Annotated in this window: 40 protein-coding genes and 1 tRNA gene (1 of these 41 cut by a window edge); 22 read left to right on the top strand and 19 right to left on the bottom strand. The window is 58.6% G+C overall.

The annotated features are described in order from the left end of the window. Positions 1–197, bottom strand: a 197-nt coding sequence (locus ACR0JI_RS17735) for a hypothetical protein (RefSeq protein ID WP_480495579.1), incomplete at its 3' end; no start/stop codon positions are given. 293 nt (positions 198–490) lie between these two features. On the opposite strand from ACR0JI_RS17735, the gene ACR0JI_RS17730 reads away from it, so the two are divergent. From ACR0JI_RS17730 to ACR0JI_RS17715, 4 genes are all read left to right on the top strand, one after another. Further along, positions 491–1240 (top strand): 5-oxoprolinase subunit B family protein, encoded by a 750-nt coding sequence (locus ACR0JI_RS17730; RefSeq protein WP_480475358.1) that lies wholly within the window; start codon positions 491–493, stop codon positions 1238–1240. Next, positions 1237–2235 carry a 5-oxoprolinase subunit C family protein gene (locus ACR0JI_RS17725; RefSeq protein ID WP_480495577.1) on the top strand — a complete coding sequence of 333 codons (999 nt, stop codon included), beginning with the start codon at positions 1237–1239 and terminating at the stop codon, positions 2233–2235. The genes ACR0JI_RS17730 and ACR0JI_RS17725 overlap by 4 nt, the downstream gene beginning before the upstream one ends. 12 nt (positions 2236–2247) lie before the next feature. Beyond that, complete coding sequence (locus ACR0JI_RS17720; protein WP_480495575.1) at positions 2248–3009, top strand: LamB/YcsF family protein; 762 nt, start codon at positions 2248–2250, stop codon at positions 3007–3009. Positions 3010–3159: 150 nt separating this feature from the next. After that, positions 3160–4407, top strand: a complete 1248-nt coding sequence (locus ACR0JI_RS17715; protein ID WP_480495573.1) for a hypothetical protein — start codon at positions 3160–3162, stop codon at positions 4405–4407. 54 nt (positions 4408–4461) lie between these two features. Here the strand turns inward: ACR0JI_RS17715 and ACR0JI_RS17710 are convergent, their stop codons facing one another. Then, positions 4462–5856, bottom strand: coding sequence for a D-alanyl-D-alanine carboxypeptidase family protein (locus tag ACR0JI_RS17710; protein ID WP_480495571.1), 1395 nt, complete (start codon positions 5854–5856; stop codon positions 4462–4464). 279 nt (positions 5857–6135) lie between these two features. Then, complete coding sequence (locus ACR0JI_RS17705; RefSeq protein WP_480475348.1) at positions 6136–6837, bottom strand: HAD family hydrolase; 702 nt, start codon at positions 6835–6837, stop codon at positions 6136–6138. A gap of 93 nt (positions 6838–6930) precedes the next feature. Here ACR0JI_RS17705 and clpS point away from each other — a divergent pair, with 93 nt between their 5' ends. The 4 genes from clpS to hemF are packed head-to-tail and all read left to right on the top strand — an operon-like array spanning position 6931 to position 10010. Next, complete coding sequence (gene clpS, locus ACR0JI_RS17700) at positions 6931–7272, top strand: ATP-dependent Clp protease adapter ClpS (protein WP_480475346.1); 342 nt, start codon at positions 6931–6933, stop codon at positions 7270–7272. Between the two features lie 44 nt (positions 7273–7316). Further along, on the top strand, positions 7317–8282 hold the full coding sequence (locus tag ACR0JI_RS17695) for a class I SAM-dependent methyltransferase (RefSeq protein ID WP_480495569.1): 966 nt from the start codon (positions 7317–7319) through the stop codon (positions 8280–8282). A gap of 37 nt (positions 8283–8319) precedes the next feature. Continuing rightward, entirely contained in the window at positions 8320–9120 is an 801-nt protein-coding gene (locus ACR0JI_RS17690) for an SDR family NAD(P)-dependent oxidoreductase (protein WP_480475342.1), read from the top strand. A 5-nt stretch (positions 9121–9125) separates the two neighbouring features. Beyond that, positions 9126–10010, top strand: coding sequence for an oxygen-dependent coproporphyrinogen oxidase (gene hemF, locus ACR0JI_RS17685; protein WP_480495567.1), 885 nt, complete (start codon positions 9126–9128; stop codon positions 10008–10010). Between the two features lie 3 nt (positions 10011–10013). Here hemF and ACR0JI_RS17680 read toward each other — a convergent pair whose 3' ends face one another. After that, positions 10014–10421, bottom strand: coding sequence for a hypothetical protein (locus ACR0JI_RS17680; RefSeq protein ID WP_480495565.1), 408 nt, complete (start codon positions 10419–10421; stop codon positions 10014–10016). A gap of 182 nt (positions 10422–10603) precedes the next feature. On the opposite strand from ACR0JI_RS17680, the gene ACR0JI_RS17675 reads away from it, so the two are divergent. Both ACR0JI_RS17675 and ACR0JI_RS17670 read left to right on the top strand, forming a co-directional pair. Then, the gene (locus tag ACR0JI_RS17675; RefSeq protein WP_480475336.1) at positions 10604–11116 is read left to right on the top strand and encodes a toxin-activating lysine-acyltransferase; all 513 of its coding nucleotides are present in this window, start codon (positions 10604–10606) and stop codon (positions 11114–11116) included. Next, positions 11117–12043: a Hint domain-containing protein gene (locus ACR0JI_RS17670; protein ID WP_480495563.1), complete on the top strand. Its 927-nt coding sequence runs from the start codon at positions 11117–11119 to the stop codon at positions 12041–12043. It abuts the gene before it with no gap. Positions 12044–12045: 2 nt separating this feature from the next. Here ACR0JI_RS17670 and modC read toward each other — a convergent pair whose 3' ends face one another. From modC to modA, 3 genes are read right to left on the bottom strand one after another with little or no spacing between them, the layout of a single operon-like run. Continuing rightward, on the bottom strand, positions 12046–13146 hold the full coding sequence (modC, locus tag ACR0JI_RS17665) for a molybdenum ABC transporter ATP-binding protein (RefSeq protein WP_480495561.1): 1101 nt from the start codon (positions 13144–13146) through the stop codon (positions 12046–12048). Then, positions 13143–13835: a molybdate ABC transporter permease subunit gene (gene modB, locus ACR0JI_RS17660; protein WP_480495559.1), complete on the bottom strand. Its 693-nt coding sequence runs from the start codon at positions 13833–13835 to the stop codon at positions 13143–13145. The genes modC and modB overlap by 4 nt, the downstream gene beginning before the upstream one ends. A gap of 5 nt (positions 13836–13840) precedes the next feature. Then, complete coding sequence (gene modA, locus ACR0JI_RS17655; RefSeq protein ID WP_480495557.1) at positions 13841–14620, bottom strand: molybdate ABC transporter substrate-binding protein; 780 nt, start codon at positions 14618–14620, stop codon at positions 13841–13843. A gap of 256 nt (positions 14621–14876) precedes the next feature. Here modA and ACR0JI_RS17650 point away from each other — a divergent pair. The 4 genes from ACR0JI_RS17650 (at position 14877) to ACR0JI_RS17635 (ending at position 20498) form a co-directional block, all read left to right on the top strand. After that, a tRNA-Val gene (locus ACR0JI_RS17650) sits at positions 14877–14952 on the top strand. Between the two features lie 146 nt (positions 14953–15098). Further along, a complete protein-coding gene (locus ACR0JI_RS17645) occupies positions 15099–18695 on the top strand; it encodes an adenylate/guanylate cyclase domain-containing protein (RefSeq protein WP_480495555.1) in 3597 nt (1198 codons plus the stop codon). A 26-nt stretch (positions 18696–18721) separates the two neighbouring features. Beyond that, positions 18722–18979, top strand: a complete 258-nt coding sequence (locus tag ACR0JI_RS17640) for a DUF4242 domain-containing protein (protein ID WP_209504668.1) — start codon at positions 18722–18724, stop codon at positions 18977–18979. Between the two features lie 103 nt (positions 18980–19082). Beyond that, on the top strand, positions 19083–20498 hold the full coding sequence (locus ACR0JI_RS17635) for an FAD-binding oxidoreductase (RefSeq protein ID WP_480495553.1): 1416 nt from the start codon (positions 19083–19085) through the stop codon (positions 20496–20498). Between the two features lie 328 nt (positions 20499–20826). Here ACR0JI_RS17635 and ACR0JI_RS17630 read toward each other — a convergent pair whose 3' ends face one another. From ACR0JI_RS17630 to ACR0JI_RS17615, 4 genes are read right to left on the bottom strand one after another with little or no spacing between them, the layout of a single operon-like run. After that, positions 20827–21624 carry an ABC transporter permease gene (locus ACR0JI_RS17630; RefSeq protein ID WP_480495551.1) on the bottom strand — a complete coding sequence of 266 codons (798 nt, stop codon included), beginning with the start codon at positions 21622–21624 and terminating at the stop codon, positions 20827–20829. Continuing rightward, positions 21621–22373: an ABC transporter permease gene (locus ACR0JI_RS17625; protein ID WP_480475310.1), complete on the bottom strand. Its 753-nt coding sequence runs from the start codon at positions 22371–22373 to the stop codon at positions 21621–21623. The genes ACR0JI_RS17630 and ACR0JI_RS17625 overlap by 4 nt, the downstream gene beginning before the upstream one ends. Positions 22374–22382: 9 nt before the next feature. Continuing rightward, positions 22383–23147 carry a transporter substrate-binding domain-containing protein gene (locus tag ACR0JI_RS17620; protein WP_480475308.1) on the bottom strand — a complete coding sequence of 255 codons (765 nt, stop codon included), beginning with the start codon at positions 23145–23147 and terminating at the stop codon, positions 22383–22385. A 44-nt stretch (positions 23148–23191) separates the two neighbouring features. Next, positions 23192–23989, bottom strand: coding sequence for an ABC transporter ATP-binding protein (locus ACR0JI_RS17615; RefSeq protein ID WP_480495549.1), 798 nt, complete (start codon positions 23987–23989; stop codon positions 23192–23194). Positions 23990–24067: 78 nt separating this feature from the next. Between ACR0JI_RS17615 and ACR0JI_RS17610 the strand changes: the two genes are divergently transcribed. From ACR0JI_RS17610 to ACR0JI_RS17590, 5 genes are all read left to right on the top strand, one after another. Beyond that, positions 24068–24724: a TetR/AcrR family transcriptional regulator gene (locus tag ACR0JI_RS17610; RefSeq protein ID WP_480495547.1), complete on the top strand. Its 657-nt coding sequence runs from the start codon at positions 24068–24070 to the stop codon at positions 24722–24724. Continuing rightward, positions 24721–25905, top strand: a complete 1185-nt coding sequence (locus ACR0JI_RS17605) for a pyridoxal phosphate-dependent aminotransferase (RefSeq protein ID WP_480495545.1) — start codon at positions 24721–24723, stop codon at positions 25903–25905. Before ACR0JI_RS17610 ends, ACR0JI_RS17605 begins: the two co-directional genes overlap by 4 nt. Further along, positions 25902–27506, top strand: a complete 1605-nt coding sequence (locus ACR0JI_RS17600) for a 5-guanidino-2-oxopentanoate decarboxylase (RefSeq protein ID WP_480495543.1) — start codon at positions 25902–25904, stop codon at positions 27504–27506. The genes ACR0JI_RS17605 and ACR0JI_RS17600 overlap by 4 nt, the downstream gene beginning before the upstream one ends. Before the next feature lie 3 nt (positions 27507–27509). After that, a complete protein-coding gene (locus tag ACR0JI_RS17595; protein ID WP_480495541.1) occupies positions 27510–28292 on the top strand; it encodes a dimethylarginine dimethylaminohydrolase family protein in 783 nt (260 codons plus the stop codon). Positions 28293–28517: 225 nt separating this feature from the next. Continuing rightward, entirely contained in the window at positions 28518–29516 is a 999-nt protein-coding gene (locus ACR0JI_RS17590; protein WP_209507844.1) for a LacI family DNA-binding transcriptional regulator, read from the top strand. Here the strand turns inward: ACR0JI_RS17590 and ACR0JI_RS17585 are convergent, their stop codons facing one another. Next, positions 29517–30650, bottom strand: a complete 1134-nt coding sequence (locus ACR0JI_RS17585; RefSeq protein ID WP_480495538.1) for a Gfo/Idh/MocA family protein — start codon at positions 30648–30650, stop codon at positions 29517–29519. Positions 30651–30687: 37 nt separating this feature from the next. Continuing rightward, on the bottom strand, positions 30688–31791 hold the full coding sequence (locus ACR0JI_RS17580) for a Gfo/Idh/MocA family protein (RefSeq protein WP_480495536.1): 1104 nt from the start codon (positions 31789–31791) through the stop codon (positions 30688–30690). Positions 31792–31902: 111 nt separating this feature from the next. On the opposite strand from ACR0JI_RS17580, the gene iolC reads away from it, so the two are divergent. Genes iolC through ACR0JI_RS17565 form a run of 3 tightly spaced genes read left to right on the top strand, consistent with a single transcriptional unit; the run spans position 31903 to position 34565 of the window. Continuing rightward, the gene (gene iolC / locus ACR0JI_RS17575; RefSeq protein WP_480475290.1) at positions 31903–32883 is read left to right on the top strand and encodes a 5-dehydro-2-deoxygluconokinase; all 981 of its coding nucleotides are present in this window, start codon (positions 31903–31905) and stop codon (positions 32881–32883) included. A 9-nt stretch (positions 32884–32892) separates the two neighbouring features. Continuing rightward, entirely contained in the window at positions 32893–33729 is an 837-nt protein-coding gene (locus ACR0JI_RS17570) for a 5-deoxy-glucuronate isomerase (protein ID WP_480475288.1), read from the top strand. Further along, on the top strand, positions 33726–34565 hold the full coding sequence (locus ACR0JI_RS17565; protein WP_480475286.1) for a class II fructose-bisphosphate aldolase: 840 nt from the start codon (positions 33726–33728) through the stop codon (positions 34563–34565). The genes ACR0JI_RS17570 and ACR0JI_RS17565 overlap by 4 nt, the downstream gene beginning before the upstream one ends. A 15-nt stretch (positions 34566–34580) precedes the next feature. Here the strand turns inward: ACR0JI_RS17565 and ACR0JI_RS17560 are convergent, their stop codons facing one another. The 6 genes from ACR0JI_RS17560 to ACR0JI_RS17535 all read right to left on the bottom strand — a co-directional run. Next, positions 34581–35339 carry an SDR family NAD(P)-dependent oxidoreductase gene (locus ACR0JI_RS17560; protein WP_480495533.1) on the bottom strand — a complete coding sequence of 253 codons (759 nt, stop codon included), beginning with the start codon at positions 35337–35339 and terminating at the stop codon, positions 34581–34583. Then, positions 35336–36142 carry a 5-deoxy-glucuronate isomerase gene (gene iolB, locus ACR0JI_RS17555; protein ID WP_480495531.1) on the bottom strand — a complete coding sequence of 269 codons (807 nt, stop codon included), beginning with the start codon at positions 36140–36142 and terminating at the stop codon, positions 35336–35338. The genes ACR0JI_RS17560 and iolB overlap by 4 nt, the downstream gene beginning before the upstream one ends. A gap of 48 nt (positions 36143–36190) precedes the next feature. Then, complete coding sequence (locus ACR0JI_RS17550; protein WP_480495529.1) at positions 36191–37372, bottom strand: phytanoyl-CoA dioxygenase family protein; 1182 nt, start codon at positions 37370–37372, stop codon at positions 36191–36193. A 47-nt stretch (positions 37373–37419) separates the two neighbouring features. Beyond that, positions 37420–38319, bottom strand: a complete 900-nt coding sequence (gene iolE, locus ACR0JI_RS17545) for a myo-inosose-2 dehydratase (RefSeq protein ID WP_480495527.1) — start codon at positions 38317–38319, stop codon at positions 37420–37422. After that, the gene (gene iolD / locus ACR0JI_RS17540; protein WP_480495525.1) at positions 38316–40148 is read right to left on the bottom strand and encodes a 3D-(3,5/4)-trihydroxycyclohexane-1,2-dione acylhydrolase (decyclizing); all 1833 of its coding nucleotides are present in this window, start codon (positions 40146–40148) and stop codon (positions 38316–38318) included. The genes iolE and iolD overlap by 4 nt, the downstream gene beginning before the upstream one ends. A 151-nt stretch (positions 40149–40299) precedes the next feature. Then, positions 40300–40940: the 3' portion of an ATP-binding cassette domain-containing protein gene (locus tag ACR0JI_RS17535; RefSeq protein ID WP_480475274.1), read on the bottom strand. Its footprint extends 181 nt past the window's final position; the window shows 641 of its 822 coding nt (coding positions 182–822); its start codon lies beyond the right edge, outside the window; the stop codon is at positions 40300–40302.

The raw sequence follows: 40940 nt of genomic DNA, 5'->3' as shown, positions 1-40940 counted from the left end.
CAACCGTCTTTCCAGTCCGTCAGGCCAACCTCAGCTGCGCCGGTGAAGGGGTATTTACGGATTAGACTCCCCACCCGCAAGCGGAAAATGACGATATTGATCTTTTTTTTGAGTTTTCTTTGTTTATTACGTAATTTCAATAACTTATACGCAATCACAATTGCCCGCCACCCTTCCGTCCGGGTGCTATTAGGCATGATCTGACCGGCAAGCCCCTAAAAACAAAAGAGGCCGACACAAGATATAGAGACTCCGCAATTTCAAGATACAAGTCAGGGCGACTCGAAACGGGAAAACGAGTCGGATTTGCGGCCAGAATACGGTCAAAAACCTCTCACCTCCGTCGGACGCCTTGTACTGCGGGTCGCTCCCTGCCGGGATGTGGACGCATCAGGCACAATGTCGGCTATTGAACGCCCTGTCTTGCGTATCCCCTAAAGATGCGGTCAGGTTCCACCAATTCACTCTTCGATCCGAAAGCAGATCCGCAATGGCGCGCAATGTTCAGTTTCCTTTGGTCAGAACCGTCGGATTTGATGGCGCGCTGGTGACCTTTGCAGACAAGATGACCGACACCGCGAACCGGGCAGCGCTGGCGTTTCGGGCCGAAGTGGATCGTCTGCACTGGGATGAAGTGACCGAGTCGTCAGCCTCCCTGGGCTCGGCCTTTGTTCGGTTCGACACGCAGCGCATCTCTCATCAGAAGATGCTGCAAAAGCTTAGGGAACTGGTTGAGCAAAAGGACTGGTACACTACACCGCTGCCTGCCGGCCGCAGGTTGTGGCGCGTTCCGACGGTTTACGGGACCGACCTTGCGCCCCAGCTTGACAATGCCGCCGCTGCTGCCGGCCTGACACCAGACGAAGCAATACGAAGGCTTGGACAGTCCCGCGTGCGGGTTCTGACTATCGGCTTCGCTCCGGGGCAGCCTTACCTTGGACCTCTGGGGCCCGAGTTCAACATTCCCCGGCTGCAAAGCCTGACCCCCATGGTGCCGGAAGGCGCTTTGGTTCTGGCGATCTCGCAATTTGTTCTGTTTTCCGGGCCGACACCAACCGGGTGGCGGCATATCGGACAGACCGCCTTTCGGTGTTTCCGCCCTGAAAGGGCCGAGGCCTTTACCCTTAGACCCGGCGATGAGCTGTTGTTCAAGCCCGTTTCCCGCGACGTTCTGGAACACATCAAGGCCAACAACGAGGACGGCACAGGCGGCGCAACCTGTGAGGAGATTGCACCATGAGCCTGATCGTCCACCGGATTGGCCCGGCCTGCACCATTCAGGACCAGGGGCGCACAGGCTATCTGGATCAGGGGCTGTCCCGATCAGGGGCCGCGGACATTCTGGCCTTGCACGAAGGGGCGGCGTTGCTGGATCAAAGCCCAAACCTTGCGGCGCTGGAAATGGCCGGGATGGGAGGCGAGTTCGAGGCGACGCATAACATGCGCATCGCCCTGACTGGCGCGCGGATGCAGGCCAGCATTGATGGCGGCCCTGTGGCCTGGAACGCGTCGCACCAACTGATCGCCGGGCAAAGGCTGGTCATCGGGGCGACGCTGGCTGGAAACTACGGCTATCTGCATCTGGGCGGCGGCATCGAAGCCGAGGTTTTTCTGGGGTCCCGCTCCACCCATCTGACAGCGCGGATTGGCCGGGCGTTACAGCAGGGCGACAGGCTGACCTGTGGACCGGATGCAGGCAACAGCGGGATGAAACTGGCTGCTGCCGAGCGGTTTTCGGGCGGGGTGCTGCATGTGGTTGCCAGTTTTCAGACATCTTTGTTTGACGGCCCGACGCTTGAACGGTTTGCCCAAACCAATTTCCGGCGCGGCGCACGCGCCAACCGGATGGGCATGCAGGTAGATAGCGACGGCGATGGCTTTGCCGCCTCGGGCCAGCTGAATATCCTGTCCGAGGTGATCACCCCCGGCGATATCCAGATGACCGGCACTGGCGACCCGTTCATCCTGTTGCCGGAATGTCAGACCACGGGCGGGTACCCTCGTATCGCGACCGTTCTGCCATGCGATATGCCCCGCGCGGCACAGACACCCGCAGGCGGCGACATCCGGTTCGAATTTGTCAGCATGGAACAGGCTGAAGAAATGCACAAAGCGTTCCTGTCAGACCTTGCGCGCCTGCCCTCAATAGTCGAGGCACTGGTGCGTGATCCCCATGACATACCGGATCTGTTGTCCTACCAATTGATCGGCGGAGTGATCTCTGCCACCGACTAAGGAGATGTGCCAATGCCAAGCGTCGATCTGAATGCCGATATGGGGGAAAGCTTTGGCCCCTGGAAAATGGGCGATGACGAAAGCCTGTTGAAAATCATCACCTCGGCCAACATCGCCTGTGGGTTTCATGCCGGTGATCCGGATGTGATGGCATCAACGATGAAACTGGCGGCCGAAAACGACGTAGGCATCGGCGCGCATCCCGGCTTTCCCGATCTACAGGGGTTTGGCCGGCGGAACATGAAGCTGCCCCATGACAACCTGCGCAATCTGGTCCGGTATCAGTTGGGGGCCGCAATCGGCATGGCCACGGCGGTTGGCACCAAAGTACGGCACCTGAAACTGCACGGGGCGCTGGCCAATATGTGTTCAGCCGATATCAATATGGCGCGCCCCTGTTATCAGGGCGCATTGGATGTTGATCCCGATATCATCGTCATGGTGCTGGCCGCGACAAAACAGGAAGAGGCCGTGCGTGAGCTCGGGTGTAACTGGGTGGGCGAGATTTTCGCCGACCGTGCATATAATGACGACGGAACACTGGTTGATCGCAGCCTGCCCGGCGCCGTCATCCACGATGCCGAGGTCGCAGGCCCGCGCATCCTGAACATGGTCCGCGAAGGTGCGATCATCACCGAAAGCGGCAAGCGGCTGGAAACATCCATCGACACGATCTGCCTGCATGGAGACGGCCCGACCGCGGTTCAAATCGCCCGCTCGGTTCGCGACAACCTGATCGGGGGCGGTGTCGATGTGACGAAATTCACCCGCTGAACATCATGCGTTGACGTCGGCAACCCAATTTCACGACTGTTGCCCGTACAGGTCTCAGCGCCTAGCATGACGGGCAAGCACATGTTCTGAAAGCTACAATTTCAAACGATAGCTCGCCCCGGTTGGGGTGTCGCGCAAGGAGGTAGTCGAATGTCCTTTGATCTGATGTCCTATCAACCCCGGGGCGACAAGAAGAACTCGGACTTCTTTGCGGAATACCTGCCGAAAATCTACGAGCGCCGGACAAGCTCGGGAATTGCCGATCAGGTCGGGCCAATGCGCGCGATCTGTATGCAGGTCGAAACCGGCGCGCTGTTCGATACGCTGGTCGAGCTTTACGTGATGACACCCTATCGCCACACCGCCAGCTATCTGGGGCAGACCCACAAATTCTCGATCCTGCATTCGCATCCCGACTATCCCGCGCTGATCGTGATGGCCCCGCTCAGCCCCGGTTTCGAAGACTTCATCCCCCGCATCAATCGCATGTACCCGCTGGCCCGCAACACACCCCAAACGCGGTATGTTGGCGAGGTTTTCGCGGCCAGTGATCTGAAGGCACTGACCGGGACGCTTGAGGATCAGAACATCCGCTTCGAATATGCCGGAGACACAGAAAACCCGTTCTACACATTGAACGGCTTCCGGTTCACGACCCCTTCGGATTTCACCTGCAACCGGGTCGGATATTCGACACATGATTTCAACGACACAGACAGCCTCGGTCTTGGTGATCGCGTGTTGCTGAGCGACGCGGAACAAGCCCGGCTGGATCAGGCCGCCGCTTTCGGATCGGATAGCAAAATCGCGCCTTTGATGCTGGGCATTGATCATCTGGCGACGCGCGTGCTGGCGGGTGAGCGCGAGGATGCGATCCTCGAATTCCTGACCATGGTGCCCTACTATTTCTGGGGGGCTTACAACATCTTCGACATGAACTCGTCCACCAACGTGAACCGCAACGCCAATGTGGATGATGACAAGAAATCCCCGGCCAAGGTTTTCACGGCCAATAACACGCCGTCCTTCGTCAACTCATTCGCCAAGCTGCCGATGCCGACCGAAGATTTTGTCCGCAATTTTGGCCGTCGCCTGCATCACATGGCAGTCGAGATCAAGGATGGCGATCATGGCGCCGGGGAAAAGAATGTTGACTTTGTCGTGAACACGCTGAAGGACAAGGGCGTGCCGTTCCTGGCGCATGTAGTGGGCGAATGCAAAGACGACCCTAACCTGAAGCAGATCTTCTCAAAACACTCGAAGAACACGCTGCTGATCACCGAATATATCGAACGGTGTCACAAGTATGACGGGTTCTTCACCAAGGACAATGTCGCCGCCCTGACCGCCGCCGCGGGACAGGACGAGCAATATCAGCACGGTCACGTCTTCGATTAAAAAAGGCTGCGGTCATCCGCAGCCCAGACCCAACAGGAGAGAATATGCCGGACCTTATGATGGCCCGATCATGAAACAGGTGACATTGCGGGCTTGCAGGCGGCGACACGCCAGATCGGCCTGTTCCCGCGTCATGCCTTGGAATGTCGCGTCAAAGCCGCGCGAGCTCTGACTGACCTTGCGCAGACTGCCATCCAGCGTGGTCATCTCCGACAGCGCCGTTTTCAGCAGAACCTTCTCGGCCTCATATCGTGTGGTGTAGCGGCCCACATTGACCCCCCACAGATGCCCACCGGACGAAGACAGGCGGGTAACCACTTCCTGCTCGGGCTCTGGCTGGCTGACGGGCTCGGTCGAGGCCAGCACCAGATTGTCCGGGCGCAGCGCCGGTCGGGTATCGGATGTTTCAACTGGTGGGGCGGCTGGGGCTATATCCGCTTCGGCAATCGCTGCGGCAATGCCGCTGCTGATACGGTCGCTGTTCTGGTCTGCCGATGCCGCAACCGCACTTGCAACCTGTGTCGCAGCGCTGGGGCGCCCAAGCGGGCGCAGGCTGGATTTCGGTGCGCCGCTCAGCGCTGCGACTTGGGTATCGCCCCCCAACCCGGCATTGCCCGCATAAACCGGGCGCTCAGGCTTGCGAATGGGTGCGCGCGACGGGGCAAGGCGAAACCCCAGATCCAGCAGTTCCGCAACTTTGGCGTTCCGCGACTCTCCGGATTTTCCGCCAAAGACAGTTGCGATGATACGCTCATCCTTGCGTTTGGCCGACGCCACCAGGTTAAACCCCGCCGCACGTGTGTATCCGGTCTTTATTCCGTCCGCACCCTTATAGGCTGCCAGCAGGCGGCGGTTGGTGTTGGGAACAGTCTTGATACCGGCATCCGTCGATTGGCGCGAGAACAGGTTATAATACTGCGGGTAATCGTACAGCAGATGCCGTCCCAGCGTGGTCATGTCGCGCGCGCTGGACAGGTGCCCTGCCTCAGTCAGACCATGCGCATTCTTGAAAGTTGTGCGGCTCATGCCCATCGCTTTGGCGGTTCGGGTCATGCGGCGGGCAAAGGCCGCTTCCGAGCCACTGATGGCAATGCCGATCGCCGTAGCCGCGTCATTGGCCGATTTTACCGCAGCAGCACGGATCAGATAGCGGAACGCAATCGTCTGGCCCGCGCGCAGGCCCAACTTCGACGGGGGCTCGGCCGCTGCCTTCTGGGTAATCCGAACGGGTGTATCCAGCGTGATCTCGCCGTTTCGCACCGCCTCAAACGCGATATACAGCGTCATCATCTTGGTCAGCGAGGCCGGGTGCAAGCGCGCATCCGCATTGCGTGAATGCAGCTCCTCGCCAGTTCGGGCGTCGATCACCATAGCTGCATAAGGCGCCGCCATGGACCTGAGCGGCGCAAACGCCAGCACACATAGCAACGCTATAAGGAAAAAGCCCATTCGGGCCGGAACTGTCCGCCGAATCTGCACGATCTTTGCCTCTGTCTGCCTCGCGCTGCCGGGTTTTCCCGGTCAGCAAAAATTATTTTATTGTCCCCAAGGCTATCACAGCGACCCAATGAAATAAACCGAAAGCTGAGGTTTTCGCAGTTTCGATTTGCTTCTGGGCTGAGGCTATATCTTGCGAAATTCCCCCTCAGAACCACCAAATGCGCGATAAAGGCGAAACTGCGTCAGGATGCGGCAGGGTTTATGTGAAACTGAGGCGAAAAGGCAACATCACTTCAGGTTGCCCAGCAGATCGGTCAGATCGCCCAAATCTCTCAACTCGCGGAATCGGGGGCTGTCGACAGGGGCTTCGGCATGTTCCACCTCCCAGACCAGACCGTGGGGCACGTAGACGCCCCAGCACCCGGCCTGAATCGGGGCTACGACATCTGACCGCATCGAATTGCCGATCATCATTGCGGCAGTCGGGCCATCACCATGACGGTCGAACACGAACCGATAGGTTTCGGGCGTCTTTTCGGAAACGATTTCCACACCATCGAACAGATCACCCAGCCCGGATTGGGCCAGTTTGCGTTCCTGATCGATCAGATCACCCTTGGTGATCAGGATAACCCGATACGCATCGGCAACACCTTCGACAGCCTCGCGGGCATGGGGCAACAGCTCAATCGGATGGGCCAACATCTCTTGCCCTGCTTCGATCAGCTGCCGGATGACCGACGCAGGAACGAGGCTTTCGGTAACTTCGATCGCAGTTTCGATCATCGACAGGACAAACCCCTTGATGCCATACCCATAGCGCTGAATGTTGCGTTTTTCAGCAGCAAGAAGTCGCTCCATCAGGTGATCACGATTGGCATGATCGGCCAAGAGTTCAGCAAAACGAGCCTGCGTCAGCTGAAAAAACCGTTCGTTATGCCAAAGGGTATCGTCCGCATCGAACCCGATTGTCGTCAGCTTGGTCGTCATCCTGTTTACGTCCGCTTGCTCTTTTCACCGGCCATGCACACGTTATATAAGCGCCAAGATAAACCCCAAGCCTGAATCGGACAGTTGCACACGATGCTTGAAATGACCTGGATGATGTCTGACAAGCCGGACGACGACAGTGACGCGTCCGTCCTGGTACAGACACGCCCAAAAACCAAGCGTCCGCCTTTATACAAGGTCCTGTTGCTGAACGACGACTATACACCGATGGAGTTTGTGGTGCATGTACTTGAACGCTTCTTCGGCATGACCCATGCACAGGCGTTCGAGATCATGCTGACCGTTCACAAGAAAGGTGTAGCCGTTGTCGGGGTTTTCAGCCACGAGATTGCCGAGACCAAAGTTGGTCAGGTGATGGATTTTGCCCGCAGGCACCAGCACCCTTTGCAATGCACAATGGAACGCGAAGAGTAAGGCCTTTGGCCTGACGTTTTCCCTTCACTCAGCCGGAATTGCCCATGTCCCCTCGTCTGGAACTTGCCTTGCAAAACGGCCTGACGCTGTCCCCCCCTCTTAGTGTGATCTGCCCTACACCGGATCATGATCTGTCTGCGCTGGCGGGCGGGGCGCAAGTTGTGCAGCCCTTCAAACCCTTTCATGACCATTTCACCGCGCAGGGTTTTGAAACGGTGCCCGACGCGGACGGCTCTTGTCAGGACGCAATTGTCTTTCTGCCCCGCGCCAAAGCACTGGCACGGTCGCTGATTCAGCAGGCCTGTGCGCGGGCGAGCGGCCTGGTTGTCATCGACGGTGCCAAGACCGATGGTGTGGACAGCATATTGAAGGATGTGCGCAAGCGGGTTCCGGTCGAGGGACCGATTTCCAAAGCACATGGTAAGATTTTCTGGTTTCAGGCCGATGATCTGGCCTTTGTGGACTGGGCCGCGCAGAAACAGCAGATGGTTGGCGGATACTACACGGCACCGGGTGTGTTTTCAGCGGACGGAGTTGATCCTGCCTCGGCCCTGTTACTGAAGACCTTGCCTGACCGGCTTGGCCCCCGCGCGGCGGATCTGGGGGCGGGATGGGGATATCTGTCTGCGGAGATCCTGAAACGCGGTGGGGTAAGCTCGTTACATCTGGTCGAAGCGGACCATGCGGCGCTGACCTGCGCGCGGCTTAATGTCACCCAATCCCAGGCGCATTTTCACTGGAGCGATGCCGTATCCTGGACCGCGCCGGAGCCTATCGACACCGTTGTGATGAACCCGCCATTTCACACCTCACGCAGCGCGGATCCCGCCTTGGGGCAAGGGTTTATAACCTCCGCCGCCCGCAATCTGACACGGAACGGAACCCTTTGGATGGTCGCCAACCGGCACCTTCCCTACGAAGCTACACTGAACGAACATTTCGCTCAGGTCGGTGAAATTGCCGGCGACAACCGGTTCAAGGTATTCCAGGCCTCTCGCCCTCGGCGTTAAGGCCCGTTAACCTGCGCCCCAATTCAGGAGGATTCGGATGTCCTTTTCCATCGCTGGCAAGACAGCAATCGTAACGGGCGGGGCAAGTGGCATCGGCCTGGCCATCGGGCGGCATTTCGCGGATGCGGGCGCAAATGTCATGTTTGCCGACATAGATGAAAAACGCCTGATCGACGAACTTGGAGAACAAGCCGAAGACAGCAATATCCGATATTTTGCGGGCGATCTGCGCGAAAAGCTGACCATTGCCAACCTGTTATCTGCGACGCTGGATGCGTTCGACCAGGTGGATATTCTGGTCAACGGTGCACGGCAAGTGATCCCATCTGATCCGCTGGATCCAGATGACGATTCGATGCGCACCCTGCTGAACCAGAACCTGATGCCCGCCTTGCGGCTCAGCCAACTGGTTGCAAAGCGCATGATCAAGCAGGCCGACGGCGATCTCGAAAACCCGGCAGGGACGATCATCAACCTGTCCTCGATCGCAGCCCGACGGACCCACCCCGATCTGATGGCCTATTCCGTCTCGACCGCAGCACTGGACCAGTTGACCCGATCCCTTGCGGTCGCGCTGGCTCCGAAGCGGATCCGCGTCAACTCGATTGCGCTGGGTTCGGTCATGAGCGCATCACTGCAATCGACCCTCAAGGACAATCGCGATTACCGCGTCGATATCGAAAAGCACACACCCCTGGCCCGTATCGCCTCGGCCACGGAACTGACGGAAACCGCGCAATATCTTGCGTCTGATGCCGCCGGTTTCGTCACCGGGCAGATCCTGACAATCGACGGTGGCCGTACCCTGCTTGACCCCGTCGCGGCCCCTGCACATTAAGACCCATGTTCAAAACAGAAAAATCTACCGCCTCCGCCTGGTTTCGCCAATTGCGCGATGACATCGTTGCAGCGTTCGAAGCCCTCGAAGACAGCCACACCAACGGGCCGTTTGCCGATGCCGCACCCGGGCGGTTCGAGGTCAAGGAAACCAAACGCCAGTCGGACGATGGGTCAGACGCGGGCGGCGGGTTGATGTCGGTCATGCGCGGCGGGCGAGTGTTTGAAAAAGTAGGTGTCAATGTCTCGACCGTCTACGGCACGCTGGGCGAACGTGCGCAACAGGCAATGGCGGCGCGCAAAGGCATCCCCGGAATGACCGAAGACCCGCGCTTCTGGGCGTCGGGGATCAGCCTTGTGGCCCATATGCAGAACCCCCATACCCCGGCGGTTCACATGAACACACGCATGTTCTGGACACCCCATGCCTGGTGGTTCGGTGGCGGCTCGGACCTCAACCCCTGCATCGAGTATCGCGAGGACACCGCGCATTTCCACGCCACGCAAAAGGCGCATCTGGACCCGCACGGACCCGCCCATTACCCGCGCCTCAAGGACTGGGCCGACGAATATTTCTATATCCCTCACCGCAAACGCGCGCGCGGCGTCGGCGGGATCTTCATGGACGACTATTGCACCGGTGACTGGCAGGCGGATTTCGCCCTGACACAGGATATTGGCAGAGCCTTTCTGCCCGCCTTCCTGCCCTTGGTTGAAAAGCGTCGCGTTCAGAACTTCTCAGAGGCGGACAAGACCACCCAACTGGTGCATCGCGGCCTTTATGCGGAATACAACCTTGTTTATGACCGGGGCACAAAGTTCGGTCTGGAAACCGGGCATGACCCGGATGCCGTTCTGATGAGCTTGCCGCCGATGGCAAAATGGGTCTGACGATCAGAACGGGTCCGTGATGAAATTGTCGTAGCAGTAGTTCTGCGCCGACACCGCCGACATGTTTGCTCCGACTTTCTTGACCGTGATCGAATAGCCGGGTTTCGTATCGGCCCCCGGCGGCGGGGTCATGGAGAACTGCACTGTTCGCACGCCGGGTTCATACGCCCGCCAGATATAGATCCTCTGCGAGTTCGGAACGCCAAGTGTGCGAATGGCATAATCTCCGATCCCGCACCAATAATTGACAGGCGCGGATGATCCGACAGCCTTCACCTCGTAAACGCCGTTCGGCAAGGGCGTGATCTCGGTACGGAACTGCGGCCGGACTGACAGGCCGAACCCAACGGCCCCGGCCACCGCAGGCGCTAAAATAAATGTGGCAGCGATGAATGGCTTGAGAAAACGCATGATCCAGATATCCCAAAACAATGGCACCAATACCGATAGCATAACCACGACACCCTACGAGTAAAGTGGGGCACACCAGCTACGCGGACACAGATTTTTGGGGAATTCCCACTATTCATATCGCCGGAAACGAGTACACTACCCGAAAGCATTTATAACACATCAAACTATCGGCAATTCCGTTGACCAAGAGCTTTCCAAAAGACTGGTTCGATTTCCCGCCTGAGAAATATGCGGATCTGGGTGCGATGTTCTATCTCGCGGGGCTTACGAAAACGCACCAGAAACGTAACCTTGCGCAGGTTCTTTATGCGTTCGAAACCCCGTTTCGTCTGGGCCAATACCAGATCTTCAGACAGAATGGCTTTCCCCGCGGATTTGTCACTTTTGCCGGTCTCAGCCCCGAGGCCGAGTATCGCTATGCGGTGAAAGAAACCTCTCTGACGGACAAGGATTTTACCAGCGGGTCATCCTTTTGGATCATCGACCTTGTCGCACCATTTGGACAGACTAGCCAGATTGTTGATATCCTCAAGCAAGAGATCCCGCATCCGCGCGTGCGCACCAACCGAATGGACAGCGACATGACACGCAACCGGATTGTCGAATGGACGCGGGACGAAGCAGGCGAGGTTCATATGCGCCTGTACCGAAAAAAGGAATTTGAGCGGGTGTTGCAACAAGGCGAGGTCTAGTTGGTTTCAGTTCCGATCACTGGTGAATTGACCGGCGACGTGACCGGGTCCCCACCCAATGTGGCGATGGGGCAACCCACCCTGAACAACGGAAACTTCACGCCGCTGACCCAAACCTGGACGATTGCGACACCTCCTGCCAACGGCACCGCGACGATAGACCCAAATACCGGAGAGTGGACCTATACGGTCGATCCGACGTATTTCGACAGCCTCGACAATGGTGAAGTTGTCTTTGACTCCTTCTTCATCAGCGTCTCAGGGACAACGCAAACCGGTCCTGTCACACTTCCGTTTACCGGCTCTCCGGATCCGGTCGAAGTGGTCATAAGGATCGAAGGCGTCTGTTTCGCAGCTGGAACCCTGATCGAGGCTGAGGACGGTCCCCGTGCCATCGAGTCCCTGAACGTCGGGGACAAGGTGGCGACAGCCGATCACGGGTTGCAACCTGTTCGTTGGATCGAAAGCAGCACGATCCCGCCCGACCGATTGCGCACCGAACCTGCGATACGGCCCGTTCGCATCTCGGCAGGCAGTCTGGGGCCTAACACACCCTCGCGAGACCTGCTGGTGTCTCAGCAGCACCGTATTCTGGTGAAGGGCCCCTGGGTTGAGCTGCTTTTCGGAACCGCCGAAGCGCTGGTTGCCGCCAAGAACCTGTGCCGATGGCCTGGAATAGGGCTCGATACCTCGGTTGAAACGGTCGAGTATTTGCACATCCTGCTGGATCGGCACGAAATCCTTTCGGCGGATGGGGCACAAGCAGAAAGCCTGTTTCTGGGGGAAGAGGCGCTACATACACTTTCATCCGACGCGCTTCAGGAACTGGCCGCAATATTTCCCGACCGTCCCTCCTCTGGCTATCAGGGGTTTGGACGCGCCGCGCGCCTTATCCTGCTGGAACACGAAGCCCGCGCACTTGCCTGAGGTCAGGTGCCGTTCCCGATGCGGCCACCGACATTCTGCGGGGCCAGCGCAACCGTCTTGATCACGGCATGGCATGTGTTGCCCGGCTGCAAGTTCAACGCCGCAACCGACCGGCGCGTGACCCGCGCCAGAACAGTCCCTGCCGGTGTCCTGACCGACACGATCGCACCGGGACCTTCGCCCGACCGGATCGAGTCGACCGTCCCGCTGAGCACGTTCAATGCCGACAGACCCTCGGGTTTTTGGACGGACAGGATCACCTCCTGCGCCGGAATGCGAATTCGCAGATGCGTGCCGACCTCCTGCCCGATACGTGGCAGAAACAGACGCGCGCCATTTGCGTTCAGCTCGGTCAACCCGTCGGTGTGGTGCTTCAGCACCTGCACCTCCAGCACGGCACCGATCGCGCGCACACCTGCCGGTGCCACAGTCGGGTCAGACAGAACCTCGGACGCGGGGCCGTGGCGGACGACCCTGCCATCCTGCAAAGCGACAACCGATGTGGCCAGACGGGCCACCTCGTCGGCCGAGTGGGTCACATACAGGATCGGGACAGACACCTCATCCCTGAGACGCTCGAAATAGGGCAGGATCTCCGCCTTGCGGGCCTCGTCCAGCGCCGCAAGCGGTTCATCCGCCAGGATCAGCCGCGGACTGGCCAGCAATGCCCTGCCAATCGACACGCGCTGTTTTTCGCCCCCTGACAACCCGGCTGGACGGCGGTTCAGAAGGTGGCCGATCCCCAGCATCTCGATGACCTTTTCCGGATCTTCACGCCGCGCGCTTTTGGGGGCGAACCAGCGGCCATAGGCAAGGTTCTGGCGCACGGTCAGATGCGGGAATAACCGCCCCTCCTGAAAAATATAGCCCAACCGCCTCCGGTGCGGCGGCAGCCAATGCCCTCTATCGGTGTCAAACAACACCCAGTCATCCACGGCCACCCTGCCCGCGCGCGGCCGCAGCAATCCGGCCACCGCGTTGACAATTGTGGTCTTGCCCGACCCGGAGCGCCCGAACAGCACGGTCACACCGGGTGGGGCGTCAAAACTAACCTCCAGATCGATCCCCGGCAGCTGATGGTGCAAACGAACAGACAAGCTCATGATCCGGCCACCCGCGCGGCGGCGCGCCGTCCCACATATTCCGACAGCAGCAACGCGCCCATGGCGATGACGATCGAGATCAGGACCAGCCTTGTTGCAGCAGCCTCGCCCCCCGGTACCTGCAAAAAGGCGTAAACAGCCGATGGCAATGTCTGCGTCTGTCCCGGAATATTCGACACGAATGTAATCGTGGCCCCAAACTCACCCATGGCCTTGGCAAAGGCCAGAATGGCCCCGGCGATGACACCGGGCAGGATCATCGGCAAGGTTACGGTCAGAAACACCATAGGCCGCGACGCCCCCAGCGTCGCCCCAGCTTGTTCCAGCTTCGGGTCAACCGCCTCGATCGACAGACGTATCGCCCGGACCATCAGCGGAAACGCCATGATACCTGCGGCCAGCGCGGCCCCAGTCCAGCGAAAGGCGACCACAATGCCGAACTCGGCCAAAAACCGCCCCAACGGCCCCTGAATGCCGAAAGTCAGCAACAGCAGATACCCCGTCACTACCGGCGGCAGGATCAAAGGCAAATGCACCAGACCATTCAGAACCTGCCGCCCGGGGAACCGCCAGCGGGCCAGAATGTAGGCAAAAAAAATGCCGAACGGCAAAGTGGCCAGCGTCGCCCAGAAAGACACGCGCAGCGACAGCTTCAGCGCTTCAGCTTCAGCGGGGCCCAACCAATCCAACGCGATCACCCGCCCGGCAGGGAAAATCCCTGCTCCTGAAAAATTGCCAAAGCCGCATCGCCGTGCAGATGATCCAGAAAAGCCCGCGCCGCACCTGTGGCATTACCTGTCATCGCCGCCGGATAGATGATCGGAGGGTGCAGGTCGGTGGGAAAACTGGCCACAACACTGACCCGCTGTTCCGCCTGCGCATCCGATCGATAAACGATCCCCAGAGGCGCGGCACCCGTTGCCACAAGGGCCAGCGCAGCGCGCACATTGTCGGTTTGTGCCACTCGGTCCTGCACCGCCTCCCACTGGTTCAGCCCCTGCAAAGCCGCCTTGCCGTAGATACCGGCGGGCACCGCATCGACCAGCGCCATGGCCAGAAAGCCTTCGCCCAGCTCGGCCCTGAGGTCATGAACCACCCGAATGTCACCCAGAACAGGACGCCCCGCAGCGCCGATCAGAACCAGACTGTTGCCCAGCAAATCCGACCGTGTCCCAGGCTGCAACAAGCCCTGCTGTTCCAGATAATCCATCCAGTCGGCATTGGCAGAGATGAAAATGTCCGCAGGCGCACCCTGCTGAATCTGACGCGCCAGCACTGAAGACGCTGCGTAGGACACGGTGACATCGTGACCCGTCCGCTCTGTGTATTCCGTCGCGATTTCGTCCAAAGCGGTCTTGAGGCTGGCTGCGGCAAAAACCAAAACCCCTTCTGCCCCGGCCCGGACCGGAGCCAGCACAAATGCGCCAAGGACCAGTGCCACCATCCAGATACGGCAGGCGAAGGGTAGGATCATGTGTGCTCCCGACCGGAAAGTTGCAGTCTCTTCGGGCATATCGGAGGCCATAGGGCGCTTGCAAGCGCCTTTGATCTTTTACACCCGCTGATCCAGATCAGGCGCTGGCAACCCACCCCGGCCAGCCTCGTCAACCTGTGGTCACCCCAGGCACGCGTTGATGGGGGCGGCATTTCCTATCCGCAACCCATCGCGGAATAAAAATCTCACAGACCCTCTTGCGCACGCCCGCTGGCTTGGCTACATGCAGCGTCACGGGTGATTAGCTCAGTTGGTAGAGCGCTTCGTTTACACCGAAGATGTCGGGAGTTCGAGTCTCTCATCACCCACCATCCTTTCCCCACAATGTATCAAGGTCTTACGCGACTGGCATCTATTGCTATGCTGCGCATGAAACCGTGTCCGCTGCGCATTGATCGCCCGGCAGTGTAAATAGCGTTTTCTTGATTAGTGACGCGTATCTCAGCATGATCCAAATATGTCGGATGAAATGGACACGTGGCTTAACGACCTCGGACTGGGTCAGTACGCAGATGTTTTTGCGGTAAACGACATTGATGCGCGGGTTCTGCCACTGCTGACAGGCGACGACCTGAAAGAGCTTGGGGTAAGTCTTGGTCACCGAAAGATCATCCTTGCGGCAGTTCAGGATTTGGCTGGCTCTAGTCACCTGTCTTCATCAGCGCCTGCCGCAGGGGAGCCAACCCGCGAGAATACTCGGCCATCCGCCGTTGATGTCGTGCAGGGCGAAGCTGCACCGACGAAAAAGCCCATCGCGCCCGCGGCTGAACGGCGTCATCTGACAGTCTTGTTTGCGGATCTGGTCGGCTCGACAGAGCTGACCAACCGTTTTGATCCCGAAGACATGCGGGATCTGCTACAGAACTATCAGGATACCGTCGCGGGGGCAGTGAGCAGGTATGGTGGCTATGTCGCGAAATACCTTGGCGACGGTCTTCTTGTGTTTTTCGGCTGGCCAACAGCCTACGAAGATCACGCCATTCGCGCGATAAAGGCGGGGCTTGAGTGCGTCCACCGGGTTGAAGAGCTCAACACTCCTGACGGTGAGCGTTTGTCGGTCAGACTGGGTATCGCGAGCGGCGATGTCGTGGTCGGCGACACGATCGGCGAAAACTCGTACGAGGAAGGTGCCATGACCGGGCCGGCGGTCAATCTGGCGGCGCGGATACAGGAACACGGCCTGCCGAACTCGGTGGTTTTGTCTGCGGAAGAAACCGAAGCCGCCTTGCACCGGATATTCGAGTTCGAGACCCTTGGATCAACTCAATTGAAGGGGTTCAAAGACCCTCGGAACTTGTTGAAGGTCGTATCGGAACGCAGCGCGGAAAGCCGGTTTCGCGCGTCGTACAAGGATGACGCCGACAGTACCATGATTGGCCGGGACTACGAAAAGGGGATCCTGTTGCAATCGTGGCAGCGCGCCCAAAGCGGTCATGGTGAGGTCGTTCTGCTGTCGGGTGAGGCTGGAATAGGAAAATCGCGCCTGACTGAGGGGTTTCTTGCGGATGTCACGGCAACCGGACAGGCCGATGTGATAAGGCTGAACTGCTCTCCCTATCTGACCAGCAGTCCCTTTCATCCGGTCACCCAGCGAATCTCGCAGGATGCAGGTGTTGAACCGGATTTTGATGACAATCAAATTCTGGAGCATGTCAGGAAGCTGCTGGAAGGCCGGGAAGGTCTGGACTGGGAACAGGTTCTGCCTGTCTTTGCGGCGCTGGTCGCGCCGCGCAGCGCACTGGCTCGTGAAGTTCTCGAGATGTCGCCGCAGGAGCAACGCGACATAACGATCCAAACCCTGATCCATACGGTGCAGGTCCGGGCAAGCGTGCGCCCGGTTATTCTGTGTGTTGAGGATGCACATTGGATCGATCCCTCGACGCAAGCCCTGCTGGAGCGGTTCAAGGCGATTTGCACCGATCTTCCCCTGATGATCCTGATGACCCACAGACCCGGGTGGGACCTGGCCCGCGATGACGGGGACACGCATGTTCAAACACTCCTGCTGCGCCGGTTTGGTTCTGCTGATGTCGCGGATCTGGTCCGCAATATCACTGGCAAGGATCCGGACGATGCCTTGATCGCGACGATCATCGAAAAGACGGACGGTGTGCCCCTGTTTGTCGAAGAATTGACCCAGGCGATCGTGAATGCTGATGAGCAGGGACAAGTCCGCATACCATCGTCGCTGAAGGGCGCCTTGATGGCGCGGCTTGATGCAGTTTCGCCCGAGGCCAAACAGGTCGCGTTGACGGGGTCAGTCATTGGGCGGGAATTTGAACCAGATTTGTTAAGGGCCGCGATGGGGCTGGAACGCGCAGATATCAATCTTCGCCTCGAAGAACTATCGCGAACGGGACTGATCTTTGAAAGCGGAAACAACCGTGGGCATTTCGTGTTCCGCCATGCCCTTATCCGCGATACGGCATATCAATCCATGTTAAGCTCTACCCGCAGGCAGCAACATTCAGACGTTGCCCGCGCACTGATCGCGATGCGATCTGCTGAAATCGAACGCCGGCCCGAGCTGGTGGCCCGTCATCTGTCAGAAGCAGAAGAATGGCGCGCCGCATTTGACAAATGGGAAGCTGCGGCTGAAATGGCGTTGGCCCGGTCAGCCAGCCAGGAAGCGATGACTAATGCGCAGGAGACGCTCAAAGCGGCTAAGCAGCTGAACTCGGAAACCGGCCGGGAAATGGTCAGGGGCTTGATCCTGGTTGGCCGCAGCCATGACAGCCAGGGTCAGTTGTCCGAGGCGATAGCGGTTCTGAAAAGTGCATCTAACGCTGCCCAGAAACTCCACGATGTGGAGCTGGCAGCCGATGCAGCCAATCATTTTGCTGACTCGTGCATGATGACGAGCAAGCGACATCACGAAGCGATTGACCTTTGTGAAAAGGCGCTAAAAGACCTGTCTGACAATGACGAAGTCAGGCGGTGCCGGTTGATGAGCCAACTTGCGCGGGCGTATATGTTTGTCGGCCAGTTTTCCGTAGGCACCCGCTTTGGTCAGCAATCCATGGAACTGGCGGCGAAGCTTGGGGATCATAAATCCCAGTTTTCGGTAATGATGATGCATTTTGGGGCGCCATTCGTTGCGCGCAACGGGCAAGAGGCACGACATTGGCGTGAAAACCTGGACGCCATGCATCAGGTAGCGGAACACCTTGGCAGTATTGATCAGGGCCGCGACCGGACGCTCAGCCTGTTTGTCGGCGCTGAAATGGCCGACCGCGACCTGTTGGACAACTCACTCGAATTGCTGACAGCGATTTCCGAAAAGGACAATCATCTGCAACTCTATTGGGTTCAAAAACACGCACGCGCCATGGTTGCAATCATGGACGGCGACTTTGTTCAGGCTGAAAAGCACGCCACCGAAGCGGTCAAGATCGGTCGAAAAACGCACGGCGAACATGTCGAGGGCGTTTTCGGCGTTCAGATGTTTACCATCCGCCGCGAGCAGAACCGCCTGCACGAGGTCGCGCCTGTGATTAAGAAACTGATGACCGACAGTCCCGAAGACATCTCGTGGAAGCCTGGTTTTGGCCTTATCGCAGCCGAACTGGGATACACGGAACCGGCTGAAAGAATACTGAATGAAATGGCGGAAAACGGCTTCGACCTGCCGCCAGATGCCATGTATTCAACAACTCTGTCCTATCTTGCTGACATCTGCGTGGCTGTCGGGCATCCGGGTCATGCCCAGACGCTTTACAGTATGCTGCAACCTTACGAAGACCTGACGATCACCGCAGGGGCAACCACAGTTTGCACAGGTGCCGCAGCCAGACGCTTGGGGAGACTGGCAACGGTGCTGAAAGACTGGGAAATTGCCGGGAAGATGTTCCGGAAAGCCATCGAGATTGACACGCGGATGAATTGCCCACCTTGGATTGCGCATTCCAAGGCAGCGTATGCATCAGCACTCAGACAACAGGGCCGCCCCAGCGATTTGGAACTGGCGTTTCAACTGGAAGGGGAAGCGTTGGCAATATCACAGAAATTGAGTATGGTTTCCCTTAAGTCAAAGCTCGAAGGGGTAGCCAGTTAAGGTCCGGAAAATGCTTGGGGGGCATAATGCCACGATACATCATTGAACGAAATTTTGCGGAACAGCTGAATATCAGCGACAACGACAAAATTCACATCAAAGAAATCAACGACGAAGTCGGCATTGAATGGATCTTTTCCTTCCTCAGCGCAGATAAGCGCAAAACATACTGCCTTTACGAAGCCCCGGATGAAGAAAGCCTGCGAAAAGCGGCCGAGCGTCTAAACATTCCTGCCGATGTCATCACGCCGGTAGATCGGATCGATCCGGGAATATTTGCCTGACGACCAGCTTTCCCCCACAACCAAGTATCCCCTTCTCAGGGCAATAACAAACTCACGAGGCAGCCGTGCGCGAAACCTTTCCTAAAACAAGGGAGGCTTAAGCATGTTTGACCTGAAAGCACTCGACGGACGTATCGCGACTGTGGATCAAGGCGATTTGGACGCGCTTGACACTTCACTGCGCGGTGGGGTCTACCTGCCGGGAACCCCGGAATATGAAGAAGCCAGGATTACCTGGAACAGCATGTTCGAGCGTTACCCCGCCTTCGTGATCCGTGCGATGGGGGCAAGCGATGTCCAGAAGGCAATAAACTTCGTCCGACAAGCAGGCCTCATGATGACCGTTCGATCAGGTGGACACCAGATTGCAGGGCACGCCGTCGCGGACAAGGCCGTCATGCTGGATCTGTCCCAAATGCGTTCGGTTCACGTGGACCCTGCCGGCAAAACTGTCCGGGTTGCACCGGGTGCGTTGCTTGGCGACGTTGATCGCGAAACACAGGCCCATGGTCTTGTCGTCCCCACAGGCATCAATTCGACAACCGGCATCGCAGGGCTGACCTTGGGTGGCGGTTTTGGCTGGACGACGCGGAAATTCGGCATGACGATCGACAACCTTCTGTCGGCAGAAGTCGTGACGGCGGATGGCGCGATCGTCACCGCCTCGTCCACGAGCCACCCGGAACTTTTCTGGGCCATTCGTGGTGGTGGCGGAAACTTCGGTGTCGTCACCTCATTCGAATTCCAGTTGCATGATCTTGGGCCCGATATCCTGTCCGGCCTGATCGTGCACCCGATCGAAAAGGCACCAGAGCTGCTTTCCGCGTTTGTGGCCATTGCAGACACCTCCCCCGATGAGCTCACCGTCTGGAGCGTGATGCGAAAAGCGCCGCCACTCCCGTTCCTGCCGGAAGAGTGGCACGGGCGCGAGGTGCTGATTTTCGCGGCGTGCTATAGCGGCCCGATGGATGAGGGTGAAAAAGCGATGTCGGCCTTGCGCGCGCTGGGTGAGCCGATTGTGGATGTCATTTCACCGCACAGGTTCGTGGACTGGCAGGCGGCGTTTGATCCCCTGTTGTCGCCGGGCGTCCGCAACTATTGGAAAAGTCATGACTTCAACACGTTGCCCCCGGCCGCCATCACGGACCTGCTGGACGCGATTTCCACTCTTCCTGATCCCGCTTGCGAGGTTTTCATTGCTCATGTCGGTGGCGCGATGGCCCGCGTTGAACCCGCTTCTACCGCCTACCCGCAAAGATCTGCGCATTTCATCATGAATGTCCACACACGATGGGAGGACCCTGACAAGGATGACACCTGCATCGGGTGGGCACGCCAGCTGTACGAACAGATGAAACCATACTCAACAGGCAGTGCCTATGTGAACTTCATGCCTGAAGACCAGGCAGACCACGTGACCGGCGCTTATGGTGTGAACGGCGAAAAACTTTCCAAGATCAAAGGAAAGTACGATCCCACCAATTTGTTCAGGATGAACCACAATATTCTACCAATGTAAGACAACCATAGTGGTAGTACCCGATCGGCATTGATGTTGAGACTCTTGTCTTAGCACCACGCAAATTGTGTCGCCGGCCAATAATCGCGCCAAGCGGTTCCTCTCACTTATGGCCGCGCTGGCAATCATGCCCTCTTGTCGTGCAGCTACCCTAGATGCTGTACCACAAGCGCGTTGAACTTACGGATCGCGAACGAAATCAACCTTTCTGATCCCGTTTCAAACATCTGTTTTACGCTTAAGCCTGCAATCTCGGTCGCTAGGAGCAATTCATCGAATAACCGCTTCGCTAATCGCAGAGCAAGTTTCCTTCGGCTTCTTGCTAGTACTATCCGATGGGCCCATTGCGGCGTCCGGTTCCTAGAACCTTTACCTCCAGCCAGTGGAACACCAAGGCAATTACGCCCGCTACGAGAATGTAGAATACGGCCAACAGGATAAGCGGTTCGTAGACGATAAACGTATCGGCGCGCACACGGGACGACACGGCATAGATATCAACCACGGTTATTGTGGCAACCAGCGGTGTTGCCTTTAATTGCAGGATGGTTTCACCGCCCAAAGTCGGCAGAACATTGCGGATTGCCTGTGGTAACCAGATACGGCGAAACATCGTCAGCCTTGGCATACCAAACGCCTTGGCCGCCTCCAGCTGTCCTTTGGCAACGCCCTTGAAGGCTCCGCGCATGACCTCACCTTCGTAACCCGCATAAGAAAGTGTCAACGCCAGCACCGCATAGGGCCAAGCCTGACGCAGGTACGGCCAAAGATCAGACGATCGTATCCATGGAAACTGCGGAAACAGAGAGCCGAGGCCATAATACAGCAGCCAAAGCTGCAAAAGCAGCGGCGTGCCGCGAATGATAGTGCAAAACGCCTTTGCAGGTGCCGCAAGGTACCATGGCCCAACTGCCTGCGCTAATCCAAGGGGTACAGCCAGTAAAAATCCAAGAACGATCGTGACAACCAGCAACCAAAGCGTGGTCCAGATACCCTTCAATGCAAGAGGCGTATAATTGGGTATCCAATCCCACCGCAATGTCATCGCGCACCAAACCGCGATCCCGGCAAAGATCAGCATCATCACGATACGATGAGGTTGCATCAGAGATCTGAGGTCGATCATCTGCTGCCTCCGTTCAGAGCGGGTTGGCCGCGACGGGCCCATTTCTCAATCCGCGCAAAGATCCCACCCGAAAACAGCGTAACCATCAGATAAAGGAAGCCCGCCGCCAGGAAAAAGGTAAAGTAGGCCCGCGTGCTGCTGGCCGCCTGGCGCGTTTCCAGTGTCAGCTCGTTAAAGCCGACAACGGCCAGCAATGCGGTGTCTTTGGTTGCAATCAGCCACAAGTTGGCCAGACCCGGTACCGCAAAGCTCATCATGGCGGGGATCGTGACGCGCCGCATGGTCATGAATGCCGGCATTCCGTAGGATTTCGCCGCTTCGATCTGACCGGGCGGAACCGCCTGAATGGCACCGCGCAGAATCTCGGTCGCATACGCGCCCTGAACGACGCCCAGCACCCAAATGCCTGCGGCAACTCCGTTGATCTCAACCCGGCCACCACCCATGGCAGCAGATATTTTGTTGATAATATCGGATCCTACGTAATACAGGATCAGGATCAGGACCAGTTCCGGCACGGCCCGGATCACGGTCGTGTAAATGGCAAGAAGGTCGCGCGTGACCTTCCCGCCGTAAAGTTTGCCATACGCTCCGAACAATCCGATCACGAGGCCCAGTGCATATGCGCCAAAAGCGATCTGCAAGGAGTGGGACAATCCGCGTAGCAGATTGGCCCCCCACCCCGGTGGCGAGAGCGACAGAAGCTCTGCGCTCTGCGCCAAACCTAGTGATTCCAGAAATCCGGTCACGGCAACGGCTTAGTAGATGCTGGTCGAGAAATAGTTCGACGTGATCTTCTCGTGCGTGCCATCGGCAAGAATTGCCGCGATGCCCTTGTTCAACGCCGCAAGCAGGTCATCCTGCCCTTTACGGACGCCCGCACCGACACCACGCCCCAAAATGGCTGGATCGTCCTTCACGGCACCTTTGATTTCGCAGCAAGCACCGGCATCCGAATTCACAAAATCGGCCATCGCAATGCTGTCAGCTTGGGTGGCATCGATCCGACCGGCAAACAGGTCCTGATTGGCCTCATCCTGAGTTTGATAGACGCGCAGTTCGGAATCCTTGAAGTATTCCTGCGCATAGGCTTGGTGGATCGTCGAAGCCTGAATGCCAATGACTTTACCCGCCAGCGATTCCGGGGTTGCTTCGATATCCATCGATTTATCGGCAACGATAACCGCAGGTGTGTTATAGTAAGGATCACTGAAATCAATGGTTTTCAACCGTTCCTCGGTGATCGACATCGAGGCCATGATGGCGTCGATCTGCTGTCCGGTCAGCGAGGGGATGATACCGTCCCAGGCCACCGGTGTGATAACACAGTCAAGTTCCGCGGCAGCGCAAACTGCATTGATGACATCGATCTCCCAACCAACCCAGTTGCCTGAGCTGTCCAGCGACGCGAAGGGCGGATAAGGCTCGGCCGCGATGCCGATCTTGACCTCTTCTGCACTGGCAACACCAGCCGAAAGGACAGCGGCGGCGAGACCGGACGCGAGCAGTTTCTTGACGTTCATTTTGTTACTCCCTTTAGGTTTATTTTGTTGTTTTTTGTAGTGGATCAGGCGACCGAGCTGAGGAACTGCTTCAATCGTTCTGATTTTGGATTTCCGAAGACCTCGGCAGGTGGGCCCTGCTCTTCAATGCGGCCCTCGAAAAGATAGACGACGTGGTTCGCGACTTCGCGCGCAAATTTCATTTCATGGGTCACAAGCAGCATGGTGCGCCCTTCCGCTGCAAGATCCCGGATCACGGTCAGAACTTCGCCGACAAGCTCTGGGTCAAGCGCTGAAGTTGGCTCATCGAAAAGCATCACCGAAGGATCCACCGCAAGCGCGCGTGCGATGGCGGCGCGCTGTTGCTGACCGCCTGAAAGATAGGCCGGATAGGTGTCGGCCTTGTCCCCCAGCCCCACCCTTTTCAGCAGGTCATGCGCCCGCGCGACAGCTTCGGCCTTTGGTACCTTAAGGACATGCACGGGCACCTCGATCACGTTTTCCAGAAGCGTTCGATGTGTCCACAGGTTGAACTGCTGGAAAACCATCGCAAGCCGCGTACGGATACGTTCAATCTGGCGGCGGTTCGAGGGGCTGCCGTCGGCATGCATTTCAACCAGCTCACCGCCGATGGTGATCTTTCCCGAGCTTGGTGTTTCCAGAAAGTTGATACAGCGCAGCATGGTGGATTTGCCCGAGCCCGAACCCCCAATGATGGCAACGACATCGCCCTTGTTCGCTGTCAACGAGACACCTTTCAAAACCTCCAGCGTGCCGAAAGACTTGTGCAGGTCCTCAACCCTTATCGCCTCTTCAGACGTGGTTGTTTCGCGTGCGGGTGATGCTGCTTTGGCTGTGTCCATATCCAAGAATCTTCTGATTTTCAGCTTGCAGTAAGCCTCGAATCTCGCAATTATGCAAGTGTATAATAATTCCGTACCATGGATGACCCGGACGTGCAGGACGACAGCCGTAAATTTACACGTGAATCTGCCGAGTTTCGGCGCGAGGCGCTGATCCTGGCGACTTTGGACCTGATCGCCGAGATGGGTGTTCGGGGTGCCACTGTGCGTCAGATCTCGGCCCGCGCGAACGTGACCCAAGGGCTGATCCGGCACTATTTCTCATCCAAGGAGGAACTGGTTCAGGCCGCGTACGAACATCACATGAATACGCTGACCGATCAGACAGCTGCGTCGTCAGGGAAAGGCAGCGCAGTATCTCAGTTGACCAACTTCGTTGATGCGTCGCTGCGACCGCCAATCGTTGATCCAAGCGCTGTGGCCTTGTGGGCCGGCTTCCTGAACAAGGTGCAGCGTGATCCGAAAATGCAACGCATCCACCAGCAAACCTATAACTATTTCCGGGATCAGCTTGAAAAGCTGATCGTCGCCGCATTGCAAGAAACCGGACGTCCAGTCACCACGTCGCAAGCCGTGCAACTGGCCATTGCCTGCAACGCGGTTATCGACGGTCTTTGGCTGGAAGGCGGTGCGCTTCCAGATGCATTTTCCGAAGGTCAATTGGCGCAGATCGGATTGGATTCCGTCAGCGCTATCGTCGGTATCCCATTGATCAAAGAGGTGGAACAACCATGAAGACCACATCTGTGACAGAACGGTTAGCGGGCTTGGGTGGCGCCAAATGGGGCGTACATCTGAAAGCGCGCGACCTTATCAAGGCCGGAGCGGACATCGTCGAAATGACGATAGGTGAACCGGACGTGCCGGTGTCGGACGCGCTGGTCGAAGCCACCGTAACCTCACTACGGGCCCAGCGAACGGGCTACTCCAATGGCCGTGGCGAAGCTGGCTTGCTTGACGCGCTTTCCACCCGTTACTCGGCTTCCCGCGGACGCGTTTTCGGGCCCGAGAATTTTCTGTGCTTTCCCGGAACGCAGACCGCACTGTTCGCTGCCATGGCCGGCGTTGCCGAGGCCGGTGACGAAGTTCTGGTCGGTGATCCGATGTATGCAACCTACGAAGGGGTCGTGCGTGCTTCCGGGGCGGAAATGGTGCCCGTACCGCTGCGCCCGGAACACGGGTTTCGCATGCAGGCCAAAGATATCGCCGTACGCGTAACACCGCGCAGCCGCGCCATTCTTCTGACCACGCCACACAACCCAACGGGCGCGATCCTGACGGCCAAAGAGCTATCCGAGATCGGACAACTCGCGATTGCGCATGATTTGTGGATTATCTCGGACGAGGTCTATGAAGAACTGATCTTTGACGGGGCCAGATTTGTGTCGCCACTGGCAGACCCGGAACTGGCGGATCGTGTCATAGGCGTATCATCCATCTCGAAATCACATGCCGCGCCGGGGTTCCGCAGTGGCTGGTGTGTCGGGCCAGCCGCGTTTTGCGAAGCGCTACTGCCCTATTCCGAGACCATGCTTTTCGGCAATCAGCCCTTCATCGCCGATATGACCGAAAAAGCGATCCGTGACGGGTCCGAGGTTGCCTCCGGCATGGCCGCCCGTTTTTCAGCGCGCGCCACGCTTTTGGCTGATCGCCTCGAAGCAGAAACGGATCTGACCGTTCACCGGCCTCAGGCGGGAATGTTCGCCATGATCAACGTCTCCGCCACCGGGTTGGACGGCGAAGCCTATGCCTGGGACCTGTTACAGACCGGGGTGGCTGTCATGCCGGGATCCGCCTTTGGGGACAGCCTGAAAGACTGGGTGCGAGTGGCCCTGACGATCAGTGACACCGACTTTGCCACTGCGGTGTCCCGCCTCATCGATCACGCCAACAGAAAATCACGCGAGGTTGCATGAGTGAAATGACGGTGGGCGAAGCATTGGTTGCCAGGCTTCGCCAAAGGGATGTGACCTGCGTCTTCGGAATTCCGGGCGTTCATACGGTCGAGCTTTACCGCGGGCTTGCAGGCTCGGGCATTCGTCACATTACACCCAGACACGAACAGGGCGCAGGATTTATGGCCGACGGCTATGCGCGCGTGTCAGGCAAACCGGGTGTGGCCTTTGTGATCACCGGGCCCGGATTAACCAATATATTGACGCCGATGGCGCAGGCCCGCGCGGATTCAATACCGATGCTCGTGGTGTCCGGTGTCAACAAAACCGCATCTCTTGGCAGGGGTTTAGGGCATCTGCATGAATTGCCAGACCAGTTGGGACTGGCCAGGACCGTTGCGTTGCTGTCCGAACACGTTTCTGCCACCAACGCTCTGGACCCGGTCTTGGACCGCGTGTTCCACACCCTCGCCAACAGTCGACCCGGACCGGTGCATATCGAAGTTCCGTTGGATATCGCAGCGGCTGATTATCAGGAAACACAGGTCGAACCGCTTGTCTCAGCCTCTCCGATTGACCCGGCTTTGATTACACAAGCCGCACAGCAACTGGCCAAAGCGAAGAACGTTGTCATTCTGGCGGGCGGCGGCGCAAAACGTTCCGAGGCTGGATTGCAGGCTCTGGCCGAAGCTCTGGATGCGCCCGTGGTGCAAACGGTCAACGCGCGCGGCCTGATGCACAGGCATCCACTGACCGTTCCGGCCAGCCCCAGCCTGAACGCCGTACGCGGCTTGATAGAAAGCGCCGATTGCGTCCTTGCACTGGGAACCGAGCTGGGCCCAACCGACTATGATATGTATGCCACCGGCCAAATTGCCAAAATGTCAGGGTTGATACGGATTGATCAGTGCGGCGAGCAACTGACGCGACATGTGGCAACGCTCATCATTCAAGGTGACGTCAACTTGGCTGTATCAGCGCTGGTTGACGCCTTGCCGCACAAGCCAAAGCAAAGCGATGGCGCGGAACGTGCAAGCAAAACACGTGACGCCGCCTGGGCGGAAATTGGTCCGGACTATCGCAAACAGGTGGAAATCCTCAACGCAATGCGTTCTGCGGTCCCCAACACCCTGATGGTCGGAGACTCCACCCAACCGATCTATGCCGGCAATCTTTTCTACGATCACGACCGGGCCGGAGGCTGGTTTAACGCGGCAACCGGGTACGGCGCGCTGGGCTATGGAATCCCCGCTGCCATCGGCGCTTCGGTCGCCGATCCCACGGCACGTGTGATATGCATCGCGGGCGATGGGGGCGCGCAGTTTTCTCTGCCTGAAATTATGGCCGCGGTCGACGAAGACCTGCCGATCACCTTCGTGATCTGGAACAACCACGGATACCAGGAAATTGCCACGTCAATGCAGGATGCGGGCGTGACAGTCATAGGATGTGATCCCTCGCCCCCCGATTTTTCAGCGACGGCCAAGTCATACGGTATTCCATTCGCTTCGGTTCCAGCTGAACCGCAGGCTGTCGCGCAGGCATTGCGCCAAACTGCCGCCCAGAACGGGCCGGTAATGATCGAAGTCACCGCTCCGAAATTCGCAGCTCAGAAAGATTGAAACATGTCAGACCCAACCTTTGAGTTTTCCCGCGCCATTACCCGCCGTCCGGCTCCGACTATTGCAGGCGGGTTACGTGCAGAAGATATCGGAAACCCGGATTTCGACGGGATGACAGCGGCGCATAAGGCATATGTGGCAGCACTGAAAAGCACCGGAGCAGAGGTGATCGAACTGGATCCCCTGAACGCGTTTCCCGACGCGCAATTTGTCGAGGATACAGCCCTTTGCCTGCCGCAAGGTGCGATATTGATGCGGCCCGGCGCACCTTCGCGGATGGGTGAAGTGGCTGAAATGGCGCCGACCCTTCGCGACTGCTACGACACGGTTCTGGAAATTCAGGGACCCGGCCATGTCGAGGGTGGAGATATCCTTGTTACCGGTCGCGAAATTCTGGTGGGCCGGTCAGACCGTACCGACGCGGAAGGTGTCGCCGAGCTGGCGAAAATCACCTCGGAGTGGGGGCACAAACTGCGCGAAGTTTTCACGCCCGAGGGCGTCCTACACTTCAAGACAGATTGTTCGCTGATGGACGCCGAGACAATACTGTCGACCCGACGGCTGGATGCATCGGGCTGTTTTGAGGGCTACCGGGTGCTGCATGTTGCGGACGGAGAGGAAGCTGCCGCCAATGCGATCCGCTTCAACAATCTGGTGCTGATGGCCGCCGGCTTCCCACGCACCGCTGAGATGTTGGATCTCGAAGGGTATGAGGTCGTAGAAATCGACAACACCGACTGCGCAAAGCTGGATGGTGGAATGTCCTGCCTTTCGTTAAGGTTCTAAGGGCGTGACCGGTAGCGTTCGATCCTTGGTGTTTCTTGCGAGAACCGTCGCCTGTACCGGTCTTTCCTTTCCCGCCATTCGCTCATAAACATAGGTGGCCGCCGATGATCTCGTCCGCCTAGTGCGACCTGCAACCGGTTGCAAGACTTTTGCGATGGTGCATAATGAATCTCTGATGCAAAACACCTTGATATCTCTGACCATCAACGACCGGAGCCGCACTGCGTGAGCGTGACCCTGAAAGACGTCGCAGCCTTGGCTGGTGTATCGCGATCCGCGGTGTCGCGCACCTTTACCGAAGGCGCCTCGGTCTCTGCAAAAACACGCAGCAAAGTTGAAAAGGCCGCGCGAGAGCTTGGCTACAGTCCCAACGCCCTCGCCTCGTCCCTGACCACCGGGCGCACCAAGTTGATCGGGTTGATTTCGAACAACTTTCACAACCCGATTTTCCTTGAGGTGTTCGATCAGTTCACCCGCGCCTTGCAGGAACGCGGGCTACGCCCTTTGATCGTGAACCTGACGGACGAGACCGAGCCCGCAAACTCGGTCCGCATGCTGCGCCAGTATTCGGTTGACGCGGCCATCGTTGCCTCTTCGACGCTGCCACCCAGCTTTGCCAAGGCGTTTCACGATGCGGGCGTACCGGTGGTGCATACATTTGGCCGCTCGGCCACCTCGCCCGAAGTGCATGTGGTCGGGATCGACAACGTTGAATGCGGGCGCATGGCCGCGCGCGAGCTTTTGGCGCGCGGATACAGGCGTGTCGGCTATCTGGGCGGGCCTGAAGATGCAACCTCGGCACTCGACCGGTATCGCGGGTTCATGGAGGAGCTGGCAGATCATCCCGATATCGAAGTAAGCCATTGTTTCGCAGGGGCTTATTCCTTCGAAGCCGGTCGCGCCGAAATGTTGCGCCTGTTGGCCAACACCCCGTCCGAAGCGTATTTCTGCGGCGATGACATCCTGTCTGTAGGCGCATTGTCCGCACTGGCTGATCATGGGCTGAAACCCGGTCAGGACATTGGAATTATCGGACTGAACGACATGGAAATGTCGCGCTGGGAAAGCGTCAACCTGACAACGATCCACCAGCCGATCAAGCAGATCATCACCTCATCCGTCGATCTGGTTGTCGAGATGCTGAAAGAGCCTCAGCGCTATCCCGAGGCCCGCATTTTCCCCTGCCGCGTGATCGAACGGGGCACATTGCGGCCCCGCCCCTGATCAGCGAAACATCGGCGGGCGCGCGTCCTTCCACACGCCATCGGCCTTGCCCGATGCAACAGCCGCGTGGACGGCCGCAATGGACCGCAGCCCATCTGCCGCACCGGGCAGACCGTCGCGCCTTTCCCCGCGGATCGCGTCCGCCAGATCGCAATAGATGTTGGCGACCGCCAGCGGGAACCCCTCGGGGTGCGCTATGGCGACACGCGACAGGCGCTGCACTTCATCGTGCAAACCGCCCTCGCCCTTTTCGATGATCTGCGTACGCCCGCCGACCGGAGTATAGATCAACTGGTTGGGCTGTTCGGATGCCCAGCGCAGCCCACCGGTTTCGCCAAAGACCTGAATGTCAAAGCCATGCTGCCGCCCGATCGCCACTGATGACGTCCAAAGCCGTCCAACCGTGCCGCCCTCCATCCGGAAGTTGATCATTGCATCATCTTCCAGCTCACGGCTGACGATGGTCGAGGCCATGTCGGCAGACAGGGTTTTCACCTGATCGTCACAGATGAAACTGGCCATGTGCAACGCATGGATGCCGCAATCGGCAAACTGCCCTGAAACCCCGGCCGTCGCAGGGTCATAGCGCCAGCGCACGCGCGGGTTATCCGCATCTGTGGCATCGCCATGATGGCCGTGGCTGAAATTGGTCACCACCAGACGCACCTTGCCGATATCGCCTGCGCGCACCATCGCACGGGCCTGACGCACCATCGGATAGGCGGAATAACAGTAGTTCACTGCACAGATCCTGCCCGAGGCTTCGGCCACGCGCACAATCTCTTCGCCCTCTTTCACCGTCATGGTCATCGGCTTTTCGCACAACACGTTAAAGCCTGCCTCAAGATAGGCCTTGGTAATCTCAAAATGGGTCGAATTGGGCGTCGCGATAGTTACCAGATCAATCCGATCCTCGCGGTCTTTTTCGCCCGCCAGCATCTCTTGCCAGTCGCCATAGGCACGATCGGCAGCAACACCCAATTGCTGCGCGTATTCGCGGCCCACGTCGGGCCGGTGATCCAGTGCGCCAGCCGCAAATTCGAACAACCCGTCTGCCTGCGCACCAAGGCGGTGTGCTGGGCCAATCTGGCTGCCTTCACCACCCCCGATCATGCCCCATCTCAACTTAGCCATGGTCATTGTCTCTCATTGGAATTGTCACGTAGAGCGATCAGAAATCGCTGATGTTCTGCCACTGCCGCTGATCGGACGAGGCCAGCGCAGCGGCCAGCACACGATTGACCTCATGCCCGTCGCGGAACGTGGGCCAGATCGCCTCGCCGGTATGGATGGCCTTTAGAAAGTCCTTGGCCTCGATGATGATCTGGTCCTGATAGCCGGTTCCGTGACCCGGACCCTGACAGAAGGGCTCATAATCCGGGTGCGCTGGGCCAGTCAGGATCTTGGTGAACCCGCGCGCGGCTTCGGGCCCTTCGCGCTTGTACAGCCACAGCGCATTCTGGTCCTCCTGATCGAACCGGATTGCGCCTTTTGTGCCTGATATTTCATAGGCATAGCCCATTTTCCGCCCCGTCGCGACGCGGCTGAAATACAGGCTTCCCATGACCCCGTTTTCGAACCGGCACATCATCTGGGCATGGTCGTCATTTGTTACCGCACCACCGGGGCGGGTTTTGTGAACGGTCTCAACATCAGCCATCACCTGCGCAATGGGCCCGACCAAGGCCAATGCGCCGTTGACCATATGCGGGGCAAGATCGCCGATTGTGCCGTTGGCCATACCGGTCGTGCGCCAGGTGGCCGGGGCCTGCGGATCTGCATAGAAATCCTCGGTATGTTCGCCCCGGAACCACGTGATGTCACCAATCGCGCCATCTGCAATCAACTGGCGGGCATATTGGCTGGCGGGTGTGCGGATATAGTTGAACCCCACCATGTTCACCGCCCCCGAAGCCTCTGCCGCGGCAACCATCGCCCGACTGTCTTCAAGCGATGCGCCCAATGGTTTCTCGCACAAGACCGGTTTACCCAAGGCAAAAGCTGCTTCTGCGATCTGACGATGTGTTGACTGAGGCGAGGCGATCACGATTGCCTCGGCCTTGGGGTCTTCAACCAACATGCACCAGTCATCGGTTGCCCGCTGAAATCCATAGGCCGCCCGGTAGCGTTCGGCACTGTCCGGGCTCGACGCGCAGATGACCTCAAGCCGGGGGCGCAACGCCGTGTTGAACACCGCTCCGACGGCCGACATCGCGACGGAATGGGCCTTGCCCATATAACCGCCACCCACGATTCCCACTCCGATTTCAGGCATCTGCCATGGCCTCGCACATTGTGTTTGCAACCGGTTGCAAAATCAGTATCGTGTGAATCGATTCAACGCAAGGTCCAAACTTTGCCCACCCACTTTGCCGGAGGACATGACGTGAGCGCTTTGATAGACGGTATCAAAGGAAACCGCTTTGCCGTTCTGGGGCGTGCGGGTATGGACCTTTACGCAGACCCGGTCGGTGTCAAAAGCGAAGATGCCGATACGTTCCATGCCGATCTTGGCGGCTCGTCCGCGAATATCTGTGCCGGTCTGGTCAAGCTGGGCAGCCAGGCATCCTTGATCACCTCCATCTCGGACGATGCAATTGGTCGGTTCTGCCTCAACCGGTTGCAACATTACGGGGTAGATACCTCTTATATCCGCGTGTTGGGGGGCGAGTATCGCACCTCTCTGGCCCTGTATGAAAGCCGGACCGAGAACTTTCAGAATGTCATCTACCGAAACGGTGCGATCGATTTTCAGGTTACTGACGCGGATGTGGACAGGGTTGATTATTCGTCCTTCTCGGCCTTGATTTCGGCTGGCACCGTCTTTGCGTCCGAACCCTCGCGCAGCGCCACGTTCCGAGGGTTTGAAAACGCGCGCAAGGCTGGTCTTCCGATCATTTTCGATGTTGATTACCGCCCCTACAGCTGGCCTTCGCCGGAAATTGCCGCTGACGTTCTGTCCCGCGCGGGCGAAGCCAGTGACCTGATTGTCGGCAATGATGAAGAGTTCGGCTTCATGGCCGGAGGTCTGGAAAAGGGCTTTGCCAAGGCACAGGACCTTGCCAAGAAACCGGGCCGGGTTGTCATTTACAAGATGGGCGAAAAAGGCGCTGTGACGCTGGCGGATGGGCAAGAAATCAAAACCGGGATCTACCCAGTGGACGCTATCAAGCCCGTCGGGGCTGGTGACAGTTTCATGGCAGGGCTTCTGGCTTCGATCGCGGCGGGGCACTCGCTGAAAGACTCGGTGATGCGCGGTTCCGCCTGCGCATCCATTGTCGTATCCAAACCCGGCTGCGCCCCCGCTATGCCCACGACCCCCGAACTGAACGCGTTCCTCGCCTCTCACCCCGGCCCGACCACATAGGAGTATCCCATGCATATCGCGCCCTATGACAATCAGAACAAGCCCATCGTTGACGCCGGCGATCCGACCGTTCCGCTGAACTATTTCAACATCGTCAAACTGAAAAAAGGCGAGGCGTTCGAATACCGGGTGCCGGGCTACGAGACCTGCATCGTCCCTGCAACCGGCAGCGTCGATGTGGATGTCGAAGGCGTTTCCTTCCCCAGGCTGGGCAACCGGGGCGAAGATGTCTGGGATGGCGAGCCCGAGGGCGTCTACGTACCCGTCGGCGCAAAGGTGCAGATGGTCTGCCTTTCTGACGCGACCGAGGTGTTCATTGCCGGTGCGAAATATGACAAGGTGCTGGACCCGTTCGATGTGCGCGAACACGACCTTGTGCAATATGGCAGCGACGACACCAAAACCCACCGCAAGATCAAACACATCCTTGGCCAAAAGCAACACGACAAGGTCGGTCGCCTGCTGGTCAGCGAGCTGTTCACCGTCGGTCAGGGCGGCTGGTCGGGCTTTCCCAGCCACAAGCATGACACCAACCGCCTGCCGGACGAAACCCGCCACGATGAGACCTATAATTTCCGGTTCAAGCCCAACTGGGGCTCGGGCCTTCAGATGTTGCAGCGCGAAGATAACCAGCCGGGTGACGCCTATCACATCGTGGATGGATCGACCGTTTGCATCGACAAGGGCTATCACCCCTGCTGCGTTTTGCCGGGGTACGAGATGTATTATTTCACCATTCTCGGCGGCCTGACCCAGCGTTCTCTGGTGCAGTATTTCCAGCCCACACATGCCTATCAGATCGAAACCATTCCCGGCATCAAAGACATGATTGCGAAATTCAAATGACCCTCGTCACGCTGAAAGACGTCCTGCAACCCGCTTATGAACAGGGCTATGCCGTAGGCGGGCTGGTCACACTCGGCTGGGAAGATATGCGCGCCTATGTGGCCGCGGCCGAGGCCGAGAATGCGCCCGTGATCCTGCAAGCCGGACCCAGCTGCCGCGACCACACTCCGCTGCCTGTACTGGGCAAGATGTTCCGGCATCTCGCCGAAAACGCTTCGGTTCCGGTCGTTGCGCATCTGGATCACGGCTATACGTTCGAAGACTGCAAGATCGCGCTCGACAGCGGTTTTACGTCCCTGATGTTCGACGGATCGCGCAAGCCCCTGCGGCAAAACATCGATGAAACCGCCGCAATTGCCGAGATGGCCCATGCGGCAGGGATTTCCTGCGAAGGCGAGATTGGTTTTGTCGGGTACTCGGGCGGTGAAGGATCAAACGGCACCGACCCGGCAGAAGCCGCCCAGTTCGCACGTGAAAGCGGTGTGGATGCGATGGCGATATCGGTCGGCAACGTCCACCTGCAACAAAACAAGGAAGGCGGTCTGGACGAAGCCCGCATTGCCGAGATCGACGCCATGACCACAGTGCCTCTGGTTATTCATGGCGGGTCGGGCGTGCCGGTAGATCAGCGCATGAAGCTGTCCCGCGAAACCTCGATCTGCAAATTCAACATCGGAACCGAGCTGCGCATGGCCTTCGGCAATGCCCTGCGAGACGCTGTCAATCGCGATCCCGAACGATTTGACCGCGTGACCATCCTGAAAGAAACCCACGATCCGGTCGAAGCCGCCGCGCGGATGGTCATCCGTACCTTTGGCGCGCCGCCGCAACGTTGACGCGCGCTTTCGTCCTCAGATCGAACCCCCCTCGACCATGAAGTTGCCCGCGCTGCACATGGCGGCGTCGTCCGAGGCCAGAAACAGCACCATGCGCGCGACATAGACAGGCTCAATCGGATCGGGCAGGCATTGGCGGTCGACCTGTTTGGCCAGCGCCTCGGGCGTGACCCAGAGGTTCTTCTGGCGCTCGGTCATGATCCAGCCCGGCACCACCGTGTTCACACGAATGCGGTGATCGCCCAATTCGCGCGCCATGGTGCGGGTCAGGCCATGCACCGCCGATTTGGCGGTGGCATAGGCCGGAAAACCTGCCCCGGCCTCCCACCACGAATTCGATCCGATATTGACGATCGAACCTGCGCCCTTGGCGATCATACCCGGGGCCACAGCCTGAATGGCAAAGAACATATGGCGGATATTGGTCGCCATCCGCTCATCCCAATAGTCCGGCGTCACCTTGCGCCAGTCGTGGCGGTCATCCTGGGCGGCGTTGTTGACCAGCACATCCGCCTCGCCCAACTCCTCGACCAGTTGCTCCAGCGCGGCCCGCATCCCTTCAATATCGCGCAGGTCACATTGCGCAAAGGCGTGTTCACCGTCCAGGTCCGCCAGCAGAGCATGGCCCGCATCCGCATTGATATCCAGAAACCCGACCTTCGCCCCTTGCGCGGCAAAGGCGCGAACGGTTTTCGCACCAATTCCCCCGGCCCCGCCGGTGATGACAACCGTTTTGCCCGCAAGGCTTGGGTAATTGGCGAAGTCTTGGCTCATCCGTCACGCTCCATGATCCATTCGACCTCGGGGGCCAGGGCAAACCGCCATTTGCGCAGGGGGCCCGCCATGACGTTCAGGTAATACATCTCAAACCCATAGGGCGCGCCACAAGGGTGATGGCCGCGCGGAACAGTCACAACATCGCCATCGGAGACAGCCATCGTCTCATCCAACTGGCCATCATCGGTATAGACCCGCTGAATTCCGAACCCGTTGGCCGGGTTGAGGCGGTGATAATACGTCTCTTCCAGATAGGTGATGCGGGGAAAATCATCCTCATCATGTCGATGACTGGGGTAAGAGGACCAGTGCCCATTGGGCGTAAAGACCTCGGTCACCAGCAGACTGTCGGCATAATCCTCGTTCTCCATCGCGATATTGTTGATGTATCGCGTATTCACACCCTTGCCGCGTTCGGTCAGGGTGATGCCATCCGGCCCGATCCGGCGCGCTTTGTGGCCGCCCTTGCCCGGGGCCGAGCAGACCGCCACAACACAATCGGTTTCCGCCACAGCCTCCCACTCGGTTCCGTTGGGCAGATACAGGCTATGCGGCGGTGTCTTTTCGAACACGTTCATCCGACCGCCCAACACGCCCCAGTCCTGCCCAGCCCCGGTGATCCGCGCCTTTCCTTCGACCATCACCAGAATGACTTCGCGGTCTCCTGTCGCCTCGGCCACCCTGTCGCCGGCTTGCAGATGATACAGCCCAAAACCCACATATCGCCATCCGGCACTGTCCGGGGTGATGTCATGTACCTTGCCACGGGTTCCAATAGGCTTCTTCAGCAGATCTGCCATTCTTGTTCTCCTTATTGGGCGGGCCTAAACGGCCCGCCTGTATTGCCCTCAGGCCACTTGCCGTGCTTGCAGGGCCAAAAGCGCGGCAGACAGCTGAGCCTCGGCCCACCCTTCCGACACGGCCCGGTGCAATATGCCGGCCTGGCTTTCAGGCGCATTGCCACCAATCGGCGGGTCGGTGTCCAGATTGGTCGGGAACGGATAGCCCTCAGCCGTTGCAGCAATCGCCGCATTCAGCTCTGCCGCACTCAGCGCCCCGCGTTGTTTCAGGGCGACCAGCGACGGAAACACCGCCTGCGACATGGACTGCCGGTCAACCATCTCCATCGCGCGGCCAAAAGCGGATGAGACCTGCAACAGGTTCGCCATCCGCTGAATATCCGTACTGCTGTTTTCCCCGGCAGCGTGGAACAGCGCCGGGTTGAAGAACACCGCATCCCCCTTCGCAAGGGGCAACTGAATGTAGTTCTCTTCGAAAAACGCCCGGTGTGCCGCATCGTGAAAGGCCAGATATCCCGGCGCATAAAGCTGCGAAAACGGCAGCAGTTTGGTTGGGCCGCTTTCCACGGGCATGTCACAATGCGCAACCGCGCCTTGCAAGGTCAGCGAAGCCGTCACCAGATGGGCATGGGCCGGATACCGGGCGGCGCTGTCGGCGGTTTGAAAGCCCAGATGATAATCCCGATGCGCCTGCTGTGCCTTGCCGCCGGGGCGCACCTGATTGATTTGCGCGGTCATTTGATAGTTCGGCCCCAGCCACGCCTCGCAAGCCGCTGCAATGGCCACATTCCCGAAATAGAGCGCAAAGCCCTCGGGATCGCGCAAGCACTGTTTCTGCAATGCGTTCCATATCCGGTCATTCGCGCCCGAGGCCGCGAAGTGGTCGCCTTCCCCCGCCCCGCCCTGACGTTCTTCCTCGATGATCTGATGGAACACAGCGGTCGCCCGGTCGATCACGGACGTATCCGCAAATGCGCCTTTTAGAACGATCACGCCCGCCGACTTGTCCAGCACATACGCCCATTCCGCCAGCAGCGCTTTTCTTTGATCTGCCTTCTCCAGCGCTGGGCGCAGCGCACGCATATCATAGATCGGAACGTTCTTTTGCACCGATGCGGCGTGAGGCACCGCACCGGCTGTCAGGTTTTGCGAGGTCAACACCTTGAATTCATCCAGATCGCAGGATTCCCGGTCAAAATAGCCGACATATCCAAGGTCTTGATGTACCATGACAAACTCCTCTTTCATGGCTTCGGTGTTGCCCCGAGGGGCGGTGATTAAACGGTGATCTCCAACCCTGCCTTGCCGCAAACCTCGACGATGTGGTCATAGCCCAGCTTGGAGTACTCATAGGGCGGCGCCTTGGCGGGGTCCTGCTCTGCCTCGACCACGATCCAGCCGGTGTAATCCATTGCTTTCAACGCGTTGGCTACGGCCTGAAAGTCGATGCACCCATCACCCGGCACGGTGAACGCGCCGGCGATCACCGCATCCAGAAAGCTGCGATTGTTCTCGCGCGTGTCCTGCACGATGTCCGGGCGGATGTCCTTGAAGTGGACGTGGTGCACCCGGTCGCCCCAACGGTTCAGCGTGGCCATCACGTCGCCGCCACCAAACAGCAGATGACCCGTATCGAAACACAGCTTCAATTCGGGGCCGGAACCCTCCATCAGCCAGTTCACCTCATCTTCGCTTTCGATGATCGTGCCCATGTGATGGTGATAGGCCATCGGCATACCCTGATCTGCCATCCATTTGGCAAGCTCGGTCAGCTTGCCCGCATAGGCCAGAACCTCGTCTTTGGACAGCTTCGGGCGGTCATTGACCGGCGTTCCGATCTGCCCCTGAACGGTATTGGAACATTCGGCATAGACGATGCAGGGGCTGTTCAGTGCAACAAATTGTTCCACCTGCTCGCGCACGATGGCGACCTCGGCCTCAAGGTCATTGACCAGAGTACTGCCCGAACACCAACCGCCACACAGCGCGATGTCGTTTGCGTCCAGATAGGCGCGCAACCCTTCGGTGTCGCCGGGCATCCGCTGGCCCCGTTCAACACCGGTATAGCCGATCTCGCGCGCTTCTTTCAGCGCCTGCTCCATCGTGTAGGCTGCGGTCAGGTCCGGCAGATCGTCATTCTGCCAGGCAATCGGAGAGATACCGATCTTCACGCTCATTTCGTGTTTCTTTCCTTGATGGCGACCTCATAGGCCGCACGTTTTTCGTTTACTTCCGGACGGATGCTGACCTCGGGCACCGCCACTTCCCACCACGTTCCGCCATATTCGGTCGATGGGTAGGGATCGGTGTCGATCACCACCACATAGGGGCCTTTGATGTCACTTCGCTTGGCCAGTGCCTCCTCAAGCTCGGTGATCGAGCTGACCTTGAGCGCGGTCGCCCCCATGGCTTCGGCATGTTTGGCAAAGTCGATCACCGAATTTTCGCCGCCGACCGCGTGATCCAGCAGGTTGTTAAACTCGGCCCCGCCGGTTCCCATCTGCAAACGGTTGATGCAGCCAAAGCCGCGATTGTCGGTGACCACAACGGTGAACGAAATCCCCATCATCGCCGCCGTCGCCATTTCCGAGTTCGCCATCATGTAAGTGCCGTCGCCGGTAAAGCAGATCACGTCGCGGTCGGGCTGGGCCATCTTGATGCCCATCGCACCGGCGACCTCATACCCCATGCAGCTGAAGCCATATTCCATATGATAGGCACCGGGGCGCGGTGCCTTCCACAGCTTGTGCAACTCACCCGGCATCGTGCCCGCGGCACACATGGCAACGGTGTTTTCATTGGCCACCCGCTGCACGGCACCAATCACCTGCATATCCGTGGGCAGCGCATTGCTGTCTGCGGGCGCGTCGGTCAATGCGTCGACCTTGGCAAACCATTCGGGTTTCAGCGTTGCAGGCATATCAGGCGCGCGGTAACCGCCCAACGCGTCGCTCAGGTCACCCAGCCCAACGCGGGCGTCAGCCTGCAGCGGCATCGCGCCGTGCTTTGCCGCGTCATAGGCGGCTGTGTTCAGGCTGATCAACTCCCGCTCGGGGTTTGCGAACAATCCCCAGGACCCGGTGGTGAAATCCTGAAAGCGGGTGCCGACGCCCAGCACCAGATCAGCCTCGGCGCAGATATCATTGGCAGGCTCACCGCCTGTGACGCCAATCGGACCAAGGTTCAGGGGGTGATCCCAGGCCAGCGCGGACTTACCGGCCTGCGTCTCGGCCACCGGCACGTTGTGCGCTTCGGCAAAGCGCTGCAACGCGGCGGTCGCATCCGAATAATGCACTCCGCCCCCGGCCACGATCACAGGGCGCTTGGCTGCCTTAATCGCGGCCACGGCCCGTGTCAGTTCACCCTCATCCGGACGAATTCGGCGCTGATACCAGACGCGCGGCTCAAAAAAGCTTTCGGGATAGTCATAAGCCTCGGCCTGCACATCCTGACAAAAGGCCAGCGTCACCGGACCGCAATCCGCCGGGTCCGTCATCGTGCGGAAGGCGCGCGGCAGCGCCGTCAACAGGTGCTCCGGCCGGGTGATGCGGTCGAAATAGCGGCTGACCGGTCTGAAACAGTCATTCGCACTGATGGTTCCGTCCGAGAACACTTCGGGTTGCTGCAAAACCGGGTCGGGACCACGCGTGGCGAACACGTCACCGGGCAGCAACAAAACCGGCAGGCGGTTCACATGGGCCAGCGCCGCAGCGGTAACCATGTTGGTGGCCCCCGGCCCGATGGACGAAGTGACCGCCATCGCCCGCCTGCGCCCCAACTGCTTGGCATAGGCAATCGCGCAATGCGCCATGGTCTGCTCATTATGACCGCGATAGGTGGGCAGGCTGTCTTTCACACCGTGCAACGCCTCGCCCAGACCAGCCACATTGCCATGGCCGAAAATCGCCCAGACACCTGCGATAAAGGGCTCTCCGCCCTCGTTCATCTGCGCGCCCAGATAGCGCACCAGAGCCTGCGCCGCGGTCAGTCGGACTGTCTTGCTCATCATGATCCCTTTCAACTCAGCTCCGCCTTTGGCGGCCTGCGGGTTTTCTCATTTGCGAAGGTGCCAGCTTTTGTATCAAAGCCTGAAAAAAGTGGGGCGTCACGTGCCACGGCCCGATGGATGCCCCATTGGGGCATCCAAGTTCTGTACTTTAAACCGTACCGCCCAGCGATCCTTCTAGCTCGGCCATTTCCTGACCGCCTGCCATCAGGTCCTGCAACTGCTCTGGCGTGATCTCGCCACGCGTTGCTGTGCCCAGCGTCTTGCCCCGGTTCAAAACGGTGAACCTGTCACCCACCGCCAGCGCGTGACGCACGTTGTGGCTGATGAAAACCACGCCGACGCCCTGACTGCGCACCTTGTCGATGGTGGCCAGAACGTTCGAAGTCTGGCGCACACCAAGGGCCGAGGTCGGCTCGTCCAAGATCAGGATCTTGGCACCAAAATACACGGCGCGGGCAATGGCAACGGTCTGCCGTTCCCCCCCAGACAAGGTGCCAACAGCCTGATCCGGCCCGCGCAGGTTGATGCCCATCTTGCGCATCTCTTCCATGCAGACCTCATTCGCGTGTTCAACATCGAACCGTTTCAGCAGACCCTTACCCTTGGTCGGCTCGCGCCCCATGAAAAAGTTGCGCGTGACGCTCATCAGCGGGATCATCGCCAGATCCTGAAACACGGTCGCAATGCCTGCCTCCATCGCATCCCGCGGAGTGTCAAAATGCAGCGGTTTGCCCTCGAAAAAGATCTCGCCCTTGGTGGGTTTATGTACCCCGGACATGGTCTTGATGA

The sequence above is a fragment of the Ruegeria sp. N10 genome (assembly GCF_056531545.1).
The sequence above is the reverse complement of the archived record's forward strand: the minus strand, read 5'-3'. Positions and strand labels throughout refer to the sequence as shown.

Coding starts and splice junctions, on each gene's coding strand:
- ACR0JI_RS17730 (WP_480475358.1), top strand. CDS start 491: ATGGCGCGCAATGTTCAGTTTCCTTTGGTCAGAACCGTCGGATTTGAT.
- ACR0JI_RS17725 (WP_480495577.1), top strand. CDS start 1,237: ATGAGCCTGATCGTCCACCGGATTGGCCCGGCCTGCACCATTCAGGAC.
- ACR0JI_RS17720 (WP_480495575.1), top strand. CDS start 2,248: ATGCCAAGCGTCGATCTGAATGCCGATATGGGGGAAAGCTTTGGCCCC.
- ACR0JI_RS17715 (WP_480495573.1), top strand. CDS start 3,160: ATGTCCTTTGATCTGATGTCCTATCAACCCCGGGGCGACAAGAAGAAC.
- ACR0JI_RS17710 (WP_480495571.1), bottom strand. CDS start 5,856: ATGGGCTTTTTCCTTATAGCGTTGCTATGTGTGCTGGCGTTTGCGCCG.
- ACR0JI_RS17705 (WP_480475348.1), bottom strand. CDS start 6,837: ATGACGACCAAGCTGACGACAATCGGGTTCGATGCGGACGATACCCTT.
- clpS (WP_480475346.1), top strand. CDS start 6,931: ATGCTTGAAATGACCTGGATGATGTCTGACAAGCCGGACGACGACAGT.
- ACR0JI_RS17695 (WP_480495569.1), top strand. CDS start 7,317: ATGTCCCCTCGTCTGGAACTTGCCTTGCAAAACGGCCTGACGCTGTCC.
- ACR0JI_RS17690 (WP_480475342.1), top strand. CDS start 8,320: ATGTCCTTTTCCATCGCTGGCAAGACAGCAATCGTAACGGGCGGGGCA.
- hemF (WP_480495567.1), top strand. CDS start 9,126: ATGTTCAAAACAGAAAAATCTACCGCCTCCGCCTGGTTTCGCCAATTG.
- ACR0JI_RS17680 (WP_480495565.1), bottom strand. CDS start 10,421: ATGCGTTTTCTCAAGCCATTCATCGCTGCCACATTTATTTTAGCGCCT.
- modC (WP_480495561.1), bottom strand. CDS start 13,146: ATGAGCTTGTCTGTTCGTTTGCACCATCAGCTGCCGGGGATCGATCTG.
- modA (WP_480495557.1), bottom strand. CDS start 14,620: ATGATCCTACCCTTCGCCTGCCGTATCTGGATGGTGGCACTGGTCCTT.
- ACR0JI_RS17645 (WP_480495555.1), top strand. CDS start 15,099: ATGTCGGATGAAATGGACACGTGGCTTAACGACCTCGGACTGGGTCAG.
- ACR0JI_RS17640 (WP_209504668.1), top strand. CDS start 18,722: ATGCCACGATACATCATTGAACGAAATTTTGCGGAACAGCTGAATATC.
- ACR0JI_RS17635 (WP_480495553.1), top strand. CDS start 19,083: ATGTTTGACCTGAAAGCACTCGACGGACGTATCGCGACTGTGGATCAA.
- ACR0JI_RS17630 (WP_480495551.1), bottom strand. CDS start 21,624: ATGATCGACCTCAGATCTCTGATGCAACCTCATCGTATCGTGATGATG.
- ACR0JI_RS17620 (WP_480475308.1), bottom strand. CDS start 23,147: ATGAACGTCAAGAAACTGCTCGCGTCCGGTCTCGCCGCCGCTGTCCTT.
- ACR0JI_RS17615 (WP_480495549.1), bottom strand. CDS start 23,989: ATGGACACAGCCAAAGCAGCATCACCCGCACGCGAAACAACCACGTCT.
- ACR0JI_RS17610 (WP_480495547.1), top strand. CDS start 24,068: ATGGATGACCCGGACGTGCAGGACGACAGCCGTAAATTTACACGTGAA.
- ACR0JI_RS17605 (WP_480495545.1), top strand. CDS start 24,721: ATGAAGACCACATCTGTGACAGAACGGTTAGCGGGCTTGGGTGGCGCC.
- ACR0JI_RS17600 (WP_480495543.1), top strand. CDS start 25,902: ATGAGTGAAATGACGGTGGGCGAAGCATTGGTTGCCAGGCTTCGCCAA.
- ACR0JI_RS17595 (WP_480495541.1), top strand. CDS start 27,510: ATGTCAGACCCAACCTTTGAGTTTTCCCGCGCCATTACCCGCCGTCCG.
- ACR0JI_RS17585 (WP_480495538.1), bottom strand. CDS start 30,650: ATGGCTAAGTTGAGATGGGGCATGATCGGGGGTGGTGAAGGCAGCCAG.
- ACR0JI_RS17580 (WP_480495536.1), bottom strand. CDS start 31,791: ATGCCTGAAATCGGAGTGGGAATCGTGGGTGGCGGTTATATGGGCAAG.
- ACR0JI_RS17570 (WP_480475288.1), top strand. CDS start 32,893: ATGCATATCGCGCCCTATGACAATCAGAACAAGCCCATCGTTGACGCC.
- ACR0JI_RS17565 (WP_480475286.1), top strand. CDS start 33,726: ATGACCCTCGTCACGCTGAAAGACGTCCTGCAACCCGCTTATGAACAG.
- ACR0JI_RS17560 (WP_480495533.1), bottom strand. CDS start 35,339: ATGAGCCAAGACTTCGCCAATTACCCAAGCCTTGCGGGCAAAACGGTT.
- iolB (WP_480495531.1), bottom strand. CDS start 36,142: ATGGCAGATCTGCTGAAGAAGCCTATTGGAACCCGTGGCAAGGTACAT.
- ACR0JI_RS17550 (WP_480495529.1), bottom strand. CDS start 37,372: ATGGTACATCAAGACCTTGGATATGTCGGCTATTTTGACCGGGAATCC.
- iolE (WP_480495527.1), bottom strand. CDS start 38,319: ATGAGCGTGAAGATCGGTATCTCTCCGATTGCCTGGCAGAATGACGAT.
- iolD (WP_480495525.1), bottom strand. CDS start 40,148: ATGAGCAAGACAGTCCGACTGACCGCGGCGCAGGCTCTGGTGCGCTAT.